Here is a 49,221-nt window from a genome sequence, read left to right as displayed (position 1 = left end):
TTCGCCCTTTTCTGACGTGCGCAAAAAGAAGGGCCTGCGGATTTTCCGCAGGCTCTTCCACGCTGATGCGCAAAATTGGTTTTTTGTTGTCCTTTTGCGGGGGCTCCTTTGGCTCCACGCCTTTTTGTTCCTACATGGAATGGCTGGGATCAGCCGCACTTGGAGTAGCCGCAGTTCCGGCAGGTGACGCAGCCGCCCTCATGCTCCAGAGGGCTGCCGCACTCGGGGCAGAACTTGGCCAGCTTGGCCTCGGCGGGGGTCATCTCCGGGCTGACGGGACCGCGGGCGCCCTGGGGGCCGCCGGGCAGGGGAGTCGCCGGGGCGACGTGGGCGGGAGCCGGGCAGGGGGGCAGGGGAGCGTTGGTCTGGGCCGTCTTCATGACCTTTTCGATGGCCTTGGCGATGGCATCGGGGCAGGAGGTCACGGGCACACCGGGCTGGCGCAGACAGGAGGGGCAGCGGATGCCCTTGAGCTGGGTGATGATCTCGTCGCTGTCCACCCCGGCGCGCAGGGCGATGGACACCAGGCGGGCGGTGGCCTCCGACTGGGAGGGACAGCCGCCGGCACGGCCGGTGTTGGTAAAGACCTCACAGATGCCCTGCTCATCGTAGTTGACGGTGATGAAGAGCTTGCCGCAGCCGATCTTCACCTTCTCGGTGTAGCCCATGGTGACGTCGGGGCGGGGCCGGGGCAGGATGGAGCCGTTGCGCAGCAGGCAGGCGGTGGAGTCGCAGTTGGATTCCAGCAGCTTCTCCACATGGTCGGGCAGCGTCTTGTCCTCGGCCTTGCCGTCGTTGACCTTGCCGATGTTGAGCACCTGCTCGTCCCGGCTGCCGTCCCGGTAGATGGTGGTGCCCTTGCACCCCAGCTCGTAGGCCAGACGGTAGACCTCGGCCACCTCCTCCCGGGTGGCGGCGTTGGGGAAGTTCACCGTCTTGCTCACGGCGTTGTCGGTGTACTGCTGGAAAGCGGCCTGCATCTTCACGTGCCAGATGGGGGAGACGTCGTGGGCGCACACAAAGACCTTCTTCATGTCCTCGGGGATGCCGTCCACGTGGGCCAGGGTGCCCTGCTCCACGATGGACTGCATCAGCGCCTCGGAGTAGAGGCCCCGGTCCAGCAGGGCCTGCTTCAGGATGCCGTTGGTCTCGATGAGGTGGGTGCTGTCCATGACGTTGCGGATATAGGCGTAGGCAAAGACCGGCTCCACGCCGCTGGACACCCCGGCGATGATGGACAGGGTGCCGGTGGGGGCGATGGTGGTGACGGTGGCGTTGCGGAGGGGCTTGCCGTCCTTGTAGATGCTCTCAGCGAAGAGGGGGAAGGCGCCCCGGACCGTGGCCAGCTCTTCGCTGGCCTGGTGGCCGATGGTCTGCACCATCTCCATGACCTCACGGGCCATGGCCACGCCGGCGTCGGAGTTGTAGGGGATGCCCATGTAGAGGAGCATGTCGGCAAAGCCCATGACGCCCAGGCCGATTTTCCGGGTCAGCTTGGTGACCTTGTCGATCTCGGGCAGGGGGTACTGGTTGACCTCGATGACGTTGTCCAGGAAGTGGACGGCGGTGCGGATGGTCTTTTCCAGCTTCTCCCGGTCCAGGACATAGCCGTTGGCGGTCTTCTTCAGGTGGTTGACCAGGTTGATGGAGCCCAGGTTGCAGGCCTCGTAGGGCAGCAGGGGCTGCTCGCCGCAGGGGTTGGTGGACTCGATCTCCCCCTGGCTGGGGCAGGGGTTGTCCCGGTTGAGCCGGTCCAGGAAGATGATGCCGGGCTCGCCGGTGCGCCAGGCCGAGTCCACGATGGCCTCAAAGACGGCGCGGGCGTTGAGCCGGCCGGTGATCTTCTTGGAGGCGGGGTCCACCAGGTCGTACTCCCCGCCGGACTCCACCGCCGCCATGAAGGCCTCGGTGAGACCCACGGAGATGTTGAAGTTGGTGATCTCCTTGGTGTCGTTCTTGCAAGTGATGAAGTCCATGATGTCGGGGTGGTCCACCCGGAGGATGCCCATGTTGGCGCCCCGGCGGGTGCCGCCCTGCTTCACCGCCTCAGTGGCGGCGTTGAACACCTTCATGAAGGAGATGGGACCACTGGCTACGCCGCCGGTGGAGTTCACCGTGGAGCCCTTGGCCCGCAGCCGGGAGAAGGAGAAGCCGGTGCCGCCGCCGCTCTTGTGGATGAGGGCGGCGTTCTTGATGGCGTCAAAGATGTCCTCCATGGAGTCGGCCACCGGCAGCACGAAGCAGGCCGACAGTTGGCCCAGAGGCCGGCCGGCGTTCATCAGGGTGGGGGAGTTGGGCAGGAAGTCCAGGCTGGTCATCAGCTGGAAAAAGTCGGAGGCGGTGGCCGCGGTGTCCGCCTGGGGGTCAAAGTGGGTGTCGGCGGCGGCAATGGCATCGGCCACCCGGTGGAAAAGCTCCTCCACGGTCTCGGTGGGCTGCCCCTGCTCGTCCCGGATCAAATAACGGCGCTCCAGCACTGCCCGGGCGTTCTCACTGATCGGCATAATTGTCGTCTCCTCTTTCGTTTTTCATTTTGCTCTATCTGTAGGGGAGGATAGGGCCCTCCCGCTAAACGCGCACTACATATTGTATCAGAGAAAATGATGAAGTCAATATATCGTTTTAGACGAAAAAAACGGAGGGGATCTCCCCTCCGTTGCCGGAACCCTTAGAGCCAGACGGAAAATGCTCGTCAAAGGTGATTTTTACCCCTCTCCGCCGGGCAGGCTGGCCAGGGGGAGCACCAGAGTCATGCGGGTGCCCACCCCCCTGCGGGAGAGGACCTCCAGCCAGCCGCCATGGCGCTCGGCGATGTATTGGGCGATGGACAGGCCCAGGCCGGTGCCGCCGGTCTTCCGGTCCCGGGACTGGTCGGCCCGGTAGAAGCGCTCAAAAATATGGGGCAGGCTCCCGGCGTCGATGCCGTCCCCCTCGTCCTGGACGGACAGCCGGGCGGTGCCCTCCGCCGTCTCCAGGGAGAGTGTGATCTCCCCGCCGGCGGGGGTGTATTTGATGCTGTTGTCCACCAGCACCCGGAGACACTGCTTGATGAGGCCCAGGTCGGCGTGGACCGGCACCGGCGCCGTCCCCCAACGGGCGGCGAAGGGGTGGGTCTGGTCGATCATCCCCGTCTCCTTATACACCTGGGCGGCCACCTCGGTGAGGTCGAAGTCGGACATCTCCACCTGCATGGTGTCGTTGTCCCCACGGGCCAGGAAGAGAAGCTGCTCCACCAGCTCCTTCATGGACTCCGCCTCCCCACGGATGGCGTCGATGGCCTCCTGGCGGGTGGCGGGGTCGTCCTTCCCCCAGCGGTCCAGCAGGCTGGCGTAGCCCTGGATGACGGCGATGGGGGTGCGCAGCTCGTGGGAGGCGTCGGAGACGAAGCGCATCTGGGCCCGGTAGGCCGCCCCCAGCCGGTCCAGCATGGCGTTGATGGCCTCGGCCAGGTCACGGAGCTCCTTCTGGGTCCCCGATACCGGGATGCGCTTGTCCAGATGGGTGGCGTTGATCTCGTCCAGCCGCCCCGCCAGGGCGGAGAGCTCGGCGGCCGACATGTTGGGGGGCGCGCTGCCCAGCCGGGCCGCCGCCGCCGCCAGCTCCTGGATGGGCCGGAGGGTCTTTTTGATGGTACCGGCGTTTTTCAGCAGGTTGAGGAGCAGGCTGAAGAGCTGGCACACCAGCAGGATGCGCCCGGCAAAGGCCAGAATGGTCACCGGCTGCTCCAGGTCCAGGGTGATGGCGTAGGGCTGACCATCGTTGGGCAGGGAGAGGGTGTAGGCGGCACCCCGGCCGGGATGGGTCCCCCAGGGGCCAAAAAACAGGGGCTCCTCCCCCAGGGAGAGGACCCGCAGGGCCTGTTCCTCCTCCGGGAGGGTTTGATCACCTAGCGTCATAGGCAGCAGAAGGCCGCCCAGTTGCAGGCCGGACTCCGACGGCGCCTCCTCCAGCGCCGAGACGGTGTAGTCCCCCGCCGACATCCACACCGTGGCCTCGGCGGAGGGCACGCCCCGCTCGGCCACCAGTTGGGCGATCTCGCCGCACTGTCGGTCCGCCCACAGGAGGATGCCCCCCCAGGAGAGGGCCAGCAGCAGCAGGTCAGTGGTGAAATAGATGCTCAGCAGCCGCAGAAAGAGCCGCAGATTGAGCCGCAGGACGATGGAGGAGCGGATGCCACCCCGGTCCTGTTTCGGTTTGGAGGCCATGTCCGCCCCTCCTTTCCATACAAGTGGATGCCTCGTCAGCCCTCCTCCCGGATGACATAGCCCACGCCACGGACGGTGTGGATGAGCTTGACGCCGAAGCGCTCGTCCAGCTTGGACCGGAGGAAGCGGATATAGACGTCCACGGCGTTGGTCTCCCCGGCGAAGTCGAAGCCCCACACGTTGTCCAGCAGAGATTCCCGGGAGATGACCTTCTCCTTGTTCTCCAGCAGGTAGCGCAGCAGGTCGAACTCCCGACGGGTGAGCTCCACCGGGGTGCCCGAGACGGTGACCTCATGGCGCTCCACGTCCATGGAAAGGGGGCCGCAGGTGAGCCTGGGGGCCTCCGCCGGGGCGGCGGGATGCTTGCGCAGGGCGGCCCGGATGCGGGCCAATAACTCCTCGATGGCGAAGGGCTTGGTCACATAGTCGTCCGCCCCGGCGTCCAGGCCGGACACCTTGTCCACCACTGCGTCCCGGGCGGTGAGCAGAATCACCGGCGTCTGCCGCTCCTTCCGCAGCCGGCGGAGCACCTCCATCCCCGAGAGGGCAGGGAGCATGATGTCCAGCAAAATGAGGTCAAATTCCCCCGTGAGGGCACGCTCCAGCCCCGTCCGGCCGTCGAAGGCCTTCTCCACCTCGTAGCCCTCGTACCGCAGCTCCAGCTCCACCATCCGGGCCAGCTTCTCCTCATCTTCCACCAGCAAGATCCGTTCCGCCATGGACGGGTCCCTCCTTTTTTCTTATGAACGGCGCAGCCGCGCCAGAAAACGATCAATGGCCTCCCGCAGGGAGGACAAAAGGCTCCGCACGGTCTCCCCCTCCACCAGGGGGCCGGAGAGCCGGTACCGGAAGCCCAGCAGCAGCCCCGCCCCCAGCACCACCGCCATCTCCAGGAAGAAAAAGAGCAGGAGGACCACCAGAATGAGCAGAGGGACCGAGGCCGCCTGCTGTCCCTTCCGCCACACCTCCAGCCGGGTGGCCAGACAGTTGTGGAAGAGGTCTTTCAGGCCCTCTTTCAGATCGGACCAGGGGACGATCAGCACGCCGCTGTGCCGGGTGCTGTCCGAGCCCTCCGATGGACCGGGTCCGGGGGGCGGCGGCGTGCCGCCGGAGGAGGGGCGGGTGGAGTAGAAGCCGCCCCCCGGCGGCGTGGATGTCAGACCTTGCCGCTCCAGCTCCAGCATGGCCGCCAAGGCATCCCCGTTGTTCCGCTCCAGGGCCGAGAGAGCGGCGATCACGTCCACACCGGCGGCCTCGCTGATCCGCCGGGCCTGCTCCACCGTCACCGACATGCTTCTCCCCCTCTCCCCGTGTACTGACCCGATTATAACCCGCTCCGCCTAAAGACGGCTTTGGGTTTTCTTTAGATCTCATTAAAAAATACCGTACCCGGACGGTTTTATGAGTACCATGATGATAGCATATCCGGCCTGCCGGGACAAGGGTGGGGGTTTACCCTGGACCTAGTGCTGTGATATAATGAAAACAATCCTATTTGAAGGAAGGAGGGATGGTCCATGTGGAAACGGTTCCTGGCCGGGCTGTGCGCTGCCGCGCTGCTGGCGGTCCTCATCCAGGGCTATGCCGCCGGGGAGGAGTGGGACGCCAATATCATCTTCCTGGCCCTCAACGACTCTCCTGTCCCCCTCAGCGACAATACCATGCCCATCAACGTGGGCGGCACCATCTACCTCCCCTACTTCATGCTGGACGCCAACCAGAACGGCGGTATCCGCCTGGGCATCGTCAACGGAGGGCAGGACAAGGTGAAAAACACCCTTACCCTCTACAACACCGAGCCCAAAAACCTGACCTTCGACCTGCGGACCGGTCTCTCCTACGACTACTTCCCAGACGGCGAACGGCAGACCCCTACCGCCATCATCCGCAACGGCCAGATCTATGTTTCAGCCAGCTCCACCTGCTCCTACTTCGGGGTGCGCTACATTTACAGCAACATCCAGTTCGGGGACAAGAGCTACCCCTATATCCGCATCCGCACCGACAATGTGTCCCTGGACGACACCTCCTTTAAGAGCTCAGCCAACACCACCTATCTCATCCAGCTCCAGAACTATTACCGGTCGGTGACTGGACAAAGCGGGGACAGCACCACCGCCCCTGTGGCCTCTCCAGCGCCCTCCGTGCCCTCTCAGACGACGGAGAGTGGACAGGACCGCCGGGGGGTCCGAGTTTACCTGGCGGTGCGCAGCGACACGGGAGAGTCCGGCGGAGAGATGCTGGACCAGCTACGCAGCTACGGCTGGGGCTGCCTGCTGCTGGTGCCCGCCGACCAGGTGGCCCGACGGGACGACCTCATCCGCCGGGCGGTGGGAGAGGGACATATGATCGGGCTTATCACCGACGCGGCAGACCTAGAGCAGGCCCAGCGGGAGCTGGAGGAGGCCAATGTGGTTCTTTCACACGTGGCCCTCACCAATACCCGGATCGTTCTGGCTGAGGACCCGGCGGTCGCCCAGAGCCTGGAGGAGGCCGGTTGGCTGTGTTGGGATGACGACATTGACGGTGTGCCTGGCGAACGGAGCAGCAGCACCGTCTACTACCAGATCAGTCGCCGCCTGGAGGACCGGGAGAGTCAGGCTGGGATCACTCTGGATGACAGCACCACCTCTGCCTCTGTGCTCAGCCGGCTTCTGGCCACCCTGCGGGAAGGCAGCTACAACGTGCGCCTGGCGGTAGAGTCGGAATTTTAAAGGATGGGGGATGTGCTCTATGGGAAAAAGCTGCTATTTTGATAACGCCGCTACCTCCTTCCCAAAGGCACCCGGTGTGGCGGAGGCTATGGCGGACTATCTCACCCAGGTGGGCTGCAACGTGGGCCGGGGGGACTACCAGTCGGCCTACACCGCCGCCGAGCGGGTGCTGGAGGTCCGGGAAAAGCTGTGCCGACGCTTTGGTGCACCCGATCCCAGAAACGTCATCTTCACCCCGGGGTGCACCTACGGCCTCAACATGGTCCTCAAGGGGGTGCTGAAGCCCGGGGATAAGGTGGCCGCCTCCCCCATGGAGCACAACGCCGTGCTCCGGCCCCTCACCCAGCTGGAGCGGCAGGGGGTGGAGATCGTGTGGCTGCCCTGCACCGACACGGGGGAACTCCTCCTGGACCAGGCGGCGGAGCGTCTCACCCCTGATGTGCGGCTGTGTGTCCTCACCCACGCCTCCAACGTGTGTGGAACCCGTATGCCCATTGAGGCGGTGGGAAAGCTGTGTCGGGAGCGGGGTATCCTTTTCTGCGTGGACGCTGCCCAGAGCGCCGGTTCTGTACCCCTGGACATGGGGGCCATGGGGATTGACGCTGTGGCTATGCCGGCCCATAAGGGCCTGCTGGGTCCCCAGGGACTGGGCATACTCCTCCTTACAGACGCCCTAGCCGAAGCCATGGAGCCCTTGGTCTCCGGCGGCACAGGCAGCCGCTCCGACCTGCTGGAGATGCCGCCCTTTCTGCCCGACCGGCTGGAGCCGGGCACCCTGAACCTACCCGGTATCTACGGTCTGGGCGCTGCCCTGGACTGGTGGGAGAGTCAGGACCAGGCCGCCCTCCGGCATCGGGAGGAGCGCCTCACCGGCCACCTCATCGCCCGGCTGGCCGAGTATGAGGAGGACGGCCTCCGGGTGCTGGGCACCAAGGACGAAAATAAGCAGGTGGGCGTGGTATCGGTGGACTTCTTGGGAAAGGATAACGCTGCGTGCGCCTACCGCCTAGAGTGTGACTTCGGCATTCAGACCCGCTGCGGTCTCCACTGTGCCCCCCTGGCTCACAAGACCCTGGGTACCTATCCACAGGGCACTGTCCGCTTCTCTGTGGGACCCTTTACTCGATTTGAGGACATCGACTATGTCCAGGGTGCCGTGGCGGAGATCCTGTGCGGATAAATTAACCGAATATATACAGAACGGACTGCCCACGCCATTGGTGTGGGCAGTCCGTTCTGCTTTGAAGAGACAGGAAATTACAAAGCCCACGGCATAAGGCCGTGGGCTTTGTTAGCGGATCTTCGATTAGTACATGCCGCCCATGTCGGGAGCGGCGGGAGCAGCGGGAGCGGGGGGCTCGGGCTTATCGGTGACCAGGCTCTCGGTGGTCAGCAGCACGCCGGCCACGGAAGCGGCATTCTCCAGGGCGGAACGGGTCACCTTGGTGGGGTCCACGATGCCGGAGGAGATCATGTCGCAGTAGGTCTCGTTCAGGGCGTTGAAGCCATAGCCCACCTTGCGGGAGTTCTTCACCTTCTCCAGCACCACGGAGCCGTCGATGCCGGCGTTGGCGGAGATCTGACGCATAGGCTCAGTGAGGGCACGGGCCACGATCTGGACGCCGGTCTTCTCGTCACCCTCGGTGGTCTTGAGCAGCTTCTCCACGGCGGGAACAGCGTTCACATACGCGGTGCCGCCGCCGGCCACGATGCCTTCCTCAACGGCGGCGCGGGTGGCGTTCAGGGCGTCCTCGATGCGGAGCTTCTTCTCCTTCATCTCAGACTCGGTAGCGGCGCCCACGCGGATAATGGCCACACCGCCGGCCAGCTTGGCCAGACGCTCCTGGAGCTTCTCGCGGTCATAGTCGGAGGTGGTGACCTCGATCTGGCTGCGGATCTGAGCCACACGGTCCTTGATGGCCTGGGCGTCGCCGGAGCCGTCCACGATGATGGTGGTGTCCTTGTTGACCTTCACCTGGCGGGCGTGGCCCAGCATGTCGGCGGTGGCCTCCTTGAGCTCATAGCCCAGCTCGGAGGAGATCACGGTGCCGCCGGTCAGGATGGCCATATCCTGGAGCATCTCCTTGCGGCGGTCGCCGAAGCCGGGGGCCTTCACGCAGCAGACGTTCAGGGTGCCGCGCAGCTTGTTGACGATCAGGGTGCTCAGAGCATCACCCTCCACGTCCTCAGCCACGATGAGCAGCTTCTTGCCGGACTGGACCACCTGCTCCAGAATGGGCAGCAGCTCCTGGATGTTGGAGATCTTCTTATCGGTGATGAGGATGGCAGCGTCGTCCAGGACGGCCTCCATCTTCTCGGTGTCGGTGACCATATAGGGGGCGATGTAGCCGCGGTCGAACTGCATGCCCTCCACGACCTCGCTATAGGTCTCGGCGGTCTTGGACTCCTCAACGGTGATGACGCCGTCGTGGCTGACCTTCTCCATGGCCTCGGCGATCAGCTTGCCGATGGTCTCGTCGCCAGAGGAGACGGCGCCCACGCGGGCGATGTCCTCGGTGCCGTTGACGGGCTTGGAGTTCTCCTTGATGGCCTCGATGGCGGCGGCGGTGGCCTTGGCAATGCCGCGCTTCATGATCATGGGGTTGGCGCCGGCGGCCAGGTTCTTCAGACCCTCGCGGATGATGGCCTGGGCCAGCAGGGTGGCGGTGGTGGTGCCGTCGCCGGCCACATCGTTGGTCTTGGTGGAGACCTCCTTGACGATCTGGGCGCCCATGTTCTCAAAGGGATCGGGCAGCTCAATCTCCTTGGCGATGGTCACACCGTCGTTGGTGATGAGGGGAGTGCCGAATTTCTTGTCCAGCACCACGTTGCGGCCCTTGGGGCCCAGGGTGATCTTAACGGTATCGGCGAGCTGGTTGACACCGCGCTCCAGGGCGCGGCGGGCGTCCTCGCCGTAAATGATCTGCTTGGCCATGAAAAATTACCTCCTATACGATGACGGGCCGGCGGCAGTCCCGCCGGGCCCTAAAAACTGAAAATACAGACCGGATCTTACTCCACAATGGCCAGGATGTCGCCCTGACGGACGATGGTGTACTCCTCGCCGTCCAGCTTCACCTCAGTGCCGGCGTACTTGCTGGTGATAACCTTGTCGCCCTTCTTCACGGTCATGACGACTTCCTTGCCGTCCACCATACCGCCGGGGCCCACCTCGATGACTTCGGCCATCTCGGGCTTCTCCTTGGCGGCGCCGGTGAGGATGATGCCGCTCTTGGTGGTCTCCTCGGCCTCCACCATCTTGATGATCACTCTGTCTGCAAGGGGCTTGAGCTTCATTTGAGGTTCCTCCTTATATAGTTATGGTTTTTGTCCATTTACGATTTAAGTGTTAGCACTCCAAAATCATGAGTGCTAACTTCGAGTATGATGATACCTCTCCTTGCCAAAAAAATCAACCCCCAATTTTGAAAATTGGGGGCTGTTTTTCAGAAAATTCACCTTTTGTTCACAAAGGGACAGGCGGAGTGCCAGACTCAGCCGCCGGGGGTGTGGTAGTCCAGGCCGGCGGGGTAGAAAAACCACACCTTTTTGGGGGAAAGGGAGACGGTAAATTCCTTGGAACGCATGACCTCACCGTCCACCACCGCCGTCAGCTCCTGAGGGGAGGAGAAGGCGAAGGAGGTGCCGTGAAAGTGGGAGAGGACCTCCGGATGCTCCCGATAGCGGCCCGTGGAATAGGCGCCCAGGAGGCGGAAGAAGGTGAAGCGGCTGACCTTGGGCACCACCAGCATGTCCAGGATGCCGTCGTCGGGCTGGGCATCCCCCACCGGCATGAAGCCGCCGCCGTAGTGGCGGCCGTTGCAGATGCAGATGATGGTGCTCTCCCCATTCAGGACGGTGTCTCCGGCCCGGATGACGGTGGGCCGGGAGAGGCCCTTGAAGAGGACGTTCACCACCAGGGAGAGGCTATAGGCCGCCATGCCGCCCAGAAAGGGGAGGGATTTGTACTTGTGGACGTCGGCAGCGATGCGGGCGTCCACCCCGGCGCAGCACACGTCGATGCCCAGCCGCCCGTTGCAGTCCATCAGGTCGAAGGCGGCCTGGGGACCGGCGGCCAGAGCCGCCAGGTCGGAGAAGGCCGTCCGGTAGGTGGGGCCAAAGAGCTTGATGAAGTCGTTGCCGGTGCCCTTGGGCACGTTGGTGACGGCGGCGTTGTCAAAGCCCGCGGCGGCGTTCACTACCTCGTTGAGGGTGCCGTCCCCGCCGCAGGCGTAGAGCCGGACCGGCTCCCCCGACTCCGCCGCCGCCCGGGCCCGGGTCTCGCAGTCTCCGGGGGCGGTGCCCAGAAAGAGCTCGTGGTCCAGCCCCAGACCGGTGAACGTGTCCGTGATCTGGCGGCACAGGGCGTCGGTGCTGCCCCGCTTGCCCGCCGCGGGGTTGATGAGAAAGAGGTGCTTCAAGGGAAGGGCCTCCTTTTGGTGGGGATAAGTCACTGGCAGGGCGGCGTACGGCCCACGAGGTCATCCAAAGCAATGCCGTAAAGATCTGCCAGCTTTACCGCAATGGAGAGCGGCATGTCCCGCTCTCCGGACTCATACCGCCGATAGCCGCTGTATGAAATGCCAAGATGTGCAGCCATCTGCTCCTGGGTCACCCGATGAGACTTGCGAAGCTGTTTCAGCCGTTGAAAAAATTCGTCTGTCAATTCTGACACTTCCTATTGACGTTCCATATGGAACGATTTATAATTAAAATGCTCCATATGGAATGAAAATGGGGGGATAAACATGGAAGGACCGGTTCAGGCCCTATATGTCTATGCGTTGGAAAAGGTGCTGGAGCATTGGTCGCCGGATCAGCGGTCACGCTATTGGGAAATTGCAGAACAGTATGAAAAGGATAAAAAGCAGCTGCTGTGCCATCTGAAAAAAGAGGAGCAAACACATCTGGAACAATTGACAGAAAACATGAAAGAATACATGCAAAGAGAGGGAGAGGCGCTTTTCAGGGAGGGGCTCTCCATGGGGCTTTCGCTGGGGCGGTTACTGCGGTAGGTTTACCACAGGGTGATGCGCTGCTCGGCCCGGGCCATGCGGGTGACGATGGCGGCGGCCTCGGCCCGGGTGAGACTGTCCTTGGGGCGGAAAGTGAGGTCCCCGTCGCTGCCGGTGAGGATGCCCTTGGCGTAGAGACCGAAAATGGCCTCCGCGGCGTAATCCCCGGTCTTTACATCGGGGACGGCGGCCTTCACCCGGCTCAGGCTGTTGATCTCCGGGATGCTCCGGCCCAGACTGGTGCGGGAAAAGATGTAGGCCATCTCGGCCCGGATCACCGGCCGGGCGAAGTCGGTGAACTCCCCGGCGGAGATGATGCCGCTGGCCTCACAATAGGTCACCGAGGACTTGTACCAGGGGGTACCCGTCACCGGCTGGAGGTGGAAGGTGTCCCCGTTGGCCTGGCTTTCCATGAAGGCGGCCAGCTTCAGAGCCTCGGCCACCGTCAGGGTCTGATCCGGGGCGAAGCACCCGTCCCCTGTGCCCTGCATCAGATTCAGGTTGTAGGCCAGGTCGGCCCACACCGAGAACCAGTCCCGGGAGGAGACGTCGGTGTAGGAGGGGAGACGCCCCTTGATGAGGGGGAACTGGGCGGAGGGCACCTGCCGGCGCACCATCTGGTCCTTCAGGGTGGAGAGGGGGACCACCGTGTCGGCGCCCCCTGCCGTGAGCACCAGGGCGTCCAGGCCGTCCACCTTGTCGGTGCGGACGGCGTCGTAGACAAAGGGGAAGAACTCCTGGGTGGTGCCGCCCTGCTCATCGGGGAAGGGGAGCATGCTCACCACCCCCCACTGGTTGCCCTTCTGGGCCAGGTACAGACCATAACCCAGATTCTCCAGGGTGTCGTACTCCGGCTGGAGCAGGTAGGTGCCGTCCTGCCGGATGAGGCCCATCTTGTTGTCGATACGCACCAGAGCCGTGCCCAAAGTGAAGTCCAGCACCGACTGGTACCGGATGGGGATGACCACCTTGCCGGAGGCGTCAGCAAAGCCCCACAGGCCGTTTTCGCTGGCCTTGGCCAAGCCCTCCTGGTAGCCATGGATGGTGGGGACGGCCAGGGCGCAGGACAGGGTCATGGCCAGGGCCAGGACCAAGGCCGCCAGGGTCCGGAGCTTACCGCTTCTTCTCATGGTGAGCACCTCGCTTTCCGTAGAGGAAGAGATCGCATTTGAGCATGCCGTTGTAGAGCTTGCGCTTCCGATCGGCGTTCCGGCCAAAGGTGCGCTCGAACTCGGTGTGAGAGGAGAGGAGGGAGAGGGTCCAGCCGTCAGGCAGGGCCCGGAAGGCCTTGCCGAAGCCACGGTACAGGTCCTCGGCCTCCTTCTTCTCCATGATCCGCTCCCCGTAGGGGGGATTGGTGACAATCTTGCCGTAGGGCTCCTCCCGGTGGAAGGAGAGGGCGTCGGCCACCTCAAAGCGGACCAGGTCCTCCACCCCCGCTTTCTCGGCGTTGGAGCGGGCGATGGCCACCGCCTTGGGGTCGATGTCGCCCCCCCAGATGTCGTAGTCCCCGTCGAACTCCTTGTCCATGGCCTCGTCGGCGGCCTCCATCCAGGCGCTGGCGGGGACGAAGCCCCACTTCTGGGCGGAAAAGCTCCGGTCCAGACCGGGGGCCCGGTTCTTGGCGATGAGGGCGGCCTCAATGGCAATGGTGCCCGAGCCGCAGAAGGGGTCACAGAAGGGGTCCCGGCCCCGGTACTTGGAGAGCATCACCATGGCGGCGGCCAGGGTCTCCCGGAGGGGGGCCACCACCCCCACCGCCCGGTAGCCCCGCTTGTGGAGTCCGGCGCCAGTGGTGTCCAGATAGAGGGAGGCGGTGTCCTTCATGATGGCGAACTGGATCTGATAGAGACTGCCGGTCTCGGGGAGTTGCTCCAGGCCGTATTTAGCCCCCAACCGGGCAGCCACTGCCTTCTTCACGATGGACTGGCAGGCGGGGACGGCGTGGAGAGCGGAGTTGAGACAGTGGCCTTTTACCGGGAAGGCGGCGTCCCGGGGGAGAAAGTCCTCCCAGGACAGAGCGCGGACCCCCTCGAAAAGGGCATCAAAGTCCCCGGCGGGGAAGTTCCCCAGCAAAACAAGCACGCGCTCGCCGGTGCGCAGGTTCAGATTGACCCGGGGGATGTCGGCGGGGCGGGCGGCGCAGAGGACCCGGCCGTTCTCGGCCCGCACGTCGGAAAGGCCCAGCCGCCGCAGCTCGTCGGCACACAGTCCCTCCAGACCGAACAGGGTGGGGATGGCCAGCTCCAGATGTTCCATACATTGCTCCTATTCCTCCCCCGTCCGCAGACATGGGGAAATACCGCAGTGAAGTCATTAAAATGTCATTTTACCTCATTATACCGGAGTCCTGTGGAATTGGCAAACCCTTTTCCCAACGGCGGAGAATTTACTAGCTATTCGGTGGGAGATGTGGTATGATGAAGCCAGAACCGGAGGCCCGGGAAAAGGGGCGTCCGTACATAAAGGAGGGATATGGATGAGTATGAGTCTCTTTTGGCTCATTGCCATGGTGCTCTTCGGCGTGCTGGAGGCGGTGACGGTGGGGCTCACCTCCATCTGGTTCGCCCTGGGCGCCCTGGGTGCGCTGGTCGCCGCCGCCGCGTCGGCGCCGGTCATCGTGCAGATTGTGGTGTTCCTGGGGGTCTCCTTCCTGACCCTGCTGCTGGTGCGCCCCCTGGCCCAGCGTTTCGTCAATGACCGCAAGGTGGCCACCAACGCCGACCGGGTCATCGGACGGGAGGCTGTGGTTACGGAGGACATCGACAACATTCAGGGGAAGGGAAGGGTCTCCATCTCCGGTGCCGACTGGACCGCACGGGCTGAGGACGACCGGCCCATCCCCGCGGGCAGCACGGTCCGGGTACTCCGCATCGAAGGCGTCAAGGTTATCGTTGCCCCTGCCGGCGCCGCCGGCGATCCCCAGCAGACCGCGCCCTGAACGGGGACCGCGGCATCTGAGAGAAGGAGGTTTTTTGTATGGAATTTCTGGCCGCTGTAGGGGGATTTATCGTCCCCATCATCCTCATCGTTCTGGTCATCCTCATCCTGGCCGCCAATATCAAGGTGGTCCAGCAGTCCAAGGCCTACGTGGTGGAGCGTCTGGGCGCCTTCCACTCCGTGTGGGGCGTGGGCATCCACTTCAAGGTCCCCTTCATTGAGAAGGTGGCCAAGGTGGTCTCCCTCAAGGAGCAGGTGGTGGACTTTGCTCCCCAGCCCGTTATCACCAAGGATAACGTCACCATGCAGATCGACACCGTGATCTACTTCCAGATCACCGACCCCAAGCTCTATACCTACGGCGTGGAGCACCCCATGAGCGCCATCGAGAACCTGACCGCCACCACGCTGCGCAACATCATCGGCGAGCTGGAGCTGGACCAGACTCTCACCAGCCGGGACATCATCAACACCAAGATGCGCATGCTCCTGGACGAGGCCACCGATCCCTGGGGCATCAAGGTGGGCCGCGTGGAGCTCAAGAACATCATCCCGCCCAGAGAGATCCAGGACGCCATGGAGAAGCAGATGAAGGCCGAGCGCGAGCGGCGTGAGTCCATCCTCCAGGCCGAGGGTCAGAAGCAGTCTCAGATCCTGGTGGCCGAGGGCGAGAAGCAGTCCCTCATCCTCCGGGCCGAGGCCGCCAAGGAGGCCGCCATCAAGAAGGCCGAAGGCGAGGCCGAGGCCATCCTGAAGGTCCAGCAGGCCACCGCCGAGGCCATCAAGCTCCTCAACGAGGCCGCCCCCAACGACCAGGTGGTCAAGCTCAAGGCCCTGGAGGCCTTCCAGGCCGCTGCCGACGGCAAGGCCACCAAGATCATCATCCCCTCCGAGATCCAGGGCCTGGCCGGCCTGTGCGCCTCCGCCAAGGCCCTCCTGGAGAGCGATGTCAAGGACTCCGGCGTAAAGAAGTAAGCAAATATCAAAAAGCGCGGGACCAGTTCAATTGGTCCCCCGCTTTTTCATTCCGACCGGACGTCAGCGGCGTTTAACGCACCTGGCCGCTGCCGTAGATGATGTACTTGGAGCTGGTGAGCTCGGTGAGGCCCATGGGGCCACGGGCGTGCATCTTCTGGGTGGAGATGCCGATCTCCGCCCCCAGACCGAACTCAAAGCCGTCGGTAAAGCGGGTGGAGGCGTTCACGTACACCGCCGCTGCGTCCACCCGGTCCAGGAAGGCCTGGGCGGCGGAGTAGTCCTCGGTGACAATGGCCTCGGAGTGGCCGGTGCCGTGGGTGTTGATGAAGTCCACCGCCTCGTCGAAGCTGTCCACCACCTTTACCGCCAGGATGTAGTCGCCGTACTCGGTGTCCCAGTCGCTCTCCTGGGCAGGGACCACGCACTCTCCCAGGATGGCCGCCGTCCGGGGGCAGCCCCGCAGCTCCACATGCTTCTGATCCAGCAGCTCCCTGGCCTTGGGCAGGAAGGCCTCTGCCACATCGGCGTGGACCAGCAGACACTCGGCGGCGTTGCACACCGAGGGGCGGGAGGTCTTGGCATTGTAGATGATCCGGGCCGCCATATCCAAGTCGGCTCTGGCGTCCACATACACATGGCATACGCCCACCCCCGTCTCGATGACGGGGACCTTGGCGTTCTCCACCACCGCCCGGATGAGGCCGGCGCCCCCACGGGGGATGAGCACGTCCAGGTAACCGGTAAGCCCCATGAGCTCATTGGCGCTCTCCCGACTGGTGTCCTCCACCAGCGCTACGCAGTCCCGAGGAAGGCCCGACGCCTCCAGGGCGTCCCGCATGACCGCCACAAAGGCCTTGTTGGACCGGAAGGCCTCCTTGCCGCCCCGGAGGATGACGGCGTTGCCCGACTTCAGGCACAGGGCGGCGGCGTCCACCGTCACATTGGGCCGGGCCTCGTAGATGATGCCGATGACCCCCAGGGGCACCCGGCGCTTGCCGATGATGAGGCCGTTGGGCCGGGTGGACATCTCGGTCACCTGGCCAATGGGGTCGGGTAGAGCGGCCACCTGCCGCACCCCTTCCACAATGCCGTCGATCCGGTCGGAACTCAGAGCCAGCCGGTCCAGGAGGGACTGCTTCATCCCCGACGCCATGGCGGCGGCCAGGTCCTTTTCGTTCTCGGCCAGAATGTAACCCTGATTCTGATAGAGAGCCCGGGCGATGGCCTCCAGCGCCGCGTTTTTCTTGGCGGTGCCGGCCACGGCCAGGACCCGCTCGGCGTGCTTGGCCGCCAGGCCTTGTGTCTCCAGAATGGTCATGAAGATCCCCCCTGATTTGAAGTAAGAAGTAAGAGTGGAAAGTGAAGAGGTAACGAAGGGAAGGGCGAAGAGGCGATAAGTGTATTAAGGTAGACGGTCAGGAACGGGCGGCCAGGAAGCGGGTGCCGATGTCCTCCCCGCGCAGGATGCCGTACAGGTCCTCCGGCCGGGTGCCATTGGTGATGACCATGTCCACCCCGGCCGCCATGGCAAGCTCCGCGGCGTTGAGCTTGGTGGCCATGCCCCCCGTGCCCCGCCAGGAGCCAGCGCCCCCCGCCATGGCCCGGAGCTCCGGTGTGACCTCCTCTACCCGGTGGATGAGGCTGGCATCGGGATTCTGCCGGGGGTCGCTATCATAGAGGCCGTCAATGTCGCTGAGCAGCACCAGCAGGTCCGCCTGGCACAGACGGGCCACCATGGCGGACAGCGTGTCGTTGTCGCCCAGCACCTTACACTTGCCCGTCTCGATCTCCGCGGAGGACACCGAGTCGTTCTCGTTCACCACCGGGATGATTCCCAGCTCCAGCAGGGACTCAAAGGTGTTGCGCAGGTGCTCCGCCCGTACCGGGGCGTCTACGTCCTCGCCGGTGAGCAGGATCTGGGCCACCACCCGGTTGTACTCCCCGAACATCTTGTCATAGAGGTGCATCATCATGCACTGGCCCACCGCCGCCGCCGCCTGCTTCATCCGCAGCTGGGTGGGGCGCTCCTTCAGGCCCATCTTGGCCGTGCCGATGCCGATGGCGCCTGACGAGACCAGAATGATCTCATGCCCCATCCCCTCCAGGTCGGAGAGGGTCCGGGAGAGCCGCTCCATACTATATAAATTCAAGCGTCCGGTATCGTGGGTGAGAGTGGAGGTACCCACCTTCACCACGACCCGCTGACAGCCTTCTCTCTTTGCCATTTGAGGTCACACTCCTGTTAAAAATCCTACCCCAGTTTACCATATCATAGCACATCTCCCGAGAGAGGGAAAGCATTCTTTTCTATTTGGGCCTATTTCTGCGCTTCAGTTGAAAAAGAATGAAAATTTTGCTCCATTTCGCATTTTTTATGTTGTAATTCCGCCGGTGTTGCGTTACAATGTAGTGCGCTGGCAGACTGTCGATTGAAAGGGGTAGGGCTTGTGTATGATAAATATCGTGCTGGTCGAGCCTGAGATCCCCATGAACACCGGCAACATCGCCCGGACCTGTGCCGCCACCGGGAGCCGCCTCCATCTGGTGCGGCCACTGGGGTTTGACATCTCCGACAAGGCGGTGAAGCGGGCCGGACTGGATTACTGGTCCCTGCTGGACCTCCATGTCTACGACAGTCTGGACGACTTTTTCCGGCAGCACCCCGATCCCGACCTGTGGCTTACCACCACCAAGGCCGACCGGTGCTACGCAGACGCGACCTATACCGACGGCTGCTGGCTCTTCTTCGGCAAGGAGACCGCCGGGCTCCCACAGACGCTCCTGGACCGGTATCCACAGCGCTGCGTGCGGCTCCCCATGCGGGAGGACGCCCGTAGCCTCAATCTGGCCAACACGGTGGCGGCGGTGACCTATGAGGCACTCCGCCAGATGGACTTCCCCGGTCTCGCCAAGGACGGCGGCAGCGCCTGGCAGACCCAAAAGGCGGCCCATATCCGTCGTTGAATAGCCCCCGCGTATGCTGGGCGGCAAGCACATCCATAAACGATTCCAATCAACCCCAAAGCGTTCGTTTCCGTAGTTTCTGCCTCGAAATGATGAAAGGAGCACAGCAAATGAACTACAACAAGAAGACCGTCAAGGACATCGATGTGGCAGGCAAGAAGGTCCTGCTCCGCTGCGATTTCAACGTGCCCCAGGATAAGACTACCGGCGCCATCACCGACGACAAGCGCATCCGGGCGGCTCTGCCCACCATCCAGTACCTGCTGGACCAGAACGCCGCCGTCATCGCCTGCTCCCACCTGGGCAAGCCCGTGGCTACCTTTGACTCCTATGTGAAGAAGCAGGCCGAGAAGGGTAAGGACCCCGCTTCCATCACCGAGGAGGAGTGGAAGAAGTCCCTGGCCAAGCTGTCCCTGGCCCCCGTGGCCAAGCGCCTCTCTGAGCTGCTGGGCAAGGAGGTCATCATGGCTTCCGACGTGGTGGGCCCCGACGCCATGGCCAAGGCCGCCGCTCTCAAGCCCAGCCAGATCATGCTGCTGGAGAACACCCGCTTCGAGAAGGGTGAAACCAAGAACGACCCCGAGCTGGCCAAGAAGATGGCCTCCATGGCCGACGTCTATGTGTCCGACGCCTTTGGTGCCGTCCACCGCGCCCACGCCTCCACCGCCGGTGTGGCCGACTACCTGCCCGCCGTCAGCGGTTTCCTCATCCAGAAGGAGCTGGAGATCATCGGCGGCGCCCTGGCCAACCCCAAGCGTCCCCTGGTGGCCATCCTGGGCGGCTCCAAGGTGTCCTCCAAGATCGGCGTCATCAACAACCTGCTGGAGATCGCCGATACCATCATCATCGGCGGCGGCATGACCTACACCTTCCTCAAGGCCCAGGGCGGCTCCGTGGGCAAGTCCCTGCTGGAGGAGGACTGGCTGGACTACTGCAACGACATGATGAAGAAGGCCAAGGAGAAGGGCGTCAAGCTCCTCCTGCCCGAGGACACCGTGTGCGCCAAGGAGTTCTCCGCCGACGCCGAGCCCATGACCGTGGACAGCATGCACATCCCCGACGACTGCATGGGCATGGACATCGGCCCCAAGGCCATCGCCGCCTACGCCGACGCTGTGAAGGACGCCGGTACCGTCATCTGGAACGGCCCCATGGGCGTCTTTGAGTTCCCCGCCTTCGCCGCCGGCACCAAGGCCGTGGCCGAGGCCCTCAGCAAGAGCAATGCCATCACCATCATCGGCGGCGGCGACTCCGCGGCTGCCGTGCAGCAGCTGGGCTACGCCGACAAGATGACCCACATCTCCACCGGCGGCGGTGCCTCCCTCGAGTTCATGGAGGGCAAAGAGCTGCCCGGCGTGGCTTGCCTGCTGGACGCCTGATTATGCTCCGGGCAGCTCCCGGAGGCCCGGCCGGAGCCCAGCGTAAGCGGGTCCGGTGGGGAAAAGGAGCCGCAGCGAAATGAGCGAGCTTTCCCGCTGTGCGGGGAAGCGAGGGGTATGGAGCTTGCGGCGACGCCGCCCGGCGTGGCCTGCCTTCTGGAAGCCTAATTGAGCGGTTTACGCGAGAAATTTGCCTTCCGTTGCATTTTCACACGCACACATACTGATGAGGAAAGAAAGGGGTCCCGTACCCATGAACAGAAGATACCGGAAAACCATCATCGCCGGAAACTGGAAGATGAACAAGACCCTCTCCGAGACCCGGGCCTTTGCCGAAGAGCTCAAGCCCATCCTGCCCAAGGGCAAGTGGTGCGACGTGGTGCTCTGCGTCCCCTATGTGAACATCCCCGCCGCCATCCGTCTCTTCAAGGACTGCCGGGTGGCCATCGGCGCCGAGAACTGCCACTATGAGGCCAACGGCGCCTACACCGGCGAGGTGTCCGCCGAGATGCTCAAGGAGCTGGGCGTGAAGTACGTCATCATCGGCCACTCCGAGCGCCGCCAGTACTACAACGAGACCGACATGACCGTCAACAAGAAGGTCCACGCCGCCCTGGAGGTGGGCCTGCGGCCCATCGTCTGCGTGGGCGAGAGCCTGGAGCAGCGGGAGCTGGGTGTCACCATGGAGCTCATCGCCTACCAGGTGAAGTGCGCCCTGGCCGGCGTCAGCGCCGACAAGCTCCGCCACGTGGTCATCGCCTATGAGCCCCTGTGGGCCATCGGCACCGGTAAGACCGCTACCGCCGAGCAGGCCGGTGAGGTCTGCCAGGCCATCCGCGCCGTCATCCGCAAGCTCTACGGCGCCCGCGTGGCCCGCTCCGTCACCATTCAGTACGGTGGCTCCATGAATCCCAAGAACGCCGCTGAGCTCCTGGCCCAGCCCGACGTGGACGGCGGCCTCATTGGCGGTGCGTCCCTGAAGCCGGACCAGTTCGTGGAGATCATCAACGCGGCCAACCAAGAGGACTAACGGTCGCCCACGAGCGCATCGGGCATTTTGTGACTTGAGTTAGAATACGAGGTTCAGATATGAATAAAACACCTACCACGCTGATCATTATGGATGGCTTTGGCCTGCGTGAGGAGACCATGGGCAACGCCATCGCCAACGCCCGGAAGCCTCACCTGGACCGCATCTTTGCCGAGAACCCCGGCTGCAAGCTGTCGGCCTCCGGCCTGGATGTGGGCCTGCCCGCCGGCCAGATGGGCAACTCCGAGGTGGGCCACACCAACATCGGCGCCGGCCGCGTGGTCTTCCAGGACCTGCCCCGGATCACCAAAGCCATCGCTGACGGCGACTTCTTCACCAACGAGGCCTATGTGGCCGCCATGGACGACTGCAAGGCCAAGGGTACGGCCCTCCACATCATGGGTCTGATGTCCGACGGCGGCGTCCACAGCCACATCGACCACATCTTTGCCGCTCTGGACATGGCCAAGCAGCGGGGCCTTACCAAGGTCTACGTCCACGCCTTCCTGGACGGCCGTGACGTGCCCCCCTCCTCCGGCAAGGACTTCGTCGCCCGCCTCCAGGAGAAGTGCCAGGCCCTGGGCAACGCCCACATCGGTGTCATCTCCGGCCGGTACTACGCCATGGACCGCGACAAGCGCTGGGAGCGCCTCCAGAAGGCCTACGATGCACTGGTCATGGGTGAGGCCCCCTTCGAGTCCGATCCCGTGGCGGCCGTCCAGAAGTCCTATGACGCCGAGGTCACCGACGAGTTCGTGGTGCCCGTCCTCTGCTGCAAGGAGGCCGTCATCTCCGAGAACGACTCCGTCATCTTCATGAACTTCCGCCCCGACCGGGCCCGGGAGATCACCCGCGCCCTGGTGGACCCCGACTTCACCGACCTGGAGCGGAAGAAGGGGTATTTCCCCCTCCACTTTGTGTGCACCACTGAGTACGATGCCACCATGCCCAACGTGACGGTGGCCTTCCCCAAGCAGAAGCTCTCCAACATCTTTGGCGAGTATATCTCCAACCTGGGGCTCACCCAGCTGCGCATCGCCGAGACCGAGAAGTACGCCCACGTCACCTTCTTCTTCAACGGCGGCGTGGAGCAGACCTTCCCCGGCGAGGACCGGGTCCTCATCCCCTCTCCCTCCGTGCCCACCTACGACCTCAAGCCCGACATGAGCGCCAAGGAGGTCACCGACGCCTGTGTGGAGCGCATCGAGAGCGGTAACTACGACGTCATCATCCTCAACTTCGCCAACTGCGACATGGTGGGCCATACCGGCGTGTACGAGGCCGCCCGGCTGGCGGTGGAGACCGTGGACGAGTGCGTCAACCGCGTGGTGGAGGCCACCTCCAAGATGGGTGGCATCTCCCTCATCACCGCCGACCACGGCAACGCCGACCGCATGCTGGAGGACGACGGCGTCACCCCCTACACCGCCCACACCACCAACCCGGTGCCCTTCTACATCGTGGGCGCCGACGTGAAGCTGCGGGACGGCAAGCTGGCCGACATCGCCCCCACCATGCTGGACCTGATGGGCCTGGAGAAGCCCGCCGAGATGGACGGCGAGACGCTGATTCTGAACTAAGGGATTTTCCAGGCCCATCTCCGCCGAAGGCGGGCGGCGCTTGCGCCGTCCAAGCGTTTTGGCCGAGGGGCAAAACCTTGATGCCGGGGCAATTCATTTGCCCCGAGCAGATAAAAAGAATGGGGTCCCCGCGCGGCCTGCCGCGTGGGGCGCCTGGAGAAGCCCGCCGAGATGGACGGCGAGACCCTCATCCTGTAAGGGTATCCGGCGGGAGGGACCTTCCGCCTTACCATAAAAGCTCACCCGGCGGACGGAGGTCCGCCCCCACAAAGACCCTGTATGGCGGGTTCGCCCGCCCCCAATACGAAAGGAGTTTTTATCCATGAAGCAGATCATCGAGATCGTTGACGTCCTGGGCCGTGAGATCCTGGACTCCCGCGGCAATCCCACCGTCGAGGTGGAGGTCTACCTGGAAGACGGCACCGTGGGCCGCGCCAGCGTGCCCTCCGGCGCCTCCACCGGCGTCCACGAGGCCTGTGAGCTCCGTGACGGCGACAAGAGCCGCTACCTGGGCAAGGGCGTCCTCAACGCCGTGGAGAACGTCAACAACGAGATCGCCGAGTGTCTGGTGGGCATGAACGTGCTGGATCAGACCGCCATCGACAAGGCCATGATCGAGCTGGACGGCACCCCCAACAAGAGCCGCCTGGGCGCCAACGCCATCCTGGGCGCCTCCCTGGCCTGCGCCAAGGCCGCCGCTGAGAGCCTGGGCGTCAGCCTCTACAACTACATTGGCGGCGTCAACGCCAAGACCCTCCCCGTGCCCATGATGAACATCCTCAACGGCGGCGCTCACGCCACCAACAACGTGGACATCCAGGAGTTCATGATCATGCCTGTGGGCGCCTGCTGCTGGAAGAAGGCCCTCCAGATGTGCGCCGAGGTCTTCCACACCCTGAAGACCGTGCTCAAGGAGAACGGCACTCCCGCCGCCGGCGTGGGCGACGAGGGCGGCTACGCCCCCAACCTGAAGAAGGACGAGGACGCCTTCAAGTGCATCGTGGCCGCCATCGAGAAGGCCGGCTACAAGCCCGGCGAGGACTTCATGATCGCCATCGACGCCGCCGTGTCCGACTGGTACAACGCCGAGACCGGCTGCTATGATCTGCCCAAGGCCAAGAAGACCATGACCAAGCAGCAGATGGTCAACATGTGGAAGAAGTTCGCCGACAACTACCCCATCATCTCCATGGAGGACTGCATGGGCGAGGACGACATCGAGGGCTGGCAGATGCTGACCAAGGCTCTGGGCGACCGCGTGCAGCTGGTGGGCGACGACCTGTTCGTCACCAACACCGAGCGCCTGAAGATGGGCCTGGAGAACAAGATCGCCAACGCCATCCTCATCAAGGTCAACCAGATCGGCACCCTGACCGAGACCCTGGACGCCATCCAGATGGCCAACCGCGCCGGCTACACCGCCATCGTGTCCCACCGCTCCGGTGAGACCGAGGACACCACCATCGCCGACATCGTGGTGGGCACCAACGCCGGCCAGATCAAGACCGGCGCCCCCAGCCGCACCGACCGCGTGGCCAAGTACAACCAGCTGCTGCGCATCGAGGAGGAGCTGGACGAGGTGGCCCAGTATCTGGGCAAGGATGCCTTCTTCAACCTGAAGAAGTAAGTGAGAAGCGCGGAGCCGTCGTGAGCAGGGCGGATGGACCGGAGCGAGGGCGAAAACCGAAGGACTGCGAAGCAGGCCTGTTTTGAGCTCGAGACGAAGGGAAGCCGCCCGTCGCGAACAGGCGAAGCGTGACAAGATAAGCACAAGGGGCCGCTGCCAATGGCAGCGGCCCCGTTTTTTGCTCGTCCAGCTCCGGGGACCCCGACCGAGCCCAGCGAAGCGGGTCGGGCGGGGAGAGGAGGAGCAAGGGAGCGGAAGGAGGGATACCCATACCTGGGCGTCCCGACGGGAGCGGACTTTGCGACGACGAGGACGAGGTGGCCCAGTACCTGGGCAAGGATGCCTTCTTCAACCTCAAGAAGTAATCCAAATTGCAAAAAGCGGGCTCCGGCAATGCGCCGGAGCCCGCTTTCTTTGTGGTTGGACTGTTTTGCGAGAGGATAGTCCAGTCTGCGGGACTGGGCAGGGGAGAAGGACAGGGAAGGGCCCAGGGATTGGCAGGGCGTGCAACATAGACCGGCGGAGCGCCCAGGGGTGAGGAGGGATGCTTATGGCAAGCGGATATACCGCAAATTACGGGCTGTGCCAGTGGCAGCGGTCAGATCAGTTTTTACGGGAGGAGTTCAACGGGGACAACGCCAAAATTGACGCGGCCCTAGGCCGAGTTGGGGACAACGCGGACCGGGCGCTGGCCGGTCTGGAGGACCAGGGCTATAACATCTATAACCTGCTGCTACAAGCTGACTACGAGAACAAATACACAGGGTACAAGAGAGCCCTTTTGTTCGACGGCTTTGCGGATGAAAGCCAGATCGCGTCCAAAAGCAGCGACATTCAGATCAATGCCCAGGCGGCCCGGCTGAGCAAGAGCGGTCAGGGGAACATCAGCTCGTCCTACGCCGGAAACACCTGTTTCCTGGGTGACAAGGGCTGCACCACCGGCATACAGACAGCAGTAGGAAACGGAACACTGACGGGTATTCAGTTCCAGTACAATCCATCGGACAGCTATGGCTGCGGCACCAATCTGGTGGTCTACCACAACGGCGTCTACAACAGCATCCAGCAGGTGACGCTGGAGGGCGGGAGCGGCGGCACGAAAACGGTGACCCTGCAAAAGCCCCTGTCGCTGGTCAAGGGGGATACCTTCTACCTGGAGCTGGAGTGCAACTCCAGTTCACGGTCGGCCTATATCTACCTCAACAGCAGCGGCTATATGGCGGGCACTATCTACATCACACCGGTGGGTTCCTCCAGCGGCACCATCACCGCCAAAGGGGCCACCATTACCGGCGGCGGGACACAGGCGCTGGTTTTTGTCCGATATGACGGCGGCTCCGTAACCCCCAGGATCAACGGCGCCGCACTCAGCCGCACCGCCCGGAGGACCACCACCGACGTCAAGGGGCGCAGCTGCACCGAGGACACCTATGAGGGGACCTGGTCCGGCGGCACGCTCACCGCCAGCTTTACCATGGACTGCGGCAGCGGCTCGTCATGTGTGTTTTACGGTTACGGTGTGGTGCTGCTATAAACCATGCGGAAGTTTGAAAAATACTAGAAATGAAAAGGGAACGCCCCGGACTTTTGTCCGGGGCGTTCTTGATTTGCGGGTGAAATGATCAGGCAGCGGTGTAATCCCAATCAGCGTTATCCCAGGTGAAGGTCACGCCAGCCATCTCGCTCACGCTGTTGACAGGAGTGCTTCCACCGATGGTGAAGTCAGCCAGAGTGGCCTTGTCAGGAGCCACGGTGAAGGTGACCTTGGAGGAGGTGCCGGAACCGATGATGATGCCCTTGGAAGCGTCATCGATGCCGCCCTTCAGGACCAGGGTCTTGCCATTGCCGATGGTCAGCTTGTTGGTAGTGCTAGCACCGGTCACCTTGCCCTCAAAGGTCACATTGGCATTGCCCAGAGAGAGAGCAGCGGTCAGAGCGTAGTCATCCACGTAGGTCAGCTCACCGGCGGTGATGGTCATGGTGCCGACCACAGACTTCACGGTGGCCTTGCCGGCAGTCAGCTCAAAGGCATCCTTCAGGTTGGCGGTAGAAGCGTTCAGCTCGCCATCGGTCACAGTGACCTTACCGGCAACATCAGCCTTCAGAGTGGCCTTGCTGGTGGCAGCGCTCAGGGTAACAGCGCCGGCCACGGTGCCGTTCACGGTCAGCTCAGAGCTGGCGGGCACGGTGAGCACGGTGGTGTTCGCACTGGCAGTCACATTGCCCAGCACGTTCACAGTGCCGTTGGCGGAGAAAGCGGTGCTACCCAGCACCAGGTTGCTGCCGATGGTGGTGGTGCCGGTACCAGTGAGGGTGTAGCTGCCGGGCGTGTAGTCGTTCTTCACGGTCAGAGTGCCGTTGTTGGTGACATTGGCACCGGGGGTGAAGGCGTTCACGACCAGAGTACCGCCGTTGGCGACCTCGATGGCGGCACCGTTGGTGTAAGTAGCCTTGGTGACAGTAACGGTAGCGCCGCTGTCAACAGTGAGCTTGGTGGTCACAGTGATGTCCTGGGCGGTGACGTTACCAGTCAGGGTAGAGCTGGCCACGGCGGTATAGGTGCCGTTGACGACCAGGGTGCCGGCGTTGTCCTCAACGGCGGTGGGCGCATAGTTGCCGTTGATGGTCAGGGTGCGGCCCTTGGGGATGACAATCTGATCGGCAGGGGCATAGTTGGAGGTAGTGATCTCCACGTCATTGCCCTTGTCAAACTCAGCATTGACGGTAGCGGCGGTAGCGCTGCCGCTCAGAGTGGTGACACCGCTGGTGGAAGGAGTGGTGGTATCGCTGCCGCCCTTGTCGGGGCTGGAAGCAGAGCCGACCTTCAGGACATAGATGCGGTAGCTCACGCCATCGGGAGCCTTGACCACGATGTAGGCGTTGCCGTTGGTGTAGAGGACATCGTCAGCCTTGACAGCCAGAGCGGCCTTGTCGGTGGCGGGACGAGTGTTGACCACATACACACTGGTGCCATAGGAAGTCTTGATGTTGGACTTCACAGTAGTAGCAGTGGTGCCGGCGGCAACCTCGTAATCGTAGTCGCCGGTGCTCTTCTTAACAGTAGTGCCATCAACCTTGAGGATGTTGGCATTGTCGTTGGAGTAGGGCTCCTCGAGGTAGATGCCCAGGGCTTCGTCGTTGTTGGGGTTGTAGACGACGGTGACCCAGTCCTTCTCGGTCACATTGCTGATGATGTTGGTATCAGAACCGTCGATCTCAGCCAGAGTGGTGTCGGCAGTAATCTTGACTTCCTGACCGCCAACCACGACGGACTTGCCCTCAGACAGGGCGACATGGCCGGAAACAGTGGAAGTGGAGGTCACGTTGGTCAGGCTGTAGTAGCCCTTGCTGGTCATGGTGTAGACATAGGGAGCGCCGGCCAGGGTGTCGTCCTTGGAATCAACAGTGATGTTCTCCACCAGCTTGCCATCGATGACGGCGTTGTAGATGGTGTTCTCATCAGTGCTCTTCACATACTGATAGAGGTACAGGACGTTAGCAGAGGCAACCTCTCCCACCTGGAAGACCACGGCGCCGGCAATGCTTTCATCCTTGCGGCTGGGAACGGTATAAACAGAGGTGTTGGAAGTGCCGCTGGTCACCTTGATGGAGGGGGCGTTGTCCTTGCCAACATAGGACTCAATGCTCTTAATGGTGCTGGTGGGCTTGCCGGCGGCATCCACTTCCATCATCACATAGAAGAACACGGTGTTGTTATCGGTCATCTTAGATTTCATAGCAGAGGTGGTCTTAATGGTGCTGGACCCCTTGTTGAACTCAATGTCGTTGCTGGAGCCGTTGACAACAGCGTTGTTGGTCACGTTGGTCAGCTCGATCTTACCGTCGCTGGTCAGGTAGTAGCCATAGACGTTGCCCTTGGTGATGGGGTGGGCGCCAGGAGTGGTCTCGCCGGTGACGCCGGTGGGCTTGCCCTCCCAGGTGCCGTCCTTGTAGTTCTTCACCAGGTAGGAGGCGCTGGTGCCGTCAGGCAGGGTGACATAGACGCGGACGTCGCTGGCCAGGCCGGTGGCGTCGTTGATGGTGGTGGCGTTGGCCACATAGGCGTAGTCGGTGAAGCCCTTAACGTCGGAAGCAGCGGCCACATAGCCGAACTTATCCAGATACAGGGTGACAGCCTTGCCCATGTAGTTGCTGTCCAGGTAGGTATCGGGGGTCTTCAGTTCGCCGTCGCGGCCGTCGTAGTTGCCGGACTCAGAGAAGGTGTAGGTGGTGCCGTCCACGGTCAGATTGGCCTTCAGACGATCGCTGTTCTTCTTGAAGGTCTCCAGGGTGCCCTCGACGGTCTCGGCCTTGACGACATACAGCTTGCCGCCCATGGTGTTGTAAACAACATAGTCGTTCAGAGCCACATCGGCAAAGCCCACGATCTTGTCGATCTTCAGGTCCTTGCTGTCGGTGTAGGTGTCGATGGTCAGGCCGCCATCTTCCTTATCATTGTAGCGGATGACCTTGCCGAAGCCGTAGTTGGTCTTTACAACGGACTCAGTGATGCCGTCGTTGTCGCTGTCGATGAACTTGACCTCGTTACCGGTCTGGTTCACCAGAGCGCTGATGGCGGTGGAGGACACGGCGCCGTTAACATAGAGAACGGTGTCAGAGTTGACAGTGATGTCATTGTCCTTCATGTAGCCGGCAACTTTGTCAGAACCGAAGGTCTTGGTGGTGGTGACGACCACGTTCTTACCGGAGTCCATCACGGAGCCCAGCACGGTGGCCTTCTCGGAGTTGGTGGGAGAAGCCACGGAGGGGACCACGTAGAAGAACACGGAGGTGCCCAGCAGGGAGGCGTCGGTGACGGTCTCGAAGGTGGCGACATCGCCGAAGTTGTGGCCGACCTTGGTCAGCTCGTCCTCGTTGGTGATGTCGATGCGGGTCTTGCCGTCAAAGCTGGCAGCGGTCTGCTCGTTGCGGACCACCACGCCCTCGACGCGGACGCCGCCGAACTTGTCGCTCAGCAGGGTGTCGTCCTTCTTCTCCACACGGGGGATGGAGGTCAGGGAGCCGTCGGAGCCGGTGACCAGAGCGTAGGTGTAGGCCACCATCTCGCAGTTCAGGGCGTTGTAAGCCATCTGAGCGGCGTTGTCACGGGTCAGGCCAGCGTCAACGTCGATGTCCAGTCCGGCGTACAGCTTGTTCTGGTTGGCCAGCACGTTGGTGGAGACGGCCCAGTTGGCGCCCACCATGTTCTCGAAGCCGGCGTTGTAGCCCAGAGCCACCAGCAGCATCTTGGCAGCCTCAGTGGCGGTCACGGTGCCGTTGGGGTCGAAGGTGCCGTTGCCCTTGCCGGCCACGATGCCCAGCTGAGTGCAGTACTCAATGTAGGCCTCGGCCCAGTGGTTCACAGTGTCGGTGTAGGTGTGGGTGGTGGAAGTGCCCAGGGCAGGATCGCTGCCGCCATTCAGGATGACGCAGATGATCTTGGCCATCTCGGCACGGGTCACGATCCCAGTGGGATCGTAGGAGCCGTCGTCCTTGCCGTTGATCACGTTCAGAGTGGTCAGCACGGTGACGGCCTCTTTGTTGACGATCTGGTCCTTGTCGGAGAAGTCGTCGAGGTTCACAGCGCCGGCGCCAACGACCATCAGGGACATGACCATGATGGCAGCCAGAGCCAGACTGAGAGCCCGCTTGAGGTTTCTCATTTGGAATTCCTCCTTCTAAAATTTGAGGTTTTAGGGGGCCAAACGCCTGAAAATACGAACTTTTTCACGTACTACGGGCGTATAACGCCCCTTACACTGCAAAAAACGGGCAGTCTTTTCCACAAAATGTGGAAAAGACTGCCCGTTTTGACGAAAAAAATTTCCTTGGTAGCATCTTGGTAGCATTTTATTTCAGCCGTTTTTTGAATCCCTTGCGCCCCAAGGGTTTGAGGTAGTTTTTTGGTAGCATCTTGGTAGCAGGAATAAAAAAGGCCTCTGGAAGACAGTTGTCTCCCAGAGGCCTTGCATGAGTAGGAAACGAATCAGCCCACTACGACCAGACGGATCTTACCGCCCTGGTCAGGGGTCTTATCGTAGTAAATGGTAACGTTGTCGGAGAAGGCACGAGCCAGATTGAGGGCCTTGACATAGTCCTCATCGTTCTTACCCTCGCCCACGGAGAACCACTCCTTGGTGGCCTCATTGTAGCACATAACCCGGTCGGAGATGGGGATGATCATGCTGTTGGTGGTGACGGTCATGGTGTCCATGTCAAAGGCGGAGCTCTTGACCTTGGCGGAGAGCAGTTCCACATAGCCGCCCAGGGTCACCTTGCCGTCTACACGGGTGGGGCCAACCACGATGCCGCCGGCACGGATGTGGGACAGCTCCTCCTGGCTATTGAGCAGCAGCTCTGCGCTGCCATTGGGCTGGAGCGTATTGGAGACGGTGACATAGGTAAGAGTCTGCCCGCCTTCCTCACCGCTGGCCCTCGGAATCACGCGAAGGAATCCATAATCGTACCGATCGCCGGTGACATCGTTGAAGACAATGATATCGGCATTTCCGGCGTAGTCCTTGTGGACGTAGGTGATCAGATCGGCCGGGACAGTGGTACGGGTGATGTCTTCCAGCTTGATCTCGGTGAGAGCGCTGCGGCCCACCTGCTCATAGAGCTTCACGTTGTCGGAGAGCTTTACCGTGTTCATCCGCTTCTCGGCCACGTTCAGGGGAGCGTCAGAGCCTCTGCCGGTGAGCTTGGAAAGGCTCAGGCGGCCCTTGGAGGCGGAGGAGACGGTGACCAGCTGGCCCACCATCTCATCGGCTCGGTTGCCGGTGTAGGAGGTGGTGCCGGAGAGCTCCAGTGCCTTTCCGCTCGCGTCCTTCAGGTTGATGGAGGTCACCACTGCCACGCCAGACTCCTTATCCACACTCTTAACCGTACCCACAGCGGTGGATTTGGCCACAGAGGGCTCCACGGCACCGGCCACCTGGCCGTTGTAGGAGAGCAGCAGGGTGACGGTATCGCCGATCTTGAAGGTGTTCAGGTCGGCGGCTGCGCTGGAGAGCACCGGGAACTCGTGGCCCATCACGGTGATGGTGGCCGGGGTCTCCCGGTTGGGATAGACGTTCTCATAGATGCCGGTGATGCGGGCGTCCGAGACGTACATCACATTGCTGGCCTCGTCAAAGGTGGTGACGTCATACTGGCAGATGTCCGAGCCCTTGGCGAGGATGCCGTTCTTGTAGACGGTATAGGCCAGGTTGTCGGAATAGTTTGGCTTGTTCTTCACCACACGGGTGGTGCTGTCCGATTTTGCCGAGCTGCGCAGGAAGATGTATTCCAGCTCACCGGCTGCGGAATACTGCAGCAGCGCCTGAGTACCAGCGGCCATGCCGGAGAGGTAGAGCTCCTCGTACTTGGTCTCCTTGCCGTCCTTCCACACCACGGTGTCCTTGGGTTCCTCGATGGAGACGCTGGAGCCGCCGGAAATCTTTATGGAATTGTAATCCAGGCTCTGGATGGTGACAACCTTCTGCGTGCCGGAGGTGGAGGGCTGGATATCCACGATCTTCTCGTCCTTGTCCAGCAGCAGCTTGGCCCGCCGGCCCACCAGATCGTCGGAGAAGGGGGCGTGGTCGGTCTTGTAGACCTTGTCCTGGGACACCTTCACGCCGGTGGAGCCGTCGGGAGCGGTGGCGGCGACGTCGAAGAGGATGGTCTCATCGGTGATGGTGCAGCCCAGGGTGGTGAGGTACTGCTTGCCGTCCTTGCCGTTGGTGAAGAGCAGGTTCTCCATCATCAGGGCCGCCTGCCCCCGGGTGATGGTGCTGTCGGCGGTGAGGTTCAGGCCCTTGGTGATCTCCAGCTCACTGGCCTTGGCCAGATAGCCGTCGGGCCACACCATGCCCACGTCGCTGTCGCCGTAGCCCAGGATGCGCACCAGAATGGTGACCGCCTCCCCGTAGGTGATGGCCCGGTCGGGGTTGAAGTTGCCGTAGGCGTCGCCCCGGATGATGCCGGGGGTGGTGGTGGCGGTGTCGCCGGAGCCGGTGGTGGTGCCCTGGGTGGCCACCGCGATGTAGCCCCGGGCCCAGTGGGTGCTGGGCACGTCCTGGAAGACGGTGCGGTTCATCTGGGCGGCCACCTTGTCGCCGTTGCCCATGAGCTCCACCGCCAGCTTGCAGAACTCCGCCCGGGTAAGCACCCGGTCCGGGGAGTAGGCAGTGCCGCCGGTGCCGCTGACGATGCCCAGCAGCCGCAGGGTCTCGGCGGCCCGGGACACGTTGGTGTCATAGATGTCGGTAAAGGCGCTCGTGGAGGCGGCGCCGGCGGAGGACGGGAGCACCAGCATGCCCGCGATGGCCGCGCACGCCAGCAGCAGCGCCAGGAGTCGTTTGATTCTCATAGCTTTTCTCTCCTTGCAGTTGAGATGGGCTGGATCAGTCCGCCCGCAGGGCCTCCACCGGCTGAAGGCCGCTGGCCTTCACGGCGGGGTAGAGCCCAAAGATAATACCCAGGGCCACCGAGATGAGGAAGGCCCCCACGGTGATGCCCGCGCTGGGGATCAGTATGATGTCGAAGTTCATCTTGCCCACGATCAGCGTGCCTAGGTATCCCACGAGGATACCGAAGATGCCGCCAATGCCGCAGATCATGGCGGCCTCGATGAGGAACTGGACGATGATGCTCCGGCGCTCGGCGCCTATGGCCTTTCGGATGCCGATCTCCCGGGTGCGCTCGGTGACGGTGACCAGCATGATGTTCATGATTCCGATGCCGCCCACCAGCAGGGAGATGGCGGCAATGCCGCCCAGAAAGCGCTGCTGGAGCTTGTCGGCTTCAGCCTGCTGGTTCTGGTAGCTGGTGGGGTTATCGATATAATAGTAGCCGCTGTCGTTGCTGATGAAGCCGGCCAGGAAGCCGTTGACCAGGGTGGAGACTTCCTTGAGGGACTCGGCGTCCTTGGCCTTAATGATGTAGTTTTCGATGGGTTGGTTGTTGTTGAAGAGCCGGGTCATGGTGGAGGGCAGGAGGAGCATGTAGTCCTGGCGGTTGATGGTGTCCTGGATCCATTGGCTCTCCTCGGAGCTGCCCACATTAACCCCGGCGCTCTTGCTCTGGTAGACGCCCACCACCAGGAAGGGGGTGCCGTTGATGGTGATGGTCTTGTTCACCGGGTCGGCAAAGCCGAAGAGCTCATCGGCTACGGCGGAGCCTAGGACGCACACCTGATTTTCCTTTTCGATGTCCAGGTAGGAGAGGTCCCGGCCCTTGGCGATCTTGTAGTCGCTACACAGACCGTATTTGTCGTTGCCCAGAACGATGTTGGGAAAATCACCAGTGGAGGTCATGGCGCCGCCGCCCAGGTTCTTCCACTGGCGGGCAATGGTCTTAGACTCGAACTTGATGACGGGGTCGGAGTAGACGTATCCCGTGGGGGAGACGCCCAGCACCAGGTCATCCAGCTGGAGGCAGTAGTCGTAAAGGGCAGAGGCCACGTCCACACCACCCCGGTAAGAGTAGGCCGAGACGGTGATGGTGTTGGTGCCCATGCTCTCGTAATAGGCCCGCAGGGCCATGTTCTGGCCCTGGGCGTAGGACACCAGGATGATGACGGCGGCCAGACCGATGATGACGCCCAGCATGGTGAGGGCAGACCGGCCCTTGTTGGCTGAGATGGACTTGGCTGCCATTTTGAAGGCCTGGGAGAAATTCATAGCCCTACCTCCTCTCTGGGGCCGTCGGCGATGATGTGTCCGTCGGAGAGACGGACGATACGCTCGGCGGTGGCGGCAATGCCGTTATCGTGGGTGATGAGAATGATGGTGGAGCCGTCCTCGTGGAGGCTGTGGAGGATCTCCAGCACCTGGCGTCCGGTCTTAGAGTCCAGGGCGCCGGTGGGCTCGTCAGCCATGATGATGGGGGGGCGGGCGGCGATGGCCCGGGCGATGGCCACACGCTGCTGCTGACCGCCGGACATCTCCGAAGGCTTGTGGTCGGCCCGTTCGGCCATGCCCACCCGCTCCAGGGACTCCATGGCCCGCTCCGCGCGCTGGCCCATGCCCACCCCCTGGTAGATGAGGGGAAGCTCCACGTTCTCTCGGGCGCTGAGGGCGGGGATCAGGTTGTAACCCTGGAAGATGAAGCCGATCTGCTTGTTGCGGATGTGGGCCAGCTGTTTGTCGGTGAGCTCGGTGACATCGGTACCGTCCAGGTGGTAGTCCCCGTAGGTGGGGATGTCCAGGCAGCCCAGGATGTTCATGAGGGTAGATTTGCCAGAGCCGGACTGGCCGATAATGGCCACGAACTCGCCCCGGTCGATCTGGAGGCTCACGCCGTCCAGGGCGCGGACCTCGCTCTCCTGCCCCTCATTATATATTTTATAGAGGTTTTTAATATCGATCAGCATGTCGGTCACCTTAACCCCAGCTACTGCCCTGGTCCACGTAGTAGTTGACGAAGACCGTTTCGCCGCCCTGGAGGCCCTCCTTGATCTCCACGTTATAGTTGTCGGAGAGACCGGTGGTGACGGGGACGGGATAGTAGCCGTCGGCCTCGGTGGGGTAGGTGGGAGTCTGGCCGGGCTCCACCTCGGGGATGTCCAGTTCCACGGCGTTTTCAGGCTTCTCTTCGGCCTGGATGAAGACCACAGAGGAGGTCTTGCCCTCGGCGTCGGAGACGTACTTCACGGCCTGCATGGGCACCACCACGCACTGGTCGGACTGGCTGGCCACAAAGGAGTAATCCAGCCACATACCGGCCAACAGAGTGCCGGCGGAGTTGTCCACGTCCAGGGTGACGGGGTAGCTGGTCATGCCGTTGGAGCTGTTCTCGCCGATGCTCATATCAATGCTGCTGACGGTGCCGGTAAAGACGTTGCCGTTGTAGTCGGTGAGGTCCACGGTCATGCCGGGCTGGACGAAGGAGATGTTGCGGTCGTCCACGGTGATCTGGACCACCATCTTGGTGTTGTTGGAGATGGTAATGACGGTGTCGCCGCTCTTGACCTCGGTGCCGGGGGTGAGGGTGCAGGAGGTGACGGTGCCGTCAATGGGGGCGGTGGCATTGAAGTTGGCCAGGGCCTTCTGGGCCTCAGTGAGCTTGGTGGTGGCGTCGTCGATCTCCTTCTGCTTGGCGCGGATGTCGGAGTCGATGGTGTCAGAGCCCAGGACCAGGAGAGCGTCGCCGGCGTTGACGTTGGCGTAGCGCAGCAGATTCTGGGAGAGGACGGGGCCCTGGGACTCGGTGACGATCTTGCGGACCTCGTAGTACTCGGTGGTACCGTTCTGGTAGGGGTAGATGGCGGTGCCGTCGGCGGCGGTGAGGGTGGCGGAGGCGGTCATGCCCTCGGTGAGGGTGTTGGGGTTGTCAAAGACCACGATCACCTCAAAATAGACGGAGCCCTCGGGGGAGATATAGCTCACCTTGTTGATCTTTTCCACGGTACCGGGGAAGGAGGCCATGACGGCGGGGATGGAGACCTCCGCGGCCTGACCCACGGAAATGTCATTTTCGTAGGCGTAGCTGAAGTAGAGGGAGAGCTTGAGCTTCTTGTCGTTGGCCAGGGTGCACACGGCGGCGCCCTCGGTGACCTTCTGGTCGGTCTGGAACTCGCTGACCTCTACCAGCTTGCCGGCGAAGGGGGCACGGACGGTAAGGTTGTTGGCCTTCTTGATGAGGTCGGCCATGTCCTTCTGGAGGTTGGTGACCTTCTCCTGGGCGGTGGTGACCTCATCCTCGGCGGCCTGGCTGCGGATGGTGTAGAGTGGCTGGCCCTTGGTGACGGTGTCGCCGGCGGCCACAAAGACCTCCTGGACGGTGCCGCCCTGGGTCAGGGCGATGGCGGCGGACTCCTTGGCCTTGGCGTTGCCGGAGCCCTGGACGGTGCTCTGGATGGAGGAGATCTCAGCCACCTGGGACTGGATCTGGCTCTCGGCGCTGTTCTGGGCGGTGAGGAAGCGGTAGAGGAAGAAGCCGCCCACGCCGAGGGCGGCGAGGATGATGACGGCGGCAATAATGCTCTTGATCCGTTTTCTCTGTTTCTGGAGCTGCTCCTTGGATTTCTGGGGCTTCTGGGGGGGGGCGGGGGTCTGGGTAGGCGCGGCGGCCTGCTGGGTCATTTCAGCCATTGTGTCTTCCCTCCTGATTTACTGTCCCTTCCATTGTATCACGCATCGGGACGGGCGTAATTACAAACAGATGACAAATTCTTAAGGTTTTCTGAAAACCTCCCGCCGGGTGGCGTAGCGGTCACCCTATAAGACGATTGACAGGGGGAAAAAGTTACACGCAAAGAGAAAAAATTTCCACGCCGCGCTTACACCTATTTTATAAGGCGGGGAGAGGTAGGGGCGCTTTCCTTTTCGCAAACGCTGTGGATAACCCCTCTCCCGTCCCATGTTCCTACGCCGCACCCCTCACAAATTTGCGCCGTGGTTGCACGGCGGCGTACAACTTTTCCACAGGCTGCGGAATATTGTGAGGAGCCGTGCATTTTGGAGCCGGCAGCGGAAATTTTCCCTGAAAAAGAGGGGGACCTTTTGAAAAAGCCGCCGTCTAAGGGTTGAAAGAGGCCATGAGACCCTCTGTAACGCTATTTTACGGTTGTGTTACAAAACCCTCCATCCCCTTGACGGGAGGGGGGGTGATGGGGTATCATGACTCCAGAGGTGAGGGGAGTTATACGCCCGTAGTATGCGAAAAAGTTCGTATTTTCAGGCGTTTGACCCCTAAAACCCCAAATTTTAGAAGGAGGAATTCCGAATGAGAAACCTCAAGCGGGCTCTCAGCCTGGCTCTGGCTTCCGTCATGGTCGTCTCCATGATGGTCGTTGGCGCCGGCGCTGCGAGCTATGACGACTTCTCCGACAAGGATAAGATCGTCAACCAGGAAGCCGTTCAGATGCTCGTCGAGCTGGGCGTCATCAACGGCAAGGACGACGGCACCTACGATCCCACCGGTATCGTGACCCGTGCCGAGATGGCTAAGATGATCTGCGTCGTGCTGAACGGCGGCAAGGATCCCAGCCTGGGCACCACCGTCACCAACAGCTACACCGACACCGTGGGCCACTGGGCTTCCGGCTACATTGAGTACTGCACTCAGCTGGGCATCGTGGCCGGCGACGGCGCTGGCAAGTTCAACCCCAACGCCACCGTGACCGGTTCTGAGGCCGCCAAGATGCTCCTCGTCGCCATGGGCTACAAGTCCGAGGTCGAGGGCTTCACCGGCGCCAACTGGGCCATTGGCGTGAATGTCCGCGCCAACCAGAAGGGCCTGTACTCCGACCTGAGCATCTCCGTGGACGAGGGCCTGACCCGTGACTCCGCCGCTCAGATGGTCTACAACGCTCTGGATGCCGGCGTGGTCAGCTATGACTACACCCTGGTCACCGATGGTTCCACCATCAGCTCCAGCCCCACCCTCATTGACAACAACACCAAGACCCTCCTCGAGGACAAGTTCAACGCTGTGAAGGTCGAGGGCGTTGTGGTCGCCAACGAGTACGCCACCCTGTCTTCCAAGAGCACCAATACTGACTACGCCTCCGGCGTGATCGGCTCTGCTCTGGATGCCGGCAAGAGCGACATCGTGGTCACCAACTATGAGGATCAGCAGTACTTCAAGGACGGCGAGACCCGCTTCTCCATCTCCACTGAGCTGGAAGATCTGGGCCGCACTGTGGTTGTGTACGTGAAGAAGAACGCCAACGCTTCCAAGGCTGAGGTCCTGGGCTCCGCCATCACCTCTTCCGACAACAAGGTGGTCGCCGACTACTCCAGCGATTCCATCAAGGACGTGGCTGACGACAATGATCTGAGCTTTGACGCCAACGCCAAGGTCGCCTACAACTACGCTTCTCTGACCAGCCTGACCAGCGCTGTTCGGGATGCCGACGGCATCTCCGGTGTTGAGAAGCTGCTCATCGACACCAACGACGATGGCGACATCGACTACGTGCTGATGAACACCTATGAGTTCGGTAAGGTCACCCGCTACACCACCAGCGATGATGGCGATATCACCGTCACTCTCGCCTCCGGCTTCTTTGCCGCTGACGACAAGGCCGACGTTGTTGGCTTTGACGACGTGGCCAAGGACGACTATGTGCTGGCTGCTTACATCGGCGGCAAGCTGTACGTCGAGAAGGCTGAGACCGTCACCGGTACCCTCGAGGCCTACAAGAACAACAGCAAGGGCACTCTGACCACCAGCCTGACCGTGGACGGCACCAGCTACAACGTCTCCGCTGTCTCCGCTGTGACCGTTGCCGCTGACGAGGTCGCCCCCGCCAAGAATCTGTTCACCGGTTCCGACAAGGCTGCCCTGGACACCGAGGCCACCTTCTACCTGGATAAGCAGGGCTACATCATCGCCCGCGGCCAGGTCGAGGCTTCCGCTTACAATTACGCCTATGTGATCGGTCATGACAACGCCGTTGTCACCGTTGACAGCCGCGTGAAGGTTGCTCTGCCCGACGGCACCACCAAGACCTACACCCTCAGCGACAAGAGCTCCGTGAAGCTCTCCGCTATTGTCGACGGCACTGTGTACGCTTACTCTCTGGCCAACAACGGCACCGAGATCAAGCTGACCGATGCCAAGACCACCGTCTCCGGCGGCTCCGCCACCTTTGAGAAGGGCAAGAGCACTATCTCCTTCTCCGGCAAGACTGAGTACGCCACCAACAGCACCGTGTTCTACTATGTGAACGCTGCCGGCGACGTGACCGTCTACACCGGCCGCGACAACGCCCCCAGCATCACCAGCTCCACCTCCACCGTCGTCTACAAGAACAACGTCGGCACCGTGGTGTCCGTTGTCTTCAAGGGCGTGGTGGGCAAGACCTCCGTTGGCGACCACATGCTGGTCTACAGCGTGGGCAGCGTCTCCAGCGACTACACCCTGGCCAACGTCATCCTGAACGGTGAGACCGAGACCAAGCAGGTCAAGGTCGACGCCAACAGCAGCGTCAAGGCCGACACCCTGTACACCTACACCGTGAACAGCGACGGCTACTATGAGCTGACTCCTGTCACCAGCGAGAAGTTCTATGACTCCGGCAAGGTAACTCACGCCTACGGTTCCACCATCGTCCTGGCCAACGGCAATGAGTACAAGATGCTGAGCAGCACCGTTGTGGTGGATAACCACGACACCTCCGCTACCCCCAAGGCTGCCCTCAGCGGCAACATCAACAAGGGTGACGAGGTCCAGGTCCTGGTGAAGAACGATGATGAGATGGCCATGGTGGTCGTCACCAAGCTGGCCGACGCCGGCACCAACACCGGCAGCGACTCCATCGTCGTGGACGGCAGCACCATCACCGGTACCGCTATGACCGCTTATGACAACTACGCCGACATCAACAAGGCCCTGAAGGAGGGCAATGTCATCCTGGCTGGTGACTGGACCAACACTGCTGCTGCTGGCCTGAGCATTCCTGCCGGCAAGACTCTGGTCATCAACGGTAACCTGAACTGCTCTGCTCAGTCTCTGGCCAACTCCGGCACCGTCATTGTGACCGGCAACTACACTGCCAAGGCTGGCGAAAGCATTATCGGTGACGTCCAGGTGGGCGGCAACCTGGTGCTGGATGCTGGCGGCAACACTGTGGCTGGCAACGTGACCGTGGCCGGCAATGTTACCACTGGTGTCATCACCACCACCGCCGGCAAGACCCTGACCGTGGGCGGCGATATTGCTGGCGTGGTCGCCAACGGCGATGTCACCGTGAAGGGCAATGCTTCCGGTTCCGTGACCGTCAACAAGGGCACCACCAAGATCGACGGCACCGTGGCTACCATTGATAATGTGGCCAAGGGCGCCAGCCTGACCGTTGGCAAGGCTGTGACCACCATTACCACCAACAGCGGCTCCATTACCGCCAAGGCCGGTGTGACCACCATCTCTGCCAACACTGCTGACGGCACCATCGCTGTCACCGGCGATGTGGGCACCATCGCCGCCTCTAACGCCGGCACCATCTCCGTGGATGGCAAGGTGACCACCATCACCGACAACAACGGTACCATCACCGTCACCGGCGACGTGGCCACCATCACCGACAACAACGGCACCATCACCGTGAACGGCAATGTGACCACCAAGGTTGCTGGTGTGTCCAAGGGTACTGTTACCGTCAAGGGCACTGCCAAGGAGATCGGCACTGTGGCCAGCGGCGCTGCGCTCACTGTTGAGGACGGCATTACCACTGCCATTGCCGCCTCTCTGGACGGCAAGCTGACCCTGGGCGGCGCTGCTACCATCACTCCTGGTTCTGCCGCTACCTTCGCTGAGATCCATGTGCTGAACAACGGCGTGCTGACCCTGGATGGTGCTGCCAGCAATGCGCTGACTGTCACTAAGCTGACCGGCGATATTGACGGCAAAGTGATTGTCAACTTCACTGCCGGTGATGATAATATTACCATCCCCGCCAACACCCTGTACACCGATGCCGATACCGCTGTTGGCGCTACCATCAGCGCTGACACCTCCAACGGCACCTACACCTTCAACGGCACCAACTTCCTGAAGGATGCGTAATGCGTTCCTTTTAGATAAGGGTATCGTCTGATAAAGAGAACCCCCGCCCGGGCCATTCGGCCCGGGCGGGGGTTTCCTCATATATCAATTTTTCCTGTGGGCTACACCCAGGCGACTCCGTAATCAAAGACGTGGGCCTCGCTGTCCTCCCCCAGCTCCAGGTCCAGCAGCACCGACCAGGCCCCGGCGGCCAGATCCTTCGTCAGCTGGAAGGAGGTCTCCCGGCAGTTCTCGCCCAGCACCGTGACGCTGTCCCGGGATGCCTCCACTGTAAGGGCGTGTTCTGTGCCGCCGCTGTCTTGCAGGGAGAGACCCACGATGCCGCCGCTGTGCCGCACCCAGCCCAGCACCCTGGCGGCCGCGGGCAGCTCCTCCGCCCTGGAGGTCATGCGGCCCTCGGTGCCGCTGCTGGAGCTGACCCGGAAGGTACCGCCCAGGCAGAGCCCGCTGTCCAGTGTATAGTGATAGCCGGAGCCGTTGGCCTGCAGCTTGAGGGAAAAGGTATCTCCCTTTTTCAGTACAGGCTGGGGAGAAAAGCTGAAGCTCTTTGTCATGGTGGCCTGGGAACCGATGCTGGGGATGGTCGCCCTTCCGGTTGCCGCCACCGCTCCATTGACCGTCAGCGTATAGCTGGATACCACCTCCGAGGTAAAGAGCAGCTCACTGTATACCTCAAAGGTAAAACCAGTCAGAGTACCGCTGCCGGTGGCGGTGATGGTCTGTGTCTCTTCGATGTGGCCGCCCGCGCCGCCGCTGAGCCCCAGCTCCACATTGCCCATCCCAACGCCCTGAAGACTCAGCCGCTTGTCGCCCAGCGTCAGCCCGCCGGTGAGACTCTGGATGCGGCTGTTGTCCAGGAACCCGTCAAAGAGCAGGGCTTTCTTCCAGCCGGTCTCCAGCTTCTCGTAGTAATCCCGCAGGATCAGGCTATAAACGTTCTGGCTCAAAGGCTCCAGCCCGGCAAGGGCCTGACTTCCTTTTGCCTCTGCCGCGGCGATGGCCGCATCTGTCCTGGCGTTGTCCTCATTGAACTCCTCCCGTAAAAACTTGTCCTCTGGTTGCCACTGGCACAGCCCATAATTCGCGGTATATCCGCTTGCCATTTGCATCCCTCCTCACCCTTGTACGCCCCGCACTTCAAAGTTGCATGCCCTTTCCATCCCCGGGCCATACCCTGCCCTGACGTCCCGCTGGGCCCGTTTTTCCGGTCTCAGGTCGGATTTTTACCCGGCTCCGTCTGGCAAAGGCAGCAAAATCTGGCGCCGCACTTGAAAACATACTATTCCTGTGGTATTATAGGAACACATACTTGCAGACTGCAAAAAAATGAGCGAGGAAGGTTCCCATGAAAATTTCCACAAAGGGCCGTTACGCCCTGCGGCTGATGCTGGATCTGGCGCTGTCAGACCCCGGCGTCCCCGTTCCGCTCCGGGACGTGGCCCAGCGGCAGGATATTTCCGATAAATATTTGGAGCAGATCGTCACCCCCCTCTCCCGGGCCGGACTGGTTCGCAGTGTCCGCGGCGCCGGGGGCGGCTATCTCTTGACCCGCGATCCGGCGGAATACACGGTAGGGGAGATCCTCCGGCCTCTGGAGGGCAGCCTCGCCCCGGTGAGCTGTGTGGACGGCAGCGAGTGCTGCTGCCGTGCCGACCAGTGCGTCACCATGGAGGTGTGGCGGGAGATCCAGCAGGCGGTGACCGGTGTGGTGGACCACATCACCCTGGCCGACCTGGTGGCACGCCAGCGCAGGAAGGCGGACCGGGAGGGCTGAACGGCTTGACAGGCCATGACCTGTGGGCATACAATACCCTTTGTGTCCGTGTGAAAGAGAGAAAGTAGGGAGGAATCCATCCCGTGATTGAGCTCAAACACATTTCCAAGATCTTTCCCACCGCCGACGGAGAATTTCAGGCCCTGACCGACGTGGATCTCACCATCCCCACGGGGGATATTTTTGGCATCGTGGGCATGTCCGGTGCGGGCAAGTCCACCCTGGTCCGGTGCATCAACCTGCTGGAGCGGCCCACCACGGGCCAGGTCCTCATTGACGGCCTGCTGGATGAGAGCGGCAAGGCGGTGGATCTGTGTACCCTGTCCCCCGCCCAGCTGCGGAAGGCCCGCCGGGGCATCAGCATGATCTTTCAACAGTTCAACCTGCTCATGCAGCGCACCTGCCTGGACAACATCTGTTTTCCCATGGAGATCGCCGGAGTGAGCAAGGCCAAGGCCCGGGAGCGGGCCCGGGAGCTGCTGGACACCGTGGGTCTGCCTGACAAGGCGGACGCCTATCCCTCCCAGCTCTCCGGCGGCCAGAAGCAGCGCATTGCCATCGCCCGTGCTCTGGCCTCCAACCCCAAGATCCTGCTCTGTGACGAGGCCACCTCCGCCCTGGACCCCACCACCACCCGCAGCATCCTGCGGCTCATCCAGGACATCAACCGCCGCCTGGGCATCACCGTGGTGGTCATCACCCACGAGATGGCGGTGGTGGAGGAGATCTGTACCCACGTGGCCATTCTGGAGCACGGCCACATGGTGGAGACCGGCTCCGTGGCGGAGGTCTTTTCCAATCCCAAGACCGAGGCCGGCCGTCGGCTGGTCTATCCGGAAGGCGTCCAGATCGACCAGCTGCCCCCGGCGGGTGTGGTCCGCATCGCCTTCAACGGTGGCTCCTCCTACGAGCCCCTGATCGCCTCTCTGGCCATCGACTGCGGCGTGAAGGTGAACATCCTGGGCGCCGATACCCGGAACGTGAATGGCCAGGCCTTCGGCACCATGCTGCTGGGCCTGCCCGAGGACCAAAACGAGGCCGCCAAGGCTATGAATTACTTAAAAGCGCAAAAAGATGTGACGGTGGAGGAGGTGCGCGACTACCATGGCTGAATTTCTCGCTCTTCTGGGCCCTGACGCGGCTGAAGAGGTTCAGTACCTCATCAGCAACGTGCCCTTTGCCATCTGGGAGACCCTCTATTCCACCGTGCTGGCCACCATCTTTGCCTATATCATCGGCCTGCCCCTGGGCGTGCTGCTGGTGGTGGGCGAGGAGGGCGGCGTGCTGCCCCTACCCAAGACTCTGATGACCGTGCTCAACGTGGTGGTCAACCTGCTGCGCTCGGTGCCCTTCCTCATCCTGATGGTGGTGGTATTCCCCCTCTCCCGTGTCCTTTTGGGCACCTCCATCGGCACCAAGGCCACCATCGTCCCGCTGTTCATCGCCGCCTTCCCCTTTGTGGCCCGTCTGGTAGAGGCCTCCATCCGTGAGATGGACCGGGGCATCATCGAGGCCGCCCAGTCCATGGGCTGCTCCCCCTTCCAGATCATCACCAAGGTCATCCTGCCCGAGTGCGTCCCCTCTCTTCTCACCGGATTTGCCACCGCCTTCGTCACCATCCTCAGCTACGGCGCCATGTCCGGCGCCATCGGCGGCGGCGGTCTGGGCGCCATGGCCCTGAACCGGGGCTATACCCGCCACCAGAACATCGTGCTCTGGGGCGCCGTCATCCTGCTGGTGATCCTGGTCCAGATCTTCCAGACCATTGGCACCCGTCTGGCCGTGGGACTGGACCGCCGTCTCTCCGACAAGGGAGGCAAAAAGCGTGGCCGCAAGGTAGCCATGAAAAAGATTAAACAGGACCGCCGCATCCCAGACGGCATGTAAAATTCTATGGGCCGGACAAACACATCGGTTTGTCCGGCCCTCTTTTTGGTGCATAATACCCGCTTGACAGGAGCTCCTTCAGGTTGTAAACTAGGTGCAACCCAAGCGGAACTGAATAACGCCCCTCAAACGCGAAGAAGAGGAGAGTAGGCGGGAAGATACGTTGCAGAGAGCCCGGTATGGTGGGAACGGGTACGGAAGGTCCTGTTGAAGATGGCCTTGGAGCGGTGCGGCTGACTGCGGGAACGCATAGGTCGTGACGGGTGCGCCCGTAAGCGCGCAGGAGTATGCTTGTACTCCATAAGGCCCCTGTCGTGAGGCAGAGGTGAAGCAAGGTGGTACCACGAAGCGTTGGCTTTCGTCCTTGAATTTGATTCAAGGGCGTTTTTTTGTGCTCCGAACTGGGAAAGATCAAAAACAAAAAGGAGAATGAACCATGAAGAAATTTGCCTCTCTGCTCCTGTCCGGCGCCCTGACTGTGGGCCTGCTGGCCGGCTGCTCCGGCGGCACCACTGCCACTCCCACCCCCACCTCCACCGCCAACGGGGATTGGATTGGGCCCACCGAGAGCGCTGCCCCCACTGAGACTGCCACCACCGACCTGTCCGGCACCACCCTGAAGGTGGGCGCCTCCCCCGCCCCCCACGCTGAGATCCTGGAGGTGGTGAAGGACCTGCTGGCCGAGCAGGGCATCACCCTGGAGATCGTGGAGTTTGACGACTACATCCTGCCCAACCAGGCCGTGGAGGACGGCTCCCTGGACGCCAACTACTTCCAGCACATCACCTACATGAACAACTTCAACGTGGAGTATGGCACCCACCTGGCCAGCGCCGCCGCGGTCCACTACGAGCCCTTCGGCATCTACGCCGGCAAGACCGCCAGCCTGGATGAGCTCCAGGACGGCGCCCAGATCGCCGTGCCCAACGACACCACCAACGAGGGCCGCGCCCTGCTGCTCCTCCAGGAGCAGGGCCTCATCACCCTCACCGAGGACTGCGGCCTGGAGCCCACCAAGGACGACATCGCCGAGAACCCCCACAACTATGAGATCGTGGAGCTGGAGGCCAAGCTGCTGCCCACCACCCTCCAGGACGTGGATATCGCCGTCATCAACGGCAACTACGCCATCGACGCCGGACTGAAGGTGTCTGACGCTCTGGCCATCGAGGCCGCCGACGGCACCGCCGCCACCGCCTACGTGAACGTGCTGGCCGTGAAGGAGGACCGTCTGGACGATCCCGCCATTCAGGCTCTGGCCAAGGCCCTGTGCAGCCAGGAGGTCAAGGACTTCATCGACCAGACCTACGACGGCGCTGTGGTCGCCGTGTTCTAAAGAACCTCAGAAACCCGCTTCGAGCACCGGAGCGGGTTTCTTATTTTTCCTTAATTCCTATTGAATTAATCGGATTTTTGTGATAGACTGAGAAAAAAACTTAGGAGGCATATTCCATGCGTATTGCCCATTCCATTCTGGACCTCATTGGAAACACCCCGCTCCTGGCCCTGGAGCGGTACGCCCCCGGCGCCAAGGTGCTGGCCAAGCTGGAGTCCTTCAACCCCTTGTCCTCGGCCAAGGACCGGGCCGCCCTCTACATGATCCGGGACGCGGAGGAGCGTGGGGTACTCAAGCCCGGCGCTACCATCGTGGAGCCCACCAGCGGCAACACGGGTGTGGGCCTGAGCTACATCGGCCGCATCCTGGGCTACCGGGTGGTCCTCACCATGCCGGAGACCATGAGCCAGGAGCGGCGGAGCCTTCTGGCCGCCCTGGGGGCCGAACTGGTCCTCACCGAGGGGGCCAAGGGCATGGGGGGCGCCATTGCCAAGGCCAATGAGCTGCTGGAGACCCTGCCCGGGGCCTGGATGCCCGACCAGTTCAACAACCCGGCCAACGCCAAGGCCCACTATGAAGCCACCGGCCCTGAGATCTGGCGGGACACGGAAGGCAAGGTGGACGTGCTGGTGGCCGGGGTGGGTTCCGGCGGCACCATCACCGGTGCCGGCCGGTACCTGAAGGAGCAGAACCCCGCCATTCAGGTGGTGGCGGTAGAGCCTGCCGAATCCCCCGTCCTCTCCGGCGGCAAGCCGGGCCCCCACAAGATCCAGGGCATCGGCGCCGGCTTTGTGCCCGGCACCCTGGACCGCTCGGTGGTGGACCGGGTGGTGACCGTTCCCGGAGACGAGGCCATGGCCGCCGGCCGGGCCCTGGCAGAGGCTGAGGGACTGCTGGTGGGTATCTCCTCCGGCGCCGCAGCCTGGGCCGCCAAGTCCCTGGCCGCCCAGCCGGAATTTGCCGGCAAGACCATCGTCACCGTCCTGCCCGACACCGGTGAGCGTTATCTCTCTACCGCCCTCTTCCAGAAGGGGTAAGATTAAAACTAAGGTTTTTGACACGCTGAAAGGCGCTCCGGACTGCCGTCCGGAGCGCCTTTGTTCTGCTTACGATGCCTGGAGCATGTTGGTCATGTCCATGGTGATCTCGGTGGTGTAGGGATTGAGCATGGTATTGAAGATCTCCAGACACTCCTCCCGCTCCAGCTGATAGCACCAGGAGGTACCCCGGTAGCGGACGGTACCGTTGCCTGGTAAGGTGGCGGTGGAGACGCCGTTGTCCAGGTCCAGGCCGGCGGCCTGGGTGGCCAGCCAGATGATGTCGGTGGCGGAGAGATCGGTCTTGACGTTTTTGAGGAAAATGTCCACGTAGTCGGCAATCTTGCCCGGATTTGCCAGCACCTTTTTGCCCACGGCGATGAGGAGCTTCTGTTGAGTCTGGGAGCGGCCCACATCGGTGTAGCCGCTGCCGTCGTTGTTGTGGCGGAACCGGACCACCTCCATGGCCTCCTGGCCGTCCAGGTGGGTCATGCCCTCCTTGTAGTGGATGGAGAGGGGGGGATTGGCGGTGGGGTCGTCGTAGTTCATGTCGCAGGGGACATAGAAGTCCACGCCGCCCACGGCGTTGACCAGCCGTTGGAAGCCGTTGAGGTTCACCGTCACATAGTGGTCGATGGGGATGCCGATGAGGTCGGAGACCACGTCCTTGAGCCCGTCAATGCCGTCAGAGGCGTAGACGCTGTTGATCTTGGGGATCTTCCGGTCCACCAGTGTGTCCCGGGGGATGGAGACCACCCCCATCTTCTGGTTGGACGTGTCATAGGCCACCACCATGATGGTGTCGGTGTTGCCGCCACCCTCGTCGGTGGCCGCCAGCAGGAAGGTGTAAAAGCCCTCTTTGCGTACCAACGGCGTAGGAGTGGGGAGGGCGCTCTCGTCCTCCTCGGTATCCGGGTCATCGGTCACGGCGGTGGGCTGGGGCACTGCTGCGGTGGGGGGCGCCGCCTGTTCGGGGGGCTTCACCAGAGCCTTGTAGGCACAGAAGAATACCACGATGAGAGCGGAGAGGACCACTACCGTCCGGTAGAGGGTGCGAAACATCCGCCCCAGGGGAGAGCCTCGCCGTTTCTTTTTCTTTTTGATCAGCCGCTTTGCCAACGCACATCCAACCTCTCGATTATGTCAACGACTATCAGTATACTGATTTTGACGTGGACAGGCAAGCAAAAGTTTTCGACGATCCCCGTATTTTTCAAAAAATCCCTTGACAGGCAGGCATTACCCCACCAAGACCTTTCCTTACCGGAGCAGAGGACGGTAGAGCGCTCTGACGGAGCAGTTGCAAATCCAGGCATATCCGGCGGGAGCTCTTTGGCCGTTCCGGCGTCTACTGGCAAGTTACCTAAAAATACAGGGGGAAATTCGGCATGGGTTCTCCTTGACGGTGGCAGGCAGATAGAGTATCATAGATTCACCGCCGCAAAAGAAAACCACAATATATAGTATGTAGTTGCATTTACATAATACCAAATAAACGGGCCCTCTCCGGAGGGCTCTTTCCATGGAAGCACGAAGGAGGAGCGCAAAGAAATGACCATGACCAGCATCCGAAAGCGGGACGGCCGCATCGCCCCCTTTGACGAGGGGAAGATCGCCGGCGCCATCACCAAGGCCTTTGACGCCACCTATAAGCCGGGCTACGGGGAGACGGCCCTCCGCCTGGCCGACGAGGTGGTGTCCATTCTGGAGCTGGAGGGGGAGCCCCAGCCCGACGTGGAGCACATCCAGGACCTGGTGGAGCGGGTGCTCATGGACAACGGCTATGTCCAGACGGCCAAGGCCTACATTCTCTACCGGAACGAGCGGAGCAAGGCCCGGGAGATGAACACCCGGCTCATGAAGGTGTATGAGGACATCACCTTCTCGGCGGCCAAGGACTCCGACATCAAGCGTGAGAACGCCAACATCGACGGCGATACCGCCATGGGCAGCATGCTCAAGTTCGGCTCCGAGGGCGCCAAGCAGTTCTATGATATGTTTGTCCTGAACCCGGAGCACGCCAAGGCCCACCGGGAGGGTGACATTCACATCCACGACCTGGATTTCCTCACCCTCACCACCACCTGCTGCCAGATCGACATCCAGAAGCTCTTCAAGGGGGGCTTCTCCACCGGTCACGGCACCCTGCGGGAGCCCAACGACATCTCCTCCTACGCCGCCCTGGCCTGCATCGCCATCCAGTCCAACCAGAACGACCAGCACGGGGGCCAGTCCATCGTGAACTTCGACTACGGCAT

Annotated in this window: 36 protein-coding genes and 1 pseudogene (1 of these 37 cut by a window edge); 18 read left to right on the top strand and 19 right to left on the bottom strand. The window is 62.1% G+C overall.

Annotated elements, in window-relative coordinates; translation table 11 throughout:
* Window positions 1-149 precede the first annotated feature (149 nt).
* From ACTNBK_RS04330 to ACTNBK_RS04315, 4 genes and pseudogenes are all read right to left on the bottom strand, one after another.
* Window positions 150-2,510: pseudogene (locus tag ACTNBK_RS04330) on the bottom strand (vitamin B12-dependent ribonucleotide reductase); the annotation flags it as partial.
* Window positions 2,511-2,705: 195 nt separating this feature from the next.
* A complete protein-coding gene (locus ACTNBK_RS04325) occupies window positions 2,706-4,205 on the bottom strand; it encodes a HAMP domain-containing sensor histidine kinase (protein WP_441143941.1) in 1,500 nt (499 codons plus the stop codon).
* 35 nt (window positions 4,206-4,240) lie between these two features.
* On the bottom strand, window positions 4,241-4,924 hold the full coding sequence (locus ACTNBK_RS04320; protein ID WP_441143939.1) for a response regulator transcription factor: 684 nt from the start codon (window positions 4,922-4,924) through the stop codon (window positions 4,241-4,243).
* Window positions 4,925-4,945: 21 nt separating this feature from the next.
* The gene (locus ACTNBK_RS04315) at window positions 4,946-5,497 is read right to left on the bottom strand and encodes a hypothetical protein (protein WP_441143937.1); all 552 of its coding nucleotides are present in this window, start codon (window positions 5,495-5,497) and stop codon (window positions 4,946-4,948) included.
* 225 nt (window positions 5,498-5,722) lie between these two features.
* On the opposite strand from ACTNBK_RS04315, the gene ACTNBK_RS04310 reads away from it, so the two are divergent.
* Together ACTNBK_RS04310 and ACTNBK_RS04305 are read left to right on the top strand one after the other, a co-directional pair.
* Window positions 5,723-6,919 carry a hypothetical protein gene (locus ACTNBK_RS04310; protein WP_441143935.1) on the top strand — a complete coding sequence of 399 codons (1,197 nt, stop codon included), beginning with the start codon at window positions 5,723-5,725 and terminating at the stop codon, window positions 6,917-6,919.
* Between the two features lie 19 nt (window positions 6,920-6,938).
* The gene (locus tag ACTNBK_RS04305) at window positions 6,939-8,099 is read left to right on the top strand and encodes an aminotransferase class V-fold PLP-dependent enzyme (RefSeq protein ID WP_441143933.1); all 1,161 of its coding nucleotides are present in this window, start codon (window positions 6,939-6,941) and stop codon (window positions 8,097-8,099) included.
* Window positions 8,100-8,225: 126 nt separating this feature from the next.
* Here ACTNBK_RS04305 and groL read toward each other — a convergent pair whose 3' ends face one another.
* The 4 genes from groL to ACTNBK_RS04285 all read right to left on the bottom strand — a co-directional run bounded on the left by groL (window position 8,226) and on the right by ACTNBK_RS04285 (window position 11,585).
* Window positions 8,226-9,854 carry a chaperonin GroEL gene (gene groL / locus ACTNBK_RS04300; protein ID WP_441143931.1) on the bottom strand — a complete coding sequence of 543 codons (1,629 nt, stop codon included), beginning with the start codon at window positions 9,852-9,854 and terminating at the stop codon, window positions 8,226-8,228.
* Between the two features lie 77 nt (window positions 9,855-9,931).
* Window positions 9,932-10,216, bottom strand: coding sequence for a co-chaperone GroES (locus ACTNBK_RS04295; RefSeq protein ID WP_130851019.1), 285 nt, complete (start codon window positions 10,214-10,216; stop codon window positions 9,932-9,934).
* 197 nt (window positions 10,217-10,413) lie between these two features.
* Window positions 10,414-11,340, bottom strand: a complete 927-nt coding sequence (locus tag ACTNBK_RS04290) for a diacylglycerol/lipid kinase family protein (RefSeq protein WP_441143928.1) — start codon at window positions 11,338-11,340, stop codon at window positions 10,414-10,416.
* A 29-nt stretch (window positions 11,341-11,369) separates the two neighbouring features.
* Window positions 11,370-11,585 (bottom strand): helix-turn-helix transcriptional regulator, encoded by a 216-nt coding sequence (locus ACTNBK_RS04285; RefSeq protein ID WP_441143926.1) that lies wholly within the window; start codon window positions 11,583-11,585, stop codon window positions 11,370-11,372.
* 82 nt (window positions 11,586-11,667) lie between these two features.
* On the opposite strand from ACTNBK_RS04285, the gene ACTNBK_RS04280 reads away from it, so the two are divergent.
* Window positions 11,668-11,934, top strand: a complete 267-nt coding sequence (locus ACTNBK_RS04280; RefSeq protein WP_441143924.1) for a DUF6809 family protein — start codon at window positions 11,668-11,670, stop codon at window positions 11,932-11,934.
* A 2-nt stretch (window positions 11,935-11,936) separates the two neighbouring features.
* On the opposite strand, the gene ACTNBK_RS04275 is transcribed toward ACTNBK_RS04280, so the two are convergent.
* Together ACTNBK_RS04275 and ACTNBK_RS04270 are read right to left on the bottom strand one after the other, a co-directional pair.
* Window positions 11,937-13,064, bottom strand: a complete 1,128-nt coding sequence (locus tag ACTNBK_RS04275) for a WG repeat-containing protein (protein WP_441143922.1) — start codon at window positions 13,062-13,064, stop codon at window positions 11,937-11,939.
* The gene (locus ACTNBK_RS04270) at window positions 13,048-14,193 is read right to left on the bottom strand and encodes a THUMP domain-containing class I SAM-dependent RNA methyltransferase (RefSeq protein WP_441143920.1); all 1,146 of its coding nucleotides are present in this window, start codon (window positions 14,191-14,193) and stop codon (window positions 13,048-13,050) included. Before ACTNBK_RS04270 ends, ACTNBK_RS04275 begins: the two co-directional genes overlap by 17 nt.
* A 220-nt stretch (window positions 14,194-14,413) precedes the next feature.
* Here ACTNBK_RS04270 and ACTNBK_RS04265 point away from each other — a divergent pair, with 220 nt between their 5' ends.
* Entirely contained in the window at window positions 14,414-14,875 is a 462-nt protein-coding gene (locus ACTNBK_RS04265) for an NfeD family protein (protein WP_441143918.1), read from the top strand.
* 38 nt (window positions 14,876-14,913) lie between these two features.
* Window positions 14,914-15,849 (top strand): SPFH domain-containing protein, encoded by a 936-nt coding sequence (locus ACTNBK_RS04260; RefSeq protein WP_441143916.1) that lies wholly within the window; start codon window positions 14,914-14,916, stop codon window positions 15,847-15,849.
* Between the two features lie 73 nt (window positions 15,850-15,922).
* On the opposite strand, the gene ACTNBK_RS04255 is transcribed toward ACTNBK_RS04260, so the two are convergent.
* Both ACTNBK_RS04255 and proB read right to left on the bottom strand, forming a co-directional pair.
* On the bottom strand, window positions 15,923-17,170 hold the full coding sequence (locus ACTNBK_RS04255; protein ID WP_441143914.1) for a glutamate-5-semialdehyde dehydrogenase: 1,248 nt from the start codon (window positions 17,168-17,170) through the stop codon (window positions 15,923-15,925).
* Between the two features lie 97 nt (window positions 17,171-17,267).
* Window positions 17,268-18,077 carry a glutamate 5-kinase gene (gene proB / locus ACTNBK_RS04250; RefSeq protein ID WP_441143912.1) on the bottom strand — a complete coding sequence of 270 codons (810 nt, stop codon included), beginning with the start codon at window positions 18,075-18,077 and terminating at the stop codon, window positions 17,268-17,270.
* A gap of 226 nt (window positions 18,078-18,303) precedes the next feature.
* Here proB and ACTNBK_RS04245 point away from each other — a divergent pair, with 226 nt between their 5' ends.
* The 6 genes from ACTNBK_RS04245 (at window position 18,304) to ACTNBK_RS04220 (ending at window position 25,966) form a co-directional block, all read left to right on the top strand.
* On the top strand, window positions 18,304-18,816 hold the full coding sequence (locus ACTNBK_RS04245; protein WP_441143910.1) for a tRNA (cytidine(34)-2'-O)-methyltransferase: 513 nt from the start codon (window positions 18,304-18,306) through the stop codon (window positions 18,814-18,816).
* A gap of 110 nt (window positions 18,817-18,926) precedes the next feature.
* Entirely contained in the window at window positions 18,927-20,195 is a 1,269-nt protein-coding gene (locus tag ACTNBK_RS04240) for a phosphoglycerate kinase (protein WP_441143908.1), read from the top strand.
* A 253-nt stretch (window positions 20,196-20,448) separates the two neighbouring features.
* Window positions 20,449-21,225, top strand: coding sequence for a triose-phosphate isomerase (gene tpiA / locus ACTNBK_RS04235; protein WP_227605717.1), 777 nt, complete (start codon window positions 20,449-20,451; stop codon window positions 21,223-21,225).
* A gap of 59 nt (window positions 21,226-21,284) precedes the next feature.
* The gene (gpmI, locus tag ACTNBK_RS04230; protein ID WP_441143906.1) at window positions 21,285-22,805 is read left to right on the top strand and encodes a 2,3-bisphosphoglycerate-independent phosphoglycerate mutase; all 1,521 of its coding nucleotides are present in this window, start codon (window positions 21,285-21,287) and stop codon (window positions 22,803-22,805) included.
* 322 nt (window positions 22,806-23,127) lie between these two features.
* Window positions 23,128-24,432, top strand: a complete 1,305-nt coding sequence (gene eno, locus ACTNBK_RS04225) for a phosphopyruvate hydratase (protein WP_441143904.1) — start codon at window positions 23,128-23,130, stop codon at window positions 24,430-24,432.
* A 550-nt stretch (window positions 24,433-24,982) separates the two neighbouring features.
* Complete coding sequence (locus ACTNBK_RS04220; RefSeq protein ID WP_441143902.1) at window positions 24,983-25,966, top strand: hypothetical protein; 984 nt, start codon at window positions 24,983-24,985, stop codon at window positions 25,964-25,966.
* A gap of 88 nt (window positions 25,967-26,054) precedes the next feature.
* Here ACTNBK_RS04220 and ACTNBK_RS04215 read toward each other — a convergent pair whose 3' ends face one another.
* From ACTNBK_RS04215 to ACTNBK_RS04195, 5 genes are all read right to left on the bottom strand, one after another.
* Complete coding sequence (locus ACTNBK_RS04215; RefSeq protein WP_441143900.1) at window positions 26,055-30,095, bottom strand: S-layer homology domain-containing protein; 4,041 nt, start codon at window positions 30,093-30,095, stop codon at window positions 26,055-26,057.
* Between the two features lie 323 nt (window positions 30,096-30,418).
* On the bottom strand, window positions 30,419-32,785 hold the full coding sequence (locus tag ACTNBK_RS04210; protein ID WP_441143898.1) for an S-layer homology domain-containing protein: 2,367 nt from the start codon (window positions 32,783-32,785) through the stop codon (window positions 30,419-30,421).
* Window positions 32,786-32,819: 34 nt separating this feature from the next.
* Window positions 32,820-34,097, bottom strand: a complete 1,278-nt coding sequence (locus ACTNBK_RS04205; protein ID WP_441143896.1) for an ABC transporter permease — start codon at window positions 34,095-34,097, stop codon at window positions 32,820-32,822.
* Window positions 34,094-34,789, bottom strand: coding sequence for an ABC transporter ATP-binding protein (locus ACTNBK_RS04200; RefSeq protein ID WP_441143894.1), 696 nt, complete (start codon window positions 34,787-34,789; stop codon window positions 34,094-34,096). The genes ACTNBK_RS04205 and ACTNBK_RS04200 overlap by 4 nt, the downstream gene beginning before the upstream one ends.
* A 10-nt stretch (window positions 34,790-34,799) precedes the next feature.
* Window positions 34,800-36,509, bottom strand: coding sequence for an efflux RND transporter periplasmic adaptor subunit (locus ACTNBK_RS04195; protein WP_441143892.1), 1,710 nt, complete (start codon window positions 36,507-36,509; stop codon window positions 34,800-34,802).
* Between the two features lie 634 nt (window positions 36,510-37,143).
* Here ACTNBK_RS04195 and ACTNBK_RS04190 point away from each other — a divergent pair.
* Complete coding sequence (locus ACTNBK_RS04190; protein WP_441143890.1) at window positions 37,144-40,929, top strand: S-layer homology domain-containing protein; 3,786 nt, start codon at window positions 37,144-37,146, stop codon at window positions 40,927-40,929.
* Window positions 40,930-41,030: 101 nt separating this feature from the next.
* Here the strand turns inward: ACTNBK_RS04190 and ACTNBK_RS04185 are convergent, their stop codons facing one another.
* Entirely contained in the window at window positions 41,031-42,032 is a 1,002-nt protein-coding gene (locus tag ACTNBK_RS04185) for a hypothetical protein (protein WP_441143888.1), read from the bottom strand.
* Between the two features lie 242 nt (window positions 42,033-42,274).
* Here ACTNBK_RS04185 and ACTNBK_RS04180 point away from each other — a divergent pair, with 242 nt between their 5' ends.
* The 5 genes from ACTNBK_RS04180 to cysK all read left to right on the top strand — a co-directional run bounded on the left by ACTNBK_RS04180 (window position 42,275) and on the right by cysK (window position 46,963).
* The gene (locus ACTNBK_RS04180) at window positions 42,275-42,703 is read left to right on the top strand and encodes an RrF2 family transcriptional regulator (protein ID WP_294515662.1); all 429 of its coding nucleotides are present in this window, start codon (window positions 42,275-42,277) and stop codon (window positions 42,701-42,703) included.
* An 83-nt stretch (window positions 42,704-42,786) separates the two neighbouring features.
* Window positions 42,787-43,815, top strand: coding sequence for a methionine ABC transporter ATP-binding protein (locus tag ACTNBK_RS04175; RefSeq protein WP_441143885.1), 1,029 nt, complete (start codon window positions 42,787-42,789; stop codon window positions 43,813-43,815).
* Window positions 43,808-44,590 (top strand): methionine ABC transporter permease, encoded by a 783-nt coding sequence (locus ACTNBK_RS04170; RefSeq protein WP_441143883.1) that lies wholly within the window; start codon window positions 43,808-43,810, stop codon window positions 44,588-44,590. Before ACTNBK_RS04175 ends, ACTNBK_RS04170 begins: the two co-directional genes overlap by 8 nt.
* A 436-nt stretch (window positions 44,591-45,026) precedes the next feature.
* Window positions 45,027-45,926: a MetQ/NlpA family ABC transporter substrate-binding protein gene (locus tag ACTNBK_RS04165; protein WP_441143881.1), complete on the top strand. Its 900-nt coding sequence runs from the start codon at window positions 45,027-45,029 to the stop codon at window positions 45,924-45,926.
* Between the two features lie 116 nt (window positions 45,927-46,042).
* Window positions 46,043-46,963: a cysteine synthase A gene (gene cysK, locus ACTNBK_RS04160; protein ID WP_441143879.1), complete on the top strand. Its 921-nt coding sequence runs from the start codon at window positions 46,043-46,045 to the stop codon at window positions 46,961-46,963.
* A 69-nt stretch (window positions 46,964-47,032) separates the two neighbouring features.
* Here cysK and ACTNBK_RS04155 read toward each other — a convergent pair whose 3' ends face one another.
* Window positions 47,033-48,082 carry an LCP family protein gene (locus tag ACTNBK_RS04155; RefSeq protein ID WP_441143877.1) on the bottom strand — a complete coding sequence of 350 codons (1,050 nt, stop codon included), beginning with the start codon at window positions 48,080-48,082 and terminating at the stop codon, window positions 47,033-47,035.
* A gap of 432 nt (window positions 48,083-48,514) precedes the next feature.
* Between ACTNBK_RS04155 and ACTNBK_RS04150 the strand changes: the two genes are divergently transcribed.
* On the top strand, window positions 48,515-49,221 hold the 5' end (the start) of the coding sequence (locus tag ACTNBK_RS04150; protein ID WP_441143875.1) for an anaerobic ribonucleoside triphosphate reductase. Its footprint extends 1,615 nt past the window's final position; the window shows 707 of its 2,322 coding nt (coding positions 1-707); its start codon is at window positions 48,515-48,517; the stop codon falls past the right edge of the window.

The sequence above is a fragment of the Intestinimonas sp. HCP28S3_D6 genome, assembly GCF_052065695.1.
Taxonomy (GTDB): domain Bacteria; phylum Bacillota; class Clostridia; order Oscillospirales; family Oscillospiraceae; genus Intestinimonas.
Note: the sequence above shows the minus strand (reverse complement) of the source record. Positions and strands in the feature narration are given on the sequence as shown.

Bases quoted from the DNA above. Each gene is read 5' to 3' on its own strand.
- ACTNBK_RS04325 (WP_441143941.1), bottom strand. From the start codon at position 4,205: ATGGCCTCCAAACCGAAACAGGACCGGGGTGGCATCCGCTCCTCCATC.
- ACTNBK_RS04320 (WP_441143939.1), bottom strand. From the start codon at position 4,924: ATGGCGGAACGGATCTTGCTGGTGGAAGATGAGGAGAAGCTGGCCCGG.
- ACTNBK_RS04315 (WP_441143937.1), bottom strand. From the start codon at position 5,497: ATGTCGGTGACGGTGGAGCAGGCCCGGCGGATCAGCGAGGCCGCCGGT.
- ACTNBK_RS04310 (WP_441143935.1), top strand. From the start codon at position 5,723: ATGTGGAAACGGTTCCTGGCCGGGCTGTGCGCTGCCGCGCTGCTGGCG.
- ACTNBK_RS04305 (WP_441143933.1), top strand. From the start codon at position 6,939: ATGGGAAAAAGCTGCTATTTTGATAACGCCGCTACCTCCTTCCCAAAG.
- groL (WP_441143931.1), bottom strand. From the start codon at position 9,854: ATGGCCAAGCAGATCATTTACGGCGAGGACGCCCGCCGCGCCCTGGAG.
- ACTNBK_RS04295 (WP_130851019.1), bottom strand. From the start codon at position 10,216: ATGAAGCTCAAGCCCCTTGCAGACAGAGTGATCATCAAGATGGTGGAG.
- ACTNBK_RS04280 (WP_441143924.1), top strand. From the start codon at position 11,668: ATGGAAGGACCGGTTCAGGCCCTATATGTCTATGCGTTGGAAAAGGTG.
- ACTNBK_RS04275 (WP_441143922.1), bottom strand. From the start codon at position 13,064: ATGAGAAGAAGCGGTAAGCTCCGGACCCTGGCGGCCTTGGTCCTGGCC.
- ACTNBK_RS04270 (WP_441143920.1), bottom strand. From the start codon at position 14,193: ATGGAACATCTGGAGCTGGCCATCCCCACCCTGTTCGGTCTGGAGGGA.
- ACTNBK_RS04265 (WP_441143918.1), top strand. From the start codon at position 14,414: ATGAGTATGAGTCTCTTTTGGCTCATTGCCATGGTGCTCTTCGGCGTG.
- ACTNBK_RS04260 (WP_441143916.1), top strand. From the start codon at position 14,914: ATGGAATTTCTGGCCGCTGTAGGGGGATTTATCGTCCCCATCATCCTC.
- ACTNBK_RS04255 (WP_441143914.1), bottom strand. From the start codon at position 17,170: ATGACCATTCTGGAGACACAAGGCCTGGCGGCCAAGCACGCCGAGCGG.
- proB (WP_441143912.1), bottom strand. From the start codon at position 18,077: ATGGCAAAGAGAGAAGGCTGTCAGCGGGTCGTGGTGAAGGTGGGTACC.
- ACTNBK_RS04245 (WP_441143910.1), top strand. From the start codon at position 18,304: ATGATAAATATCGTGCTGGTCGAGCCTGAGATCCCCATGAACACCGGC.
- ACTNBK_RS04240 (WP_441143908.1), top strand. From the start codon at position 18,927: ATGAACTACAACAAGAAGACCGTCAAGGACATCGATGTGGCAGGCAAG.
- tpiA (WP_227605717.1), top strand. From the start codon at position 20,449: ATGAACAGAAGATACCGGAAAACCATCATCGCCGGAAACTGGAAGATG.
- gpmI (WP_441143906.1), top strand. From the start codon at position 21,285: ATGAATAAAACACCTACCACGCTGATCATTATGGATGGCTTTGGCCTG.
- eno (WP_441143904.1), top strand. From the start codon at position 23,128: ATGAAGCAGATCATCGAGATCGTTGACGTCCTGGGCCGTGAGATCCTG.
- ACTNBK_RS04220 (WP_441143902.1), top strand. From the start codon at position 24,983: ATGGCAAGCGGATATACCGCAAATTACGGGCTGTGCCAGTGGCAGCGG.
- ACTNBK_RS04215 (WP_441143900.1), bottom strand. From the start codon at position 30,095: ATGAGAAACCTCAAGCGGGCTCTCAGTCTGGCTCTGGCTGCCATCATG.
- ACTNBK_RS04210 (WP_441143898.1), bottom strand. From the start codon at position 32,785: ATGAGAATCAAACGACTCCTGGCGCTGCTGCTGGCGTGCGCGGCCATC.
- ACTNBK_RS04205 (WP_441143896.1), bottom strand. From the start codon at position 34,097: ATGAATTTCTCCCAGGCCTTCAAAATGGCAGCCAAGTCCATCTCAGCC.
- ACTNBK_RS04200 (WP_441143894.1), bottom strand. From the start codon at position 34,789: ATGCTGATCGATATTAAAAACCTCTATAAAATATATAATGAGGGGCAG.
- ACTNBK_RS04195 (WP_441143892.1), bottom strand. From the start codon at position 36,509: ATGGCTGAAATGACCCAGCAGGCCGCCGCGCCTACCCAGACCCCCGCC.
- ACTNBK_RS04190 (WP_441143890.1), top strand. From the start codon at position 37,144: ATGAGAAACCTCAAGCGGGCTCTCAGCCTGGCTCTGGCTTCCGTCATG.
- ACTNBK_RS04185 (WP_441143888.1), bottom strand. From the start codon at position 42,032: ATGGCAAGCGGATATACCGCGAATTATGGGCTGTGCCAGTGGCAACCA.
- ACTNBK_RS04180 (WP_294515662.1), top strand. From the start codon at position 42,275: ATGAAAATTTCCACAAAGGGCCGTTACGCCCTGCGGCTGATGCTGGAT.
- ACTNBK_RS04170 (WP_441143883.1), top strand. From the start codon at position 43,808: ATGGCTGAATTTCTCGCTCTTCTGGGCCCTGACGCGGCTGAAGAGGTT.
- ACTNBK_RS04165 (WP_441143881.1), top strand. From the start codon at position 45,027: ATGAAGAAATTTGCCTCTCTGCTCCTGTCCGGCGCCCTGACTGTGGGC.
- cysK (WP_441143879.1), top strand. From the start codon at position 46,043: ATGCGTATTGCCCATTCCATTCTGGACCTCATTGGAAACACCCCGCTC.